61 protein-coding genes (2 of these 61 only partly in view) are annotated in these 54,913 nt (G+C 65.1%); 12 read left to right on the forward strand and 49 right to left on the reverse strand.

Features of this window, described 5'->3' with window-relative positions:
* From NP552_RS22455 to NP552_RS22480, 6 genes are all read left to right on the forward strand, one after another.
* A protein-coding gene (locus NP552_RS22455; RefSeq protein WP_043859890.1) for an ion transporter crosses the window boundary here: on the forward strand, positions 1-195 show its end. Its footprint begins 630 nt before the window's first position; 195 of the gene's 825 nt are visible here — the last part of the coding sequence; the start codon falls outside the window, past its left edge; the stop codon is at positions 193-195.
* Positions 196-287: 92 nt separating this feature from the next.
* On the forward strand, positions 288-1,289 hold the full coding sequence (locus NP552_RS22460) for a sulfate ABC transporter substrate-binding protein (protein WP_043859889.1): 1,002 nt from the start codon (positions 288-290) through the stop codon (positions 1,287-1,289).
* A gap of 238 nt (positions 1,290-1,527) precedes the next feature.
* Positions 1,528-3,567 carry a mechanosensitive ion channel family protein gene (locus tag NP552_RS22465; protein WP_043859888.1) on the forward strand — a complete coding sequence of 680 codons (2,040 nt, stop codon included), beginning with the start codon at positions 1,528-1,530 and terminating at the stop codon, positions 3,565-3,567.
* A gap of 54 nt (positions 3,568-3,621) precedes the next feature.
* Positions 3,622-4,008: a DUF2946 domain-containing protein gene (locus NP552_RS22470; RefSeq protein WP_274097178.1), complete on the forward strand. Its 387-nt coding sequence runs from the start codon at positions 3,622-3,624 to the stop codon at positions 4,006-4,008.
* A gap of 90 nt (positions 4,009-4,098) precedes the next feature.
* On the forward strand, positions 4,099-6,252 hold the full coding sequence (locus NP552_RS22475; protein WP_274097179.1) for a TonB-dependent receptor: 2,154 nt from the start codon (positions 4,099-4,101) through the stop codon (positions 6,250-6,252).
* A gap of 48 nt (positions 6,253-6,300) precedes the next feature.
* Positions 6,301-7,752 (forward strand): PepSY domain-containing protein, encoded by a 1,452-nt coding sequence (locus NP552_RS22480; RefSeq protein ID WP_274097180.1) that lies wholly within the window; start codon positions 6,301-6,303, stop codon positions 7,750-7,752.
* A gap of 82 nt (positions 7,753-7,834) precedes the next feature.
* Here the strand turns inward: NP552_RS22480 and NP552_RS22485 are convergent, their stop codons facing one another.
* Together NP552_RS22485 and NP552_RS22490 are read right to left on the reverse strand one after the other, a co-directional pair.
* Positions 7,835-8,755, reverse strand: coding sequence for a class I SAM-dependent methyltransferase (locus NP552_RS22485; RefSeq protein WP_102063796.1), 921 nt, complete (start codon positions 8,753-8,755; stop codon positions 7,835-7,837).
* A gap of 81 nt (positions 8,756-8,836) precedes the next feature.
* Entirely contained in the window at positions 8,837-9,742 is a 906-nt protein-coding gene (locus tag NP552_RS22490; protein ID WP_054915609.1) for a DMT family transporter, read from the reverse strand.
* 131 nt (positions 9,743-9,873) lie between these two features.
* On the opposite strand from NP552_RS22490, the gene NP552_RS22495 reads away from it, so the two are divergent.
* From NP552_RS22495 to NP552_RS22505, 3 genes are all read left to right on the forward strand, one after another.
* Positions 9,874-10,311 (forward strand): Lrp/AsnC family transcriptional regulator, encoded by a 438-nt coding sequence (locus NP552_RS22495; RefSeq protein ID WP_043861856.1) that lies wholly within the window; start codon positions 9,874-9,876, stop codon positions 10,309-10,311.
* A 98-nt stretch (positions 10,312-10,409) separates the two neighbouring features.
* Positions 10,410-11,306, forward strand: a complete 897-nt coding sequence (locus NP552_RS22500) for a hypothetical protein (RefSeq protein ID WP_143516676.1) — start codon at positions 10,410-10,412, stop codon at positions 11,304-11,306.
* The gene (locus NP552_RS22505) at positions 11,306-11,983 is read left to right on the forward strand and encodes a hypothetical protein (RefSeq protein ID WP_043861855.1); all 678 of its coding nucleotides are present in this window, start codon (positions 11,306-11,308) and stop codon (positions 11,981-11,983) included. The genes NP552_RS22500 and NP552_RS22505 overlap by 1 nt, the downstream gene beginning before the upstream one ends.
* 3 nt (positions 11,984-11,986) lie before the next feature.
* Here NP552_RS22505 and NP552_RS22510 read toward each other — a convergent pair whose 3' ends face one another.
* From NP552_RS22510 to NP552_RS22530, 5 genes are all read right to left on the reverse strand, one after another.
* Complete coding sequence (locus NP552_RS22510; RefSeq protein WP_058542044.1) at positions 11,987-12,649, reverse strand: hypothetical protein; 663 nt, start codon at positions 12,647-12,649, stop codon at positions 11,987-11,989.
* A gap of 205 nt (positions 12,650-12,854) precedes the next feature.
* A complete protein-coding gene (locus NP552_RS22515; protein ID WP_274097181.1) occupies positions 12,855-13,442 on the reverse strand; it encodes a hypothetical protein in 588 nt (195 codons plus the stop codon).
* 13 nt (positions 13,443-13,455) lie between these two features.
* Positions 13,456-14,067, reverse strand: coding sequence for a hypothetical protein (locus NP552_RS22520; protein WP_043861852.1), 612 nt, complete (start codon positions 14,065-14,067; stop codon positions 13,456-13,458).
* 80 nt (positions 14,068-14,147) lie between these two features.
* Complete coding sequence (locus NP552_RS22525) at positions 14,148-14,486, reverse strand: FKBP-type peptidyl-prolyl cis-trans isomerase (RefSeq protein WP_043861851.1); 339 nt, start codon at positions 14,484-14,486, stop codon at positions 14,148-14,150.
* A gap of 91 nt (positions 14,487-14,577) precedes the next feature.
* Entirely contained in the window at positions 14,578-15,510 is a 933-nt protein-coding gene (locus NP552_RS22530) for a DMT family transporter (protein ID WP_123753585.1), read from the reverse strand.
* A gap of 156 nt (positions 15,511-15,666) precedes the next feature.
* Here NP552_RS22530 and NP552_RS22535 point away from each other — a divergent pair, with 156 nt between their 5' ends.
* The gene (locus NP552_RS22535; protein ID WP_054915613.1) at positions 15,667-16,560 is read left to right on the forward strand and encodes a LysR substrate-binding domain-containing protein; all 894 of its coding nucleotides are present in this window, start codon (positions 15,667-15,669) and stop codon (positions 16,558-16,560) included.
* Here NP552_RS22535 and NP552_RS22540 read toward each other — a convergent pair.
* From NP552_RS22540 to ccmA, 12 genes are all read right to left on the reverse strand, one after another.
* Positions 16,553-16,966: a GFA family protein gene (locus NP552_RS22540; protein ID WP_043861848.1), complete on the reverse strand. Its 414-nt coding sequence runs from the start codon at positions 16,964-16,966 to the stop codon at positions 16,553-16,555. The genes NP552_RS22535 and NP552_RS22540 overlap by 8 nt on opposite strands.
* Before the next feature lie 91 nt (positions 16,967-17,057).
* A complete protein-coding gene (locus tag NP552_RS22545; protein WP_058542046.1) occupies positions 17,058-17,996 on the reverse strand; it encodes a 2-hydroxyacid dehydrogenase in 939 nt (312 codons plus the stop codon).
* A 50-nt stretch (positions 17,997-18,046) separates the two neighbouring features.
* Positions 18,047-18,457, reverse strand: coding sequence for a hypothetical protein (locus NP552_RS22550; RefSeq protein WP_043861846.1), 411 nt, complete (start codon positions 18,455-18,457; stop codon positions 18,047-18,049).
* A 10-nt stretch (positions 18,458-18,467) separates the two neighbouring features.
* Complete coding sequence (gene ccmI / locus NP552_RS22555; protein ID WP_043861845.1) at positions 18,468-19,652, reverse strand: c-type cytochrome biogenesis protein CcmI; 1,185 nt, start codon at positions 19,650-19,652, stop codon at positions 18,468-18,470.
* On the reverse strand, positions 19,645-20,121 hold the full coding sequence (locus tag NP552_RS22560; RefSeq protein WP_043861844.1) for a cytochrome c-type biogenesis protein: 477 nt from the start codon (positions 20,119-20,121) through the stop codon (positions 19,645-19,647). Before NP552_RS22560 ends, ccmI begins: the two co-directional genes overlap by 8 nt.
* Positions 20,118-20,654, reverse strand: coding sequence for a DsbE family thiol:disulfide interchange protein (locus tag NP552_RS22565; protein ID WP_043861843.1), 537 nt, complete (start codon positions 20,652-20,654; stop codon positions 20,118-20,120). The genes NP552_RS22560 and NP552_RS22565 overlap by 4 nt, the downstream gene beginning before the upstream one ends.
* Complete coding sequence (locus NP552_RS22570) at positions 20,651-22,624, reverse strand: heme lyase CcmF/NrfE family subunit (RefSeq protein ID WP_274097187.1); 1,974 nt, start codon at positions 22,622-22,624, stop codon at positions 20,651-20,653. The genes NP552_RS22565 and NP552_RS22570 overlap by 4 nt, the downstream gene beginning before the upstream one ends.
* A gap of 11 nt (positions 22,625-22,635) precedes the next feature.
* Positions 22,636-23,091: a cytochrome c maturation protein CcmE gene (gene ccmE, locus NP552_RS22575; RefSeq protein WP_058542048.1), complete on the reverse strand. Its 456-nt coding sequence runs from the start codon at positions 23,089-23,091 to the stop codon at positions 22,636-22,638.
* Positions 23,088-23,264 (reverse strand): heme exporter protein CcmD, encoded by a 177-nt coding sequence (gene ccmD / locus NP552_RS22580; protein WP_043861840.1) that lies wholly within the window; start codon positions 23,262-23,264, stop codon positions 23,088-23,090. The genes ccmE and ccmD overlap by 4 nt, the downstream gene beginning before the upstream one ends.
* Entirely contained in the window at positions 23,261-24,037 is a 777-nt protein-coding gene (locus NP552_RS22585) for a heme ABC transporter permease (RefSeq protein ID WP_043861839.1), read from the reverse strand. The genes ccmD and NP552_RS22585 overlap by 4 nt, the downstream gene beginning before the upstream one ends.
* 43 nt (positions 24,038-24,080) lie before the next feature.
* Positions 24,081-24,749, reverse strand: a complete 669-nt coding sequence (ccmB, locus tag NP552_RS22590; protein ID WP_043861838.1) for a heme exporter protein CcmB — start codon at positions 24,747-24,749, stop codon at positions 24,081-24,083.
* Entirely contained in the window at positions 24,746-25,378 is a 633-nt protein-coding gene (ccmA, locus tag NP552_RS22595; protein ID WP_043861837.1) for a cytochrome c biogenesis heme-transporting ATPase CcmA, read from the reverse strand. The genes ccmB and ccmA overlap by 4 nt, the downstream gene beginning before the upstream one ends.
* Positions 25,379-25,560: 182 nt before the next feature.
* Between ccmA and fliK the strand changes: the two genes are divergently transcribed.
* Together fliK and NP552_RS22605 are read left to right on the forward strand one after the other, a co-directional pair.
* On the forward strand, positions 25,561-27,132 hold the full coding sequence (gene fliK / locus NP552_RS22600; protein ID WP_274097182.1) for a flagellar hook-length control protein FliK: 1,572 nt from the start codon (positions 25,561-25,563) through the stop codon (positions 27,130-27,132).
* Positions 27,129-27,464, forward strand: coding sequence for an EscU/YscU/HrcU family type III secretion system export apparatus switch protein (locus NP552_RS22605; protein WP_043861835.1), 336 nt, complete (start codon positions 27,129-27,131; stop codon positions 27,462-27,464). Before fliK ends, NP552_RS22605 begins: the two co-directional genes overlap by 4 nt.
* A 25-nt stretch (positions 27,465-27,489) precedes the next feature.
* Here the strand turns inward: NP552_RS22605 and NP552_RS22610 are convergent, their stop codons facing one another.
* The 30 genes from NP552_RS22610 to fliG form a co-directional block, all read right to left on the reverse strand.
* Positions 27,490-27,882, reverse strand: coding sequence for a DUF2802 domain-containing protein (locus NP552_RS22610; RefSeq protein ID WP_043861834.1), 393 nt, complete (start codon positions 27,880-27,882; stop codon positions 27,490-27,492).
* Position 27,883: 1 nt separating this feature from the next.
* The gene (locus NP552_RS22615) at positions 27,884-28,363 is read right to left on the reverse strand and encodes a chemotaxis protein CheW (protein ID WP_043861833.1); all 480 of its coding nucleotides are present in this window, start codon (positions 28,361-28,363) and stop codon (positions 27,884-27,886) included.
* 64 nt (positions 28,364-28,427) lie between these two features.
* A complete protein-coding gene (locus NP552_RS22620) occupies positions 28,428-29,321 on the reverse strand; it encodes a CheW domain-containing protein (RefSeq protein ID WP_100634343.1) in 894 nt (297 codons plus the stop codon).
* A complete protein-coding gene (locus tag NP552_RS22625) occupies positions 29,321-30,109 on the reverse strand; it encodes a ParA family protein (protein ID WP_043861831.1) in 789 nt (262 codons plus the stop codon). Before NP552_RS22625 ends, NP552_RS22620 begins: the two co-directional genes overlap by 1 nt.
* A 43-nt stretch (positions 30,110-30,152) precedes the next feature.
* Entirely contained in the window at positions 30,153-31,040 is an 888-nt protein-coding gene (gene motD / locus NP552_RS22630; protein WP_043861830.1) for a flagellar motor protein MotD, read from the reverse strand.
* 3 nt (positions 31,041-31,043) lie between these two features.
* The gene (locus NP552_RS22635) at positions 31,044-31,784 is read right to left on the reverse strand and encodes a flagellar motor protein (protein WP_043861829.1); all 741 of its coding nucleotides are present in this window, start codon (positions 31,782-31,784) and stop codon (positions 31,044-31,046) included.
* Positions 31,784-32,905 carry a protein-glutamate methylesterase/protein-glutamine glutaminase gene (locus tag NP552_RS22640; protein ID WP_058542051.1) on the reverse strand — a complete coding sequence of 374 codons (1,122 nt, stop codon included), beginning with the start codon at positions 32,903-32,905 and terminating at the stop codon, positions 31,784-31,786. The genes NP552_RS22635 and NP552_RS22640 overlap by 1 nt, the downstream gene beginning before the upstream one ends.
* A gap of 45 nt (positions 32,906-32,950) precedes the next feature.
* Positions 32,951-35,179, reverse strand: a complete 2,229-nt coding sequence (locus NP552_RS22645) for a chemotaxis protein CheA (RefSeq protein WP_210014308.1) — start codon at positions 35,177-35,179, stop codon at positions 32,951-32,953.
* Between the two features lie 12 nt (positions 35,180-35,191).
* Positions 35,192-35,980: a protein phosphatase CheZ gene (locus tag NP552_RS22650; RefSeq protein WP_043861826.1), complete on the reverse strand. Its 789-nt coding sequence runs from the start codon at positions 35,978-35,980 to the stop codon at positions 35,192-35,194.
* A gap of 20 nt (positions 35,981-36,000) precedes the next feature.
* The gene (locus tag NP552_RS22655; RefSeq protein ID WP_043861825.1) at positions 36,001-36,375 is read right to left on the reverse strand and encodes a chemotaxis response regulator CheY; all 375 of its coding nucleotides are present in this window, start codon (positions 36,373-36,375) and stop codon (positions 36,001-36,003) included.
* A 104-nt stretch (positions 36,376-36,479) separates the two neighbouring features.
* A complete protein-coding gene (gene fliA, locus NP552_RS22660; RefSeq protein ID WP_043861824.1) occupies positions 36,480-37,220 on the reverse strand; it encodes an RNA polymerase sigma factor FliA in 741 nt (246 codons plus the stop codon).
* A complete protein-coding gene (fleN, locus tag NP552_RS22665) occupies positions 37,217-38,050 on the reverse strand; it encodes a flagellar synthesis regulator FleN (protein ID WP_054915624.1) in 834 nt (277 codons plus the stop codon). Before fleN ends, fliA begins: the two co-directional genes overlap by 4 nt.
* 119 nt (positions 38,051-38,169) lie before the next feature.
* On the reverse strand, positions 38,170-39,480 hold the full coding sequence (gene flhF, locus NP552_RS22670; protein WP_043861822.1) for a flagellar biosynthesis protein FlhF: 1,311 nt from the start codon (positions 39,478-39,480) through the stop codon (positions 38,170-38,172).
* A gap of 11 nt (positions 39,481-39,491) precedes the next feature.
* A complete protein-coding gene (gene flhA / locus NP552_RS22675; RefSeq protein WP_043861821.1) occupies positions 39,492-41,621 on the reverse strand; it encodes a flagellar biosynthesis protein FlhA in 2,130 nt (709 codons plus the stop codon).
* Between the two features lie 164 nt (positions 41,622-41,785).
* On the reverse strand, positions 41,786-42,922 hold the full coding sequence (flhB, locus tag NP552_RS22680) for a flagellar biosynthesis protein FlhB (RefSeq protein WP_054915626.1): 1,137 nt from the start codon (positions 42,920-42,922) through the stop codon (positions 41,786-41,788).
* A 2-nt stretch (positions 42,923-42,924) separates the two neighbouring features.
* Complete coding sequence (gene fliR, locus NP552_RS22685) at positions 42,925-43,701, reverse strand: flagellar biosynthetic protein FliR (protein ID WP_054915627.1); 777 nt, start codon at positions 43,699-43,701, stop codon at positions 42,925-42,927.
* Positions 43,702-43,708: 7 nt separating this feature from the next.
* Positions 43,709-43,978 carry a flagellar biosynthesis protein FliQ gene (fliQ, locus tag NP552_RS22690; RefSeq protein ID WP_043861818.1) on the reverse strand — a complete coding sequence of 90 codons (270 nt, stop codon included), beginning with the start codon at positions 43,976-43,978 and terminating at the stop codon, positions 43,709-43,711.
* An 18-nt stretch (positions 43,979-43,996) separates the two neighbouring features.
* On the reverse strand, positions 43,997-44,749 hold the full coding sequence (gene fliP / locus NP552_RS22695) for a flagellar type III secretion system pore protein FliP (protein WP_054915628.1): 753 nt from the start codon (positions 44,747-44,749) through the stop codon (positions 43,997-43,999).
* Positions 44,749-45,180: a flagellar biosynthetic protein FliO gene (gene fliO / locus NP552_RS22700; RefSeq protein WP_370409109.1), complete on the reverse strand. Its 432-nt coding sequence runs from the start codon at positions 45,178-45,180 to the stop codon at positions 44,749-44,751. Before fliO ends, fliP begins: the two co-directional genes overlap by 1 nt.
* A gap of 24 nt (positions 45,181-45,204) precedes the next feature.
* A complete protein-coding gene (gene fliN / locus NP552_RS22705) occupies positions 45,205-45,675 on the reverse strand; it encodes a flagellar motor switch protein FliN (RefSeq protein WP_043861815.1) in 471 nt (156 codons plus the stop codon).
* 48 nt (positions 45,676-45,723) lie between these two features.
* Positions 45,724-46,692 (reverse strand): flagellar motor switch protein FliM, encoded by a 969-nt coding sequence (gene fliM, locus NP552_RS22710; RefSeq protein WP_043861814.1) that lies wholly within the window; start codon positions 46,690-46,692, stop codon positions 45,724-45,726.
* Between the two features lie 9 nt (positions 46,693-46,701).
* A complete protein-coding gene (gene fliL / locus NP552_RS22715; RefSeq protein ID WP_054915630.1) occupies positions 46,702-47,199 on the reverse strand; it encodes a flagellar basal body-associated protein FliL in 498 nt (165 codons plus the stop codon).
* Positions 47,200-47,372: 173 nt separating this feature from the next.
* Positions 47,373-48,689, reverse strand: coding sequence for a flagellar hook-length control protein FliK (locus NP552_RS22720; RefSeq protein WP_043861812.1), 1,317 nt, complete (start codon positions 48,687-48,689; stop codon positions 47,373-47,375).
* Positions 48,690-48,760: 71 nt separating this feature from the next.
* Positions 48,761-49,126 (reverse strand): Hpt domain-containing protein, encoded by a 366-nt coding sequence (locus NP552_RS22725; protein ID WP_043861811.1) that lies wholly within the window; start codon positions 49,124-49,126, stop codon positions 48,761-48,763.
* A gap of 25 nt (positions 49,127-49,151) precedes the next feature.
* Positions 49,152-50,867: a fused response regulator/phosphatase gene (locus tag NP552_RS22730; RefSeq protein ID WP_043861810.1), complete on the reverse strand. Its 1,716-nt coding sequence runs from the start codon at positions 50,865-50,867 to the stop codon at positions 49,152-49,154.
* Positions 50,864-51,169, reverse strand: coding sequence for an STAS domain-containing protein (locus NP552_RS22735; RefSeq protein WP_043861809.1), 306 nt, complete (start codon positions 51,167-51,169; stop codon positions 50,864-50,866). Before NP552_RS22735 ends, NP552_RS22730 begins: the two co-directional genes overlap by 4 nt.
* Positions 51,170-51,259: 90 nt before the next feature.
* Positions 51,260-51,712, reverse strand: coding sequence for a flagellar export protein FliJ (fliJ, locus tag NP552_RS22740; protein WP_043861808.1), 453 nt, complete (start codon positions 51,710-51,712; stop codon positions 51,260-51,262).
* 6 nt (positions 51,713-51,718) lie between these two features.
* Positions 51,719-53,077: a flagellar protein export ATPase FliI gene (fliI, locus tag NP552_RS22745; RefSeq protein WP_043861807.1), complete on the reverse strand. Its 1,359-nt coding sequence runs from the start codon at positions 53,075-53,077 to the stop codon at positions 51,719-51,721.
* Positions 53,067-53,849 (reverse strand): flagellar assembly protein FliH, encoded by a 783-nt coding sequence (gene fliH, locus NP552_RS22750; RefSeq protein WP_058542054.1) that lies wholly within the window; start codon positions 53,847-53,849, stop codon positions 53,067-53,069. Before fliH ends, fliI begins: the two co-directional genes overlap by 11 nt.
* Before the next feature lie 131 nt (positions 53,850-53,980).
* Positions 53,981-54,913: the 3' portion of a flagellar motor switch protein FliG gene (fliG, locus tag NP552_RS22755; RefSeq protein WP_043861805.1), read on the reverse strand. The gene runs 87 nt beyond the window's last position; the window shows 933 of its 1,020 coding nt (coding positions 88-1,020); its start codon lies off the right edge, out of view — the gene reads right to left on this strand; the stop codon is at positions 53,981-53,983.

Below are 54,913 nucleotides of genomic sequence, written 5' to 3' on the forward strand. Positions count from 1 at the left end.
ATTTCCTCGCTGGTGATGATCACCGGCTACTCGATCATTGCCGTGCCCACCGGCATCTTCACTGCCGAGCTGGCCAACGCCATGCGCGGCGAACAGCTGCAGCACGCCTGCCCCACCTGCCACAAGGGCAGCCACGAGCAGAGCGCCGCGTTCTGTTCACGCTGCGGCAATGCGCTGTTCAAGAAAATGGAATAACCACAGCACTTTTTAATCTTTAAGCGACTAAGGCCGAGCCGCTATAGTCGCTGGCATAATGCCTTTCTCCCAACTCGAACAAGGAATGCGCAGTGAAAAAACTCTTTGGTGCCTCGCTTCTGGCCGCAGGCCTGGCCCTGGGCAACCTCGCCCAGGCCGCCCCGACCACCCTGCTCAACGTCTCCTACGACGTGATGCGCGACTTCTACAAGGACTACAACGCCGCGTTCCAGAAGCACTGGGAAGCCGAGCACAAAGAGAAGATCAACGTGCAGATGTCCTTCGGCGGTTCGAGCAAGCAGGCGCGCTCGGTGATCGACGGCCTGCCGGCCGACGTCATCACCATGAACATGGCCACCGACATCAATGCCCTGGCCGACAACGGCAAACTGGTGCCGGACAACTGGGTCACCCGCCTGCCCAACAACAGCGCGCCCTTCACCTCCGCCACCGTGTTCATCGTGCGCAAGGGCAACCCCAAGGCCCTGAAGGACTGGCCCGACCTGCTCAAGGACGGCGTACAGGTGATCGTGCCCAACCCCAAGACCTCGGGCAACGGCCGCTACACCTACCTGTCGGCATGGGGCTATGTGCTCAAGAACGGCGGTGACGAGAACAAGGCCAAGGACTTCGTCGGCAAGCTGTTCAAGCAGGCGCCGGTGCTCGATACCGGTGGCCGTGCCGCGACCACCACTTTCATGACCAACCAGATCGGCGACGTGCTGGTGACCTTCGAGAACGAAGCCGAGATGATCGCGCGCGAATTCGGTCGCGACCAGTTCGAGGTGATCTACCCGAGCGTGTCGGCCGAAGCAGAGCCGCCGGTGAGCGTGGTCGACAAGGTGGTGGACAAGAAGAAAAGCCGTGCCACCGCCGAGGAGTACCTGAAGTACCTGTGGTCGCCTGAAGCCCAGGAAATTGCCGCCAACAACTACCTGCGCCCACGCGATGCGACCGTGCTGGCCAAGTACACCGACCGCTTCCCCAAAGTCGACTTCCTGTCGGTGGAAAAGACCTTCGGTGACTGGCGCACCGTGCAGAAGACCCACTTCAACGACGGCGGGATCTTCGACCAGATCTACACCGGGCAGTAAGGCCGGGTGACGAATCCGGGGCCTGTGACGGGCCCCGGATTTTTTGTGGCCGGCGTTCGGGCCTGTCGCGGGTCAAGCCCGCTGCCACAAGGTGATGTGCCGATTTCAAGGGCGATGTCGCACCTGTGGGAGCGGGCTTGACCCGCGATGAATTCACCTCGGTTTCGAACTTGCCCGGCAAATACCGATCAGTTCCTTGGACTACCCTTTCCGTCATTCACGGCTCAAGGAGTGCCCAGTGACCCGATTGCTCACCCTGTTGCTCGGTTGCCTGCTCAGCACGCAACTGCTCGCCGCCAGCCTCATCCCCGGCACCGACAGCGCCGAAACCGCCGAAAAAGCCCCGGAACCCGTGGTTCAGGGCGGCCTGCTCGGCGCCCTGGCCAACAGCCTCGACAGCGTCACCCAGGAAATCGACGTCGACGGTCACCTGGTCGACGCCTGGCGCCTGCGCGCCAATCGCGCCAGCAAGGAGGCCAACCAGCTGGTCGACCGCCACGCCGAAGACTCCTTCGACCTGCTGGTGGACTTTGCCCTGCTCAGCCTCACCTGGCTGGTGGTGTTCGGCGTGCTCACCAGCCTGGGCCGCGTGCTGTCCCACCACATCAATCGCAGGCGCCCGCTGCGCGAACGTCCGCGGTTGCAGAAACTGCTCGGCTACCTGCTGCCCTACACCCTGCCGGCCCTGGCCAGCCTGCCCGCCACCCTCTACGCCAGCACGCGCCTGCTCGACCCCTCGATCGGCCGCGCGCTGGGCCTGAGCCTGGCCTACGCCACCAGCAGCGGCCTGTTCTCGACGTCGATCATCCTGTGCCTGATCACCGTGTTCGACACCGGCCACAAGCGCACCGCCGTGCGCATCATCCGCAAGATCGCGCCACGCCCGTTGTTCATGATCGGCTTTCTCGCCGCCTGGGCCGACGCCCTGACCAGCCCGCAGATCACCCGCCAGATCGGTGGCAACCTCACCAGCAGCATCGCGGTGATCACCGGCCTGCTGGCCACCTTCGCCTTCGCCGCGCTGGTGATCCGCCTGCGCCGCCCGGTGGCCCACCTGATCCGCAACCGCGACCTGCACGACCGCCTGCAGCACCGCGCCCTGCAGGAAACCCTGCGGATCTTCTCGTGGCTGTGGTACCTGCCGATCCTGATGATGATCCTGGTATCGGCGATCAACCTGATCGGCGCCGGCGAAGAAAGCCAGAAGGCCCTGCAAAAGGCCCTGCTGACCACGGTGCTGCTGGTGGGCACGGTGTTCCTGAGCACGGTGCTGCAGCACCTGTTCAAGTCCCGCGAGGTCGACCCCGGCCAGCGCCTGCGCCCCTACAAGGAACTGGTGCGCAACCTCGCCCACGCGCTGCTGCGCATCGGCATGGCCATCGCCTTCATCGAGCTGCTGGGGCGCATCTGGGGTTTTTCGGTGCTCGAATTCGCCGTGCGCAACAGCCTGGGCCGGGCAATCAGCGATTCGCTGAGCAGCATCGGGTTGATCTTGCTGGTCACCTGGCTGCTGTGGGTGGTGATCGACACCGCCATCCAGGAAGCCCTCAAGCCCAGCGCCGGCCGGCGCGCTTCGCGCCAGCCCAGCACACGGGTGCGCACCATCCTGCCGATGCTGCGCAACGCGGTGAAGATCGTGCTGGTGGTGATCTGCACCATCACCACCATGGCCAACCTGGGCATCAACGTGGCGCCGCTGCTGGCCGGTGCCGGGGTGGTCGGCCTGGCCATCGGTTTCGGTTCGCAGCAGCTGGTACAGGACGTGATCACCGGCCTGTTCATCCTGATCGAGGACACCATCGCCATCGGCGACTGGGTGGTGCTCGACTCCGGCCACGCCGGCACCGTCGAGAGCCTGACCATCCGCACCCTGCGCCTGCGTGACGGCAAGGGCTTCGTGCACTCGGTACCGTTCGGCCAGATCAAGGCCGTCACCAACCAGTCGCGCCAGTTCGCCTATGCGTTCTTCTCGGTGCAGTTCAGCTACCAGACCGATGTCGACAGCGCCCTGCACCTGATCCGCGAGGTGGGCCAGTCGATCAGCGAGGACCCGGTGCTGCGCCACAGCCTGCAAGGGCCGCTGCAGGTGTTCGGGGTGGACGCCATGAACCTCAACGGCATCACCCTCACCGCCCAGTTCCGCACCACCTCGGGCGGGCAGTACGCAGTGAACCGGGCGTTCAACGAACGCCTGAAAAAGCGCGTGGACCAGACCGACGACGTGAGCTTCGCGCAGTATTACCCGCAGCCGGCCCACGTACGCGACGAAACGGTGTAGACACTGCGGCGTTCAACCTTCCCGGCATGGGAAGGTGGTGCTAAAGTCGCCGCCATGAAATTTACCCGTGCCAACCGCTCGCTGATTGCCTGGACGCTGTACTTCAGCGTCCTGTTCAATCTGTTCGCCTGCGGTATCGGCCACGGGCAGATGATGGGCCTGCAGCTCAACGGCATCGGCGGAGCCTTCTGCTCGGCCATGGGCACCCCGGGCCCGACCCTCAAGACCGATTACAGCGACGCCTCCATCGCCGGCTGGGACAGCCTGCAAACCTGCCCGGTGTGTGCCGCGGCCGTGGTGTGCCTGGCCCTGAGCCTGGTGATCGGCTGGCTGCTGGCGTTCACCCGCACGCGCCGCTACCACCGCGAACTGCGCAGCAAGGCGCCACCTCGCTACTGCTGGCCCTCGGCCAACCCGCGCGCTTCCCCCCTGCTGGCCTGATCCAACCCGGCAGCCTTGCCGCTGCCCGTACCGGCACACGCCTGCGCCACTGCGCGGGGGTGCCGTTGGCTCACCTGCAGAGTTCGCTCAATGACCCCTTTCCCACGTTTGCAGGGCTGCACTGCCCTGCTCTGCGCCCTGTCGCTCAACGCCGTTGCCGACGAGGCACTCGTGCTGCCCGATGTACTGGTCAGCGACCGGCCGATTCCGGTGGACGGCGTGTTGCTCGACACCCCCTCGCAAACCGGTTCGCGCCTGGGCCTCACGCCCCGCGAAACCCCGGCCTCGATCAGCATCGTCAACCGCCAGCAGATCGAACAGCGCGGCGCCAGGACCACCCAGGACATGCTCGCCGGCGTACCCGGCCTCAACGCCGCCTCCCCGCCCGGCTCGGCCGGCTCGGTGTCGTACCGGGGCTTTTCCGGGGCGCAGATCACCCAGCTGTTCAATGGCATCAGCGTGCAGTACGACTCGATCGCCGCACGCCCGGTCGACAGCTGGATCTATGACCGCGTCGAAGCGGTCGGCGGCCCGTCCAGCTTCCTGTTCGGCGCCGGCGCCGTAGGCGGCTCGATCAACTACATCACCAAGCTGGCCAACCGCGACGAAGACTTCAATGAAGGCCGCGTCAGCTATGGCAGCTACGACAGCAGCGAGACCTCGTTCGGCTTCAACCACGCACTCAACGACACCAACCATGCGCGCCTGGATTTCAGCCATACCCGCAGCAATGGCTACGTCGACCGCGAGGAGCGCGATGCCTGGAGCGTGGCGTTCTCACTGCTGACCGACATCAACGACCAGCTGTCCCACACCCTGGCACTCGAATACCAGAACGAGAGCGTCGACAGCCCCTACTGGGGCAGCCCGGTGCTCAACCCGCTGGGCGGCCAGATGAAGGTCGACAAGAGCCGGCGCTTCGAGAACTACAACGTCGAGGACGGGCGCTACGAGCAGCGCGTGCGCTGGCTGCGCTCGATCACCGAGTACCGTTTCGACGACGCCACCTCGCTGCGCAATACGCTTTACCACTACAACGCCGAGCGCAACTTCCGCAATCTCGAGACCTACACCTACAACGCCGACAACAGCCGCGTGCAACGCGCCGGCAGCCTGCTGCAACGGCACGACCAGGAGCTCAACGGCAACCGCGTGGAACTGCTGCATGACGGCCAGCTGTTCGGCCTGCGCAGCCAGTGGTCGACGGGCCTGGACTACAGCCACAACGTGCAGATGACCTACCCGCGCTCGGGCACCGCTGCCGGCAGCGTCGACCCCGACCACTTCGACCCGGGACACTTCTACGACCTGCCGGGCATGTTCCCCGGCTACGAGAAGAACCGTCAGAACACGGTCGACACCTGGGCCGGCTTTTTGGAGAACCGCCTGACCCTGACCGATCGCCTGACCCTGCTGACGGGCCTGCGCCACGACAGCATCGACCTGCAGGTACGCAACTACCGCGCCGTCAACGAGGCCAACCCGGCGCAGTTCAAACGCCGCTACCAGCCCACCACCGGGCGTGTGGGCCTGGTGTTCGAGCTGACCCCGTCGGCCAACGTGTATGTGCAGTACAGCACCGCCGCCGACCCGCCCGCCGGCATGCTCACCACCGCCAGCTTCGGCCAGGTGCGCGACTTCGACCTGAGCACCGGCAAGCAGCTGGAGGTGGGTAGCAAGTTCGACTTTCTGGACGGACGCGGTTCGGCCACCGTGGCCGCCTACCGCATCGAGCGCGACAACCTGGCCACCGCCGACCCGGCCAACCCCGGCTTCACCCAGCCGGTGGGCAAGCAGTCGTCACGCGGTATCGAGGTGGCGGCGGCGCTGCGCGTCACCCCGCAACTGCTGGCCGAAGGCAACTTCGCCTATGTCGATGCGCAGTACGACGCGTTCAACGAAAACGTCGGCGGCCAGTCGTTCTCGCGCAAGGGCAACACCCCCACCAACACCCCGGACCGGGTGGCCAACCTGTGGCTGACCTACGACCTGGACCCACAGTGGCAGGTGGGCGGCGACAGCCGCTATGTGTCGTCGGTGTATACCGATGCGGCCAACACCCGCTACGCGCCGTCGTACACCCTGTTCGGGGCCTTCGTCGGCTACAAGGTGGATGCCGACACGCGCATCACCGCGCGGGTGCGCAACCTGACCGACGAGGTGTACGCACGCTGGACCTCGTCGAGCATGCTCTACCTGGGTGCACCGCGCACCTTCGAACTGGCGGTGCAGACCCGCTTCTGACTGGGCCGGGCCGGGGCGTTCGCGCCCCGTCCCTGATGGAGCGTTGCAATGAAGCGTTATCTGTATCTGTGGCATCGCTGGCTGGGGATCGTGACCTGCGTGTTCATGGCGCTATGGTTCGTCTCGGGCATGGTGATGCTGTACGTGGGCTACCCCAAGCTGACCCCGCGCGAGCACCTGGCGCACCTGCCGGCGCTGTCGGCGCAGGGCTGTTGCGTCTCGCTGGGCGAGGCGCTGGCGGTGGCCGATCCGCAACCTGCACGCATACGCCTGAGCAGCGTGGCGGGGCAGGCGCTTTACCTGTTCGACTATGCCAGCGGCAAGGCCCTGGCGGTGGACGCAACTAGCGGCCAGCGCATCGCCCCCACCACCCGCGAACGGGCGTTGGCCAGTGCCGGGCAATACGACCCGCATGCGCCGCTGACCTATCGCGACGCGGTGCAGGAAGACCTGTGGAGCCATTCGCGCGCACTGGATGCGCACCGGCCGCTGCATCGCGTGCAGTTGAGCGATACGGACGGCACCTTGCTGTACATCAGCGGCCAGACCGGCGAAGTGGTGCGCGATGCCAGCGCCAGCGAGCGCGGCTGGAACCTGATCGGCGCCTGGCTGCACTGGCTGTATCCATTGCGCGGCATCGGCGTGGACGGGCTGTGGAGCAACCTGGTGATCTACCTGTCGCTGGCGGCCAGCGTGATGGCGCTGTTGGGCGCAGTGGTGGGTGTGATGCGCTGGCGCTTCAGCCGGCCCTACCGCAGCGGTTCGCGTTCGCCGTACAAGGGCTGGGCACGCTGGCACCATGTGGGCGGGTTGCTGTTCGGTGCCCTGGCCATCACCTGGATTTTCAGTGGGCTGATGTCGATGAACCCGTGGCGGCTGTTCAGCAGTGCCCAGCCGCTGGATACCTCGGCGTATCAGGGCGGGCCGCTGAATGCGGCGGCGTTCCCGCTGTCGGTGCCCCAGGCACTGGCGCGCTTTGACGACCAGGGCTTCACCGCCCGCGAGCTGGAGTGGCGGCTGATCGGGGGCGCGGGGTATGTGGTGGGCCAGGACGGCGCGGGACGCACGCGGGTACTGTCGATGCACGACGGCCAGGTGCTGCAGCGTCTGCCACGGGCGGTGCTGGAGCAGGCGGCGCGGGCGATCGGGCCGGCGATGCAGGTGCAGCAGTTGGAGGCCTACGACTTCTACTACTACGCGCGGGCCGAGCAGAGCATGCTCGGGCATCTTGAAAAGCGTCTGCCGGTGCTGCGGGTGCGCTTCGACGACCCGGCGCAGACCTGGCTGCATCTGGACCTGTACACCGGTGAAGTACTGGGGCAGCTGGACCAGCCACGGCGCGCGTCACGCTGGCTGTTCGCGTTGCTGCACAGCTGGGACTGGCTACCGCTGCTGACGCGGCGGCCGTTGTGGGATGGGTGGATGATCGTGCTCAGCCTGGGTGGGCTGGTGCTGAGCGTGAGTGGTGTGGTGATGGGGTGGCGGCGTTTGCGCCGCTAGCCTCATTCGCCGGCAAGGCCGGCTCCTACAGACAACGCAAACCCTGTAGGAGCCGGCCTTGCCGGCGAACAATCCACCCCGGTCACCCCTGGCGAAACACCAGCGCCTTCAGCCCGCCCACCGGATCACTGTCCGCAAACTCCGGTGGGTTGGCCAGACGCTCCACGAACACCAGCCCCGGCGCCTCGGCTGCCATCCCCTCGATCAGAAAGTCAGGCCCGATGGCCGGGTCGTTCACGCACGCCAGCACCGTGCCGCCTTCATTCAACAGCTCCGGCAGGCGGCGCAGGATCTTGCTGTAGTCCTGGGTCAGCACAAAGCTGCCCTTCTGGAACGTCGGCGGGTCGATGATGATCAGGTCATACGGCCCGCTCTTGCGCACCTTGCCCCATGACTTGAACAGCTCATGCCCCAGAAACCCCACCCGCCCCAGGTCATGCCCGTTGAGCCGATGGTTGTCGCGCCCGCGGCTCAGGGCCGAGCGCGCCATATCGAGGTTGATCACCTGCTCGGCCCCCCCGGCAATCGCTGCCACCGAAAACCCGCAGGTGTAGGCGAACAGGTTGAGCACCCGCTTGCCCGCCGCCTGCTCGCGCACCCAGCGCCGGCCATAGCGCATGTCCAGGAACAGCCCGGTGTTCTGCTTCAGGCCCAGGTCCAGCTGATAGCGCAGGCCATCCTCGTCGATCACGCGGTGCTCGCTCGGCTCGCCCAGCAACCACTGGCCGGGGCTATCGGGCAGGTAGCGGTGCTGAATCAGGATCGCCTGCCCGGGCCAGCCAGGGCTGGCGGCCAGGGTGCGCAGCATCTGCTCCAGCGTGGCCAGCTGCCCTTCGGGCGGTTCGCGAAACAGCGAGACCAGCAGCACGCCCTGCAGCCAGTCCACGGTGATCTGTTCGAGCCCCGGCCAGCAGCGCCCGCGCCCATGGAACAGGCGCCGGGTTTCGGCAGGCGCAGGGTTCAGGGCACCGAGCAGGTGGGCGTGAAGGGTGGCAATCGGCATGGCAGGATTCACTGGGACAAAAAGGGCTATTTTAGCGGCAAGCTTCACGCAGCAAGCGACAAGTTTGCGCCGGGCGCCTGTTTACTTGTCGCTTGTGGCGTGCAGCTTGCCGCTCGCCCTCCACCACCAGCCCTGCTGCATGCCGGCAGCCGCCAGCAGAATCGCCGCCACCCCCAGCCATTGCAGCGCGCTCAAGCGATGACCAAAGGCAAACCAGTCGACGAAGATCGCCGCAATCGGGTAGATGAACGACAGCGCCCCGGTCAACGCGGTCGGCAGTTTCTGGATGGCGCCATACAGCAGCACGTACATCAGGCCGGTGTGCACGATACCCAGCGTCACCAGGCTGGCCAGCGCCCCCGCAGTGCCCGGCAGGCCGCCGGTATTGGCAAAGGGCGCCAGCAACAGGATGCCGGTGCTCACCTGGATCAGCGCGATCAGGTGCGGCGGCGTGCCACTCAGGCGCTTGATGATCAGCGCGGCCACCGCGTACAGAAACGCCGCGCCCAGCGCCAGCGCGATGCCCAGCAGGTAATCCTCGCCACTGCCCTGCCCGCTGCCGTGGGCACTCACAATGGCCAGCATCCCGGCAAACGACACCCCCAGCCAGAACAGCTTGGGCACACTGAGCTTTTCACCCAGAAACACCGCCGCCAGCCCCACCAGCATGAACGGCTGCACGTTGTACACCGCCGTACCGATGGCAATCGAGGCCCGTGAATAGGAGCCGAACAGCAGCACCCAGTTGCCCACGATGGCCACCCCGCTGAGTACCGCCAGGGCAAAGCTGGCACGTGTGAGGATGCCCGGCCGCAGAAAGCCCAGCACGGCGCACACCAGCAACAGCGTGCCGGCGCCGAACACGCAGCGCCAGAACACCACGTCCAGCACCGGTTGCCCCGACACCAGCACGAACCAGCCGATGGTGCCGGATATCAGCATCGCGGCGACCATTTCCAACGACCCACGGCGTATTGAATTGTCCATCTCTCACCTCCCAGACGATGGACAGATTATGCGAGCGAGAAGCCAGGGCACTCCATAGCAAAAACAAGGCTAGACTCAAGCCTTGCCTTTTTTATCAAGGCAATTTCATTGATCTGCCTGACGAGGATTGCATGACTGACGATATCGACCAGCTGTTGATCAAGGCGCTGATGGAAGACTCGCGGCGTTCGCTCAAGGCGCTGGCGCACCTGAGCGGGCTGTCGGCGCCCAGCGTCAGCGAGCGCCTGCGTCGCCTGGAAGAACGCGGCGTGCTCAAGGGCTACACGGTCGACATCGACCCGCGCAGCTTCGGGTACCAGTTGCAGGCCATCGTGCGCATTCGTCCGTTGCCGGGGCAGTTGCAGGAGGTGGAGCGCCAGATCATCGCCATCCCCGAGTTCACCGAGTGCGACAAGGTCACGGGTGACGACTGCTTCATCGCGCGCCTGCATGTACGCTCGATGGAGCAGCTCGACACCTTGCTCGACAAGCTCAACAGCCACGCCGAAACCAACACCGCCATCGTCAAGAAAAGCCCGGTGAAGCGACGGCTGCCGCCGATGGCATAAGCGCCATACTGGCGGGCGGCGCGGGATTCGCAGAGCAACGGCACGTTCCACACATATGCTAGCCTTGCGCCCCTCTCCCGCAAGGACGCACCGTCACCATGTTCGCTTTCCCAAGGCCCCTCTGCATGCTGGGCCTGGCGCTGGCCTTCACCAGCGCCCACGCCACCGACCCGATCAACCTGTACCAGGGCACCCTCGGCGAGCGCAAGGTCGAGGTCGCCCTGCAATACACCTCGCAGTACGAGTACGTGCAAGGCTACCTGCTGGACACCGAGCACCACACCAGCCAGCCACTGGAAGTGACGCCCTACAGCAAGGACGTGCCACTGCTGATCAACATCATGGACAACCCGCGCATGCCCGCCGCAGCATTGCGGGTGCGCCCCTTCGTGTTCACGCACGATCGCGACTTCAGTGGCGAATGGATCGACCTGCGCACCCGGGAACGTGTGCCCTTCAGCCTCACGCGCCAGACTCGCTTCAGCGACGAGCAGCGCTCCAGCTGGCAAGGCGAGCTGCTGCAACAGCCGCAGAACCGCGGCAAGAGCTTCTATGTGCACGCCAGCAAGGCCGAGGGCGAATACACCGGCAAGGTCGATCGCATCACTATCATCGACCTCGCCAGCGGCAGCACACTGCAGGTGCTGGACAACCTGGCGCTGGCGTTCAACGGCACCCGCACCCTGACCTTCGCCGACTACAACGGTGACGGCATCATCGACTTCAGGGCCTCGCCCATCGGCCAGCGCGCCACCGGCGGCGCCAACCAGGAGCCGGACCAGTTCTACCTGTACCAGCCCACCAGCAATACCTACCAACGCCACACCGAACTCGAAGCGCTGGGCGACAAGGGCGCGCTCAAGTTCCCCGCCCCCGGCTGGGTAGCCCAGCGCCAGGGCAGCAACTACGACACCGGGACCAGCGACTGGCAGTACTACCACTTCGTCGACCCCAAGCAACTGGTGTGGCAGCGCCACAGCGTGGAGCCTTTCTGATGCCGTTTCGTACCCTGTTCGCCTGCCTGCTGCTGTGCCTGAGCGCCAATGCCCTGGCCTACCATTCCGTGTACCAGGGCAAACTCGGCGGGTTGCCGGTGACGCTGGTGATCGAGCGCACCAACGACTACGTGACCGGTATCTACTACTACGAGCGCTACCACACGCCGATCCGGCTCAAGCCCACGCGCAACACCGACACCTACAACTTCGCCATGGACGAACTGGACAGCGGCGGCCTGCCCACCGCGCGCCTGCATTTCCAGAAAGCCGATTTCAGCAGCCGTGCCCAGCCGCTGCAAGGCACCTGGACCGCCTACGCCAGCGGCAAGCAGCTGCCCTTCACGCTCAAGCTGGTGGCCGACATCGGCCTGCAGACACCCTCGCCGGGCGCGGTACTGCCCCAGGCCGCATCCACCGAACGCTTCTACTTCCAGTTGCCGATGGACATGGACTATGCCGCCCTCGAAACCATCCAGGTGATGGACAAGGCCACCGGCAAGCTGCAGCAGACGCTGGAGGTGAAGGTGCCGGGCTGTCGCAGCAAGGGTATCGACACCGTCCAGGTACGCCTGCAGGGTGGCGCCACCCAGGTGCTCATCCCTTCCAGCCCGTATTGCCTGGGCAAGACGTTCGAGTGGCGCGAGGCCAGCGCACGCTTCGAGGTGGTGAACTAGCCCTCAGCTCGGGCAGGCGAGGTCGCCGTTGTCCAGCCCCTGCTTGTAGTTGCGGCTGAGCAGGCTGGCCTTGCCGTCGTGCCAGGTCAGGGTCAGCACATACAGCGAGTCGAAATCCTCGCCGTCCCAGTCGTCGGTGATGGTGCGTTTTTCGCCCAGCGCCTTGCCGGCCACGGTGTTGATCAGCTCGGGCAGGTAGCCGTGTGACCACGCGGTGTAGACCGTGGCGTTGCGGTACTTGTCCTGCAGCAGCTCGTCGGCCAGGTCGCCGGTGTCGTTGGCGCCGAAGTCGATGTTCACCGGCAGGCCGAGCTTGATCGCGCTCGGGCTGATGGTCATCAGCGGACGGATATAGCTGTAGGCATTGTCGTTGCTGCCCTCCTCCACTTCGCGGCTGGGGTTGGCGGCAAACACGTAGTCGGCGGGGCCGAATTTTTCCGGGAGCAGAGTGGCCAGGTCCAGGGCGCGGTTGAGGCCCTGGCAGTTCAGTTGCCCGAGGCCTTCGCCGGGCTTTTCTGCATGGCGCAGGAAGACCAGGGTCTGGGTGCCGTCCACCGGCTGGGCTCGGCTTTCGAGCGCTTCGAAGGTCAGCAGGGTGGCGCCGACGACCAGCGGAACGGAAAACAGCGCAGGGCGATAACGCCGAAAAAAGGAGGGCAACTTCATGGCACGGGCTCTTTGCGACAAATAGGGTTGAGGCTGACCCGCCTGTGCCACCCCGCAGCCGAGGCTGCGGGGTGATCCCTGTCTGTCGTTCCATCCGTGGAAACGGGCGTGCTTGAGAGTGTCGCAAACCCGTTTGGTTCATCCGTGCCGGCTCAGCCTTGAGCCAGCGCCAGTCTGGCGCAGGGATGTTTCGCGATGATGACGCTCAGATCAGCTTGCGCCGGATCGCTTCTTCAACCGAACTGCGGCTCAGGTGCTCGATGATGGCATCGCCCGAATCGTTGAACGGCACCGTGAAGATCAACAGCAATTGCATCCAGGTGGTGATGGTTTCGCTCTTGCTGACCTTGCCGATGAGTTTGCCTTCACGGTCCTTGTACAGCGTCTCCAGGGTCAGAGTGTTGTCGAAGGTGGACGGGATGATGAACAGCGTCGCACCGGTCAGCGTCGCCGCCAGCACGTTGCCTTGCTCGTTGTTCCTGAGCGTGACGTAGGCGTACACGTCAGAGTCGACCTTCTCGCTGGTCACCCGTGTGAAGCGCTCGCTCTGTTCATAGCTCTGCACCAGGGTCTTTTCGAAACGCATCAGGTTGGCGTTGCTGGCGCGCGGCTGGCCGTTGAACTCGTACAGTGTATTGAAGCGCACATAGGCGGTCTTGTGCGCGGGCGCCGCATCGGCGGCAGGCAGCGGCGGCCAGGCTTCGACCACCGGCAACTGGTGCTGGGAGTAGCTGATGCAGCCGGTCAGGGCCGTGCTGAGGGCCAGCAACAGGGCCATTAGGCAATGACGCATGGTTGAATTCCTTTCAGTGAGTGGCCAATTGCGGGGCAGCCGTCGCGGTGTCGAGCAACCTGGTGATCAGCTGACGCAACTGCACGCCCCCCAGGCTGCCGTTGGCATAGTCGTTGTCGTACAGGCCGACATTGTTGTCGAGCTTGACCTGCTCGGTGACGCGGGTGAGGCGCTTGCCGTCGCGGTCTTCGATCACCAGCTCGCCGGCCAGGTCGTACTTGTCGACATAGATCGGGCCGTTGAACCAGATCCAGAACGTCAGCGTCACCAACGCGCCGGGAACGTAACCGGGGTGCGTGGTGCGCTTGCCCTTGAGCGAGGTGATGGTGAACTTGAGCACTACATCCTGCTCGCCCAGGGTGGCGGGAAATTCCACCAGTTTGGTGAAGTACTCGCCGCGGTCGACGTAGTGGCTGATCTGTGCGGTGAGCTGGCGGCTGATGTTCAGGCGCACGTCATCCTTGAGGTCGGGCGCGGTGATGGCCACGTCGGCGATCTGGGCGCCCCGCTGTGCAGTGTTGTCGGCCACGGTGACCGGTTCGCCGATCGGGCCCACCGGTGTGAAGGAGTAGCAACCGGTAAGGCCGAGGCAGGCCAGGAAAAGAAAACAGAAAGTACGCAGCACGCAAAATGTCCTTGCTTCGGGTGAGAGACAGGCTGTTATCGGCATCAGGGCCAAAGACTGTAATGAGAATGACTCAGCCCTCAATCGTCGCGGGTGAGGACCTCGAGCAGCTCGATCTCGAAGGTGAGGGTCGAATTCGGTGGGATGCTGCCTACGCTACGCGCGTCGTAACCCAGGTGCGCCGGCACGATCAGCTTGCGCTTGCCGCCCACCTGCATGCCCATCAGGCCCTGGTCCCAGCCCTTGATCACGCGGCCGGTGCCGATCACGCACTGGAACGGCTTGCCGCGTTGGTGGGAGGAATCGAATACGCTGCCATCGTCCAGCCAGCCGGTGTACTGGGTGGTGATCAGTGCCCCCTTGACGGCCGCCTTGCCGTCGCCCAACTGGAGGTCGATGATTTGAAGTTCGTTGCTCATGGGTGATCTCTGACGGCTATGGGACGTTTTCTGCCGATGCGTTTTCGCAGCAATGGCCGTGTTTTGCAAGGCTGTGGGGAGCGAACGCGGATCATGAGGTGGCGCTGGCTGTCACCGGCTCGTGCTGGCGCATCGACCAGCACACCCCGCCCACCACCAGCACGATCGCCGCGCCCTCCAGCAGGTTCGGCCCGCTCTGGCGCCAGATGAACGCATACAGCAAGGCAAACAGGGTCTCGAACACGATCAACTGCCCGCTCAGGGTCAGCGGCATGCGCTTGGCTGCCGCATTCCACAACACCCCCGCCAGCCACGAGCCAAACAGCGCGCAACCCAGGCTGAACGCCCAGAACAGCTGCCAGCGCTCAGCAGTGGCCTGCACCTGCAACTGCTGCGGCTGCCACACCCACAGCAGCGCCACCAGCACCAGGCTGAACACGCCGGTCACCACCCCGGTGAGCACCGACCACTGATGGCTGTCCAGGTGCCGGCACTGCTTGAGATAGCGGCTGTTGTAGGTGGCGTACCAGGTCCAGCAGGCCAGCGCGGCCAGCGCATAGAGCAGCCCGGCGAGCTTGTCCTGCACCGCCCCCGGCTCCACCGCGAAGGTCTGCAGGTTGATGCACAGCATGCCCGCCAGGATCAGCGCCAGCGGCCCGGCCAGGCGCGACAGGGCCACCGCGCCGCTGTCATTGCGCCCGTACAGGGTGATGGTCAGCGGCAGCACACCAACGATCAGCGATGCCGGCGCCACGCCCAGGCGCTGGATCGCCGCCACCAGGCACATGAAGTACAGCAGGTTGCCGATCAGCGCCAGGCGCGCCAGCATCCACACGTCTGCCCGTTCGAGCTGACGCAGCGCCTTGCGCATTGGCAGCAGCAGCGCGAGCGATACCGCCCCCAGCAGGACGAACCGCGCACAGGCCAGCAGCACCGGGCTGAACTCCGGCAGCAGTTGCGGCACCATCAGCACCATGCCCCACATCGCACCGGCCACGCCGGCATACGCCACACCCCGTTTCACTTGCCTGCTCCTCGTTTTTCAGAGCACGCAGGCTAGCCAAATGCAGGCGTCCAGGCAAAAGATCATTCGGCATGCAGGCATTCCCATGGGGAATACCTTTAAAGCGCAAAGCACCGGGTTTACTATCCAGCCATTCCCTGAACCAAAGACACCGCAATGAGCCGCTTCAGCCGTCACCTGCCCCCGCTGGATACCCTGATCGCTTTCGAGGCGGTGGTACGCACCGGCAGCTTCACCCGCGCCGCCGCCGAGCTGTCGCTGACCCAGAGCGCGGTGAGCAAACAGATCAAGCTGCTTGAAGAACACCTGGGTGCGCCGCTGTTCGAACGCCGCGCCCGCGGCATCACCCTGACCGCCGCCGGCAGTGGCTTCAATGCCATCGTCGAGCCGATGCTCGACAGCCTGCTGGCCAACGTATTGCGCCTCAAGAGCGGGCACGGCAGCCGCAATGTCAGCGTGATCTGCACCCATGCGGTGGCACAGTACTGGTTGTTCCCGCGGCTGCTGCGCTTCAACGCACAGCACCCCGAGCTGACAGTGAACATCCATGCCAGCAACGAGATGGATGAACGCGTGGTGGGCAACTATGACTTCGGCGTGCTGTACGGCCATGGCCGCTGGAGTTCACTGCAGGCCGACAAGCTGTTCGATGAATGCATCTACCCCATCGTCAGCACCCAGCGGGCCCTGCCGCCAGCCGATTCGCTGGCGGCGCTGCAGGCCCTGCCGCTGATCCAGCTGGATGCCTCGGCCTGGAACTGTCTGGATTGGCCCGACTGGTTCGCGCACCTGGGGGTGCGCTACAAGGCGCCGGCCGATGCGGTGACATTCAATCAGATCACCCTGGTGTTCGACGCAGTGATGCAGGGCATGGGGGTGGGGTTGGGCTGGGAGTTCATGGCCCGCGAGCGCATCGCCAGCGGGCAGGTGCGGCCGGTGTCGGAGTTCGTCGTGCACACCGGCCAGGCCGACTACCTGGTGCACGACAGGCAGCGCGTGTGCTCGCCGGCGGCCCAGGTGTTCAGGGACTGGTTGCTTGCGCTCAACTGAACTGCGCTTGCACCTCGGCGCCGGTGAGGGTCCGGGTCTGGTTGGCGAAGCAGTAGTAGCCCGGCTTCTGATCGATGTAGATCTGCAGTTCCAGCGCCCAGTCACTCTCGCCATCGAGCACGCCCACCGGCACGGCGTCGAAGCCGCCGGCCTTGAGGCGATAGAACAGGTGGGTGCCGCAGGTGCCGCAGAAGCCGCGCTGGGCCCACTCGGAGGAATCGTAGATGCGCGGGGTGTCGCCGCTGAGCCTGAGGGTCTGGGTGCTGTGCACCACCATCAACGGGCCACCGGACCATTTGCGGCACATGCTGCAATGGCAAGCGCTGACACTGGCGTTGTCGAGGCTGACGCTGAGGTGAATGGCGCCGCACAGGCAGCTGCCGTGTTTTTCCTGGGGTTGGGACATGGTGCAGGGTCCTTGCGGTGAGCGGTAGGGCTGAAGTCTAGCAGCAGTCGGCCCCGGCCCTTTCGCCGGCAAGGCCGGCTCCTACAGCGGATTACGCCGTCACCGGGGTCAACACCGGTTCCCCGGCAAAGAACGCCTGCAGGTTGCGCAGCACCAGCGCCACCGTATCGCGCGCCGCTTCCGGCGACTGTCCGGCCACATGCGGGGTCAGCACCACGTTGTCCAGCGCCTTGAGTGCCTGCGGCACTTCAGGCTCGGCATCGAACACATCCAGCCCGGCCCCGGCAATACGCCCTTCGCGCAACGCCGCCACCATCGCATCGGTGTCCACCACGCTGGCCCGCGCAATGTTCACCAGAAAACCCTGAGGCCCCAGTGCGTCCAGCACTGCCGCGTCGACCAGGTGGCGCGTACCGGCCCCGCCCGGGGTGGCAACGATCAGAAAGTCCACCGCCCCCGCCAGCGCCAGCGGGCTTTCGCACCAGGTGTAGGGCACGTCGGTGCGTGGCCGGCGGTTGTGGTAGCTGACCTGCATGTCGAAGCCCTGCGCCGCACGCCGGGCAATCGCCAACCCCGTCGCGCCAAGGCCCAGTACCCCGAGGCGCTTGCCGCTCAGCGACGGGCTGATCACACGGTTCCACTGCCCCAGGCGGGTGGTGGCATCGGCACGGGGAATATCGCGCACGATGGCGAACAGCAGCGCCAGGGCATGGTCGGCCACCGCCGTGGCGTTGGCACCGGCGCCATTGGTCACGGTGATGCCACGCGCAGCAGCCGCTGCCAGGTCCACTTCCTCGTACCCGGCGCCGATGACGCAGATGATTTTCAGATGGGGCAAGGCGGCGATTTCGTCGGCCCGCAAGCCCAGCGGCCCGCGGGTCAGTACCGCATCGATTGCGCCGCCGTGGCGGGCGATGGCCTCGGCACGCAGGGCCGGGGTCTGTGCACGAATCAGCTCGAAGCCGGCCTGTTCGAGCAAGGGCAGGTAGTCATCCACCGTTTCTACCAGCACCAGTACCTTGTGTGTCATGCCCTGCCCCCTGGCCATTCGCAAAAAAGGGGCATTATGCCGGCTTGGGCTTACTGGGCGAAAGCCCGTCCCAGGCCGCCCGGCACGCCGCTGCTGTCGGTGTCCTGCCAGGGGCCGTCAGGGCTGGTGGCCCAGCTCCAGCCATTGCTGAAGCGGTAGTAGGTGCGTTGGCGGTAGAAGGTGTTGGTCTTGCCTTCGAGCACGTACACCCCGAGTTTCGGGTCCCAGTGGCTGGCGCCACCCGGCGGCGGCGCGAAGCTTGCCGAGGTGCGTGGCATCGGCTTGGGCGTCGGCAGCGTGGCCGGGGTACCTGGCTTGGGCCCCGGCACCGGCTTGATCACCGGCCCGGTCGGCGGCAGGGTTTCGATCGGCGGCACGGTGGGCTCGCTGGGCCGATGCACCGTACACGCACTCAAGCCCACGGCCAGGGCGATCAGGGTGAGGCGTGCGATGCTGTTCATAGTGGTCTCTCTACGGGTCCGGGCTGTCGATGGTCAGGTGCTGCGGCGCCTCGGTGCTGCTGGCCAGCGGGCTGCCACGGCCGATCCACTCGCCCTTGGTCGGCTGGCCGGCACGGGAGACGCGCGCAACCAGTTGGACTTCGGGGAAGCTCGACAGTTTCATGTTCGGCATCATCGCATCACTGTCGCTGAGCTGAACCTCGATCGGCAGGTCGGCCACGGTCACGCGCTTGGCCGCCAGCGGCATCGGCGGCCCGGAACTGGCGCGGGCAAATATGAACACGCTGTCATCGGGACGCACCTTGTCCTTGAGCGCCGGCGCCAGCTCGACCCGCACCGTCAGGCGTGCGCTGGTGGCCGGCGCCTGGCCCGCGGCCTTGAGCCGTTCGCCAGCACGCTCGATGCCGCCCTGCAGCGCGGCACGCGAGGCATCGCCCTCGGGCAGTTGGGCAATCAGACGGTTCCAGTAGTCGATGGCCTGCTGGTAGCGCCCGTCCTCGAACGCGGCGATACCCAGCAGCCCCAGGCTGGTGACTTCCGCCGGATCGGCCTTGAGCGCTTCGTCGGTCAACGCCTGCATCTGCGCTGTCCACTGCTTGCCGTTACCGAAGTACAGCGCCTGCGCCCATTGCCCAAGCAGCTCAGGCTGACGCCCGGCCAGGGCAGCAGCGCGCTCGAAGGCCTTGGCAGCATCGGCGGCGCGTTCCTGGGCCATGTAGGCACGGCCCAGCAGGTACAGGCCTTCGGCCGAGTCTGGTTGGGCCTGCACCGCACGCTCCAGGCGCGAGGTCATCTCCTGCACCGACTGCGGCGCCTGGGCGAACTCGCGGGTCAGCTCGACCTTGTCGCTGGCGCCAAAGTGCAGGTACAGCCCGAGGCCCATCACCGGCACCAGCACCGCGGCCAGCAGCGGCAAGGTCTTGCCCAGGCGCGCACTGCGGTCGGGTTCGGCGTTGTCGGTGTCGGCCAGCAGTTCGCGGGCGGCCTCGTCGCGGCCACGGTCCAGTTGCTCGGTGGTGAGCACGCCGGCCTCGCCCTGGGCCTGCAGTTCGGCCACGCGCTCCTGGTACAGGGCCACGTTCAACGCGGTACGGTCTTCTTCCTGTTGCGCACGACGCACGCGCAACACCGGGATCAGCAGAAAGCTCAGGGCTACCAGTAACAGCAGGCCTGCGGGAAGCCAGAATTCAGTCATGGGTGCGTTCTTTGTCCAGCAGTTTGGCGAGGCGCTCACGCTCCTCGGGGGAAAGGTCGACGGTGCCGCCCGCCGCCTGGGTACGGCGCTTGCGCACGATCAGCGCCAGCATGCCGAAGCCGCCCAGCAGCAGGATGCCCGGGCCGAACCACAGCAGCCAGGTACGCGCCGTCAGGGCCGGCTTGTAGCGCACGAAGTCGCCATAGCGGTCGACCATGAAGTCGATGATCTGCTGGTTGTCCTTGCCTTCGCCGAGCATGCGGAAGATCTCGCGGCGCAGGTCGGCGGCAATCGGTGCGTTGGAGTCGGCGATGTCCTGGTTCTGGCACTTGGGGCAGCGCAGTTCCTTGGTCAGCACGTGGTAACGCTCGCGCTCGGCGTCGTCGGCGAACTGATAGGTGTCGATGGCCGCGTGGGCCACGCCGGCGATGCTCAGGCCCAGCAGCGCGCCTGCCAGCCAGCGCCTCATTGGCCGGCCTCGTCGAGCAGGCCCTGGTACAGCGGCGCCAGTTGCTCGCGCCACACGGTCTGGTCGACCACACCGACGAACTTGTGCCGGATGATGCCCTTGGCGTCGATGATGAAGGTCTCCGGCGCGCCGTACACACCCAGGTCCAGGCCGAGGGTGCCGTGCTCGTCACGGATGCCGATCTGGTAGGGGTTGTGGAACTCGGTCAGCCACTTGATCGCAGCCGCGTTCTCGTCCTTGTAGTTGACCCCGTAGATCACCACGCCCTGCTCGGCCAGCTTGTTCAGCACCGGGTGCTCGACCTTGCACGAAGGGCACCAGGTGGCCCACACGTTGACCAGCGCCGGCTTGCCCAGCAGGTCGTCGCGGGTCAGGGTCCGGTCGCCTTCCACGGTCGGCAGCGAGAACGCCGGGAAGGGTTTGCCGATCATCGCCGAGGGCAGCTCGGACGGGTCCAGGTACAGGCCCCGGTACAGAAACACTGCCACCAGCAGAAACACCGCCAGCGGCAGCACCATGATCCAACGCTTCATGCAGTTGCTCCCGACATGCCCAGTACTTCACGTACCCGGCTTTTCACCTTGACCCGATACCGCTTGTCCATCGCCGCCATCAGGCCGCCCAGGCCGGTCAGCAGGCCGCCCAGCCAGATCCAGCGCACGAACGGCTTGACGTGCACGCGCACGGCCCAGGCGCCGTTGTCCAGCGACTCGCCCAGCGCCACGTACAGGTCGCGGGTGAAACCGGCATCGATGCCGGCCTCGGTCATCACCGACTGCTGCACGGTGTACAGGCGTTTTTCCGGGTGCAGCACGCTGATTTCACGACCGTCCCGCAGCACGCGCACGGTGCCCTTGTCGGAGGTGAAGTTCGGCCCTTCGAAATGCTTGGCGCCTTCGAACACGAACTGGTAGCCGCCCAGTTCCATCGACTCGCCCGGCGCCAGGCGCAGGTCGCGTTCGGCGCTGTTGTTGCTCGACAGCACCACGCCCAGGGCGCATACCGCGATGCCCAGGTGCGCCACGTGCATGCCCCAGTAGCTGCGGCTCAGGCCGCGCATGCCCTTGAGCAGACCCTTGTGACGGGTCTTGTCGAGCAGGTCGCGCACGCCGGCCAGCAGGATCCACGCCGCCAGGGCGAAGGTGGTCAGTACCTGCCAGTCGAAGTCGTCCACCAGCAGCCCGCCGATGGGTGCCAGCACCACGCTGCCGATCGCCACCGGGGTCAGCATGCTCACCAGCCATTTCGTCGGGGTGTCCTTCCAGCGCACGATCACGCCGACCGCCATCACCACCATCAGCAGGGCCATCAGCGGGATGAACAGCGCATCGAAGTAAGGCGGCCCCACCGACAGCTTGGCCCCGGTCAGTGCATCGAGCACCAGCGGGTACAGGGTGCCCAGCAGGATCATCGAGGCCGCCACCACCAGCACCAGGTTGTTGGCCAGCAGCAGGGTTTCCCGCGACCACAGGGCGAACCCGACCTGGCTCTTGACCACCGGGGCGCGCAAGGCGAACAGGGTCAGCGAACCGCCGACCACGAACAGCAGGAAGATCAGGATGAACACGCCGCGCTCGGGGTCGGCGGCAAAGGCGTGCACCGAGGTCAGCACGCCGGAACGCACCAGGAAGGTGCCCAGCAGGCTCAGCGAAAATGCAGCGATCGCCAGCAGCACGGTCCAGCTCTTGAACACGCCGCGCTTCTCGGTGACGGCCAGCGAGTGGATCAGTGCGGTGCCCACCAGCCACGGCATGAACGAGGCGTTTTCGACCGGGTCCCAGAACCACCAGCCACCCCAGCCGAGTTCGTAGTAGGCCCACCACGAGCCCAGGGTGATGCCGATGCCCAGGAACGCCCAGGCCACGATGGTCCAGGGCCGCGACCAGCGTGCCCAGGCCGCGTCCAGGCGCCCGCCGAGCAAGGCGGCGATGGCGAAGGCGAAGGCCACCGAGAAGCCCACGTAGCCCATGTAGAGCATCGGCGGGTGCACGATCAGGCCGATGTCCTGCAGCAGCGGGTTGAGGTCGCGACCATCGGCAGGCACCTGCGGCAGCAGGCGCTGGAACGGGTTGGAGGTAACAATCAGAAACGACAGGAAGCCCACGCTGATCATGCCCATCACCGCCAGCACCCGGGCCAGCATCATCTGCGGCAACTGGCGCGAGAAGATCGACACGGCGAAGGTCCAGCCGCCCAGGATCAGCGCCCACAGCAGCAGCGAGCCTTCGTGGGCGCCCCACACGGCGCTGAACTTGTAGTACCAGGGCAAGGCGCTGTTGGAGTTGCTGGCCACATACGCCACCGAGAAGTTGTCGGTCATGAAGGCATGGGTCAGGCAGGCGAAGGCAAACGCCAGGAAGGCGAACTGACCCCACGCCGCCGGGCGTGCCAGGCTCATCCACAGGCTGTCGCCCCGCCAGGCGCCGAGCAGCGGCACGCTGGCCTGAACGCCGGCAAAACAGATGGCCAGGATCATCGCCAACTGGCCCAGCTCGGGAATCATCAGTGCAGCATTCATGGCTTGGCTCCGCCGTCGGTGGACACCTGGCCGCTTTCCTTCAGGGCCTTGGTGACCTCGGGCGGCATGTATTTTTCGTCGTGCTTGGCCAGCACCTCGTCGGCCACCACCACGCCCTCGGCGTTGAGCTTGCCCAGGGCGACGATGCCCTGCCCTTCACGGAACAGGTCGGGCAGGATGCCGCGGTAGGTGATGGGCACCGACTTGTTGAAGTCGGTGACCACGAAACGCACGTCCAGCGAGTCGCCGGAGCGTTGCAGGGAACCGGCCTCGACCATGCCGCCGGCCCGGATGCGGGTATCGAGCGGGGCTTCGCCGTTGGCGATCTGGGTAGGGGTATAGAACAGGTTGATGTTCTGCTGCAGCGCGCTCAGGGCCAGGCCGACGGCGACGCCGACACCCACCAGCAGGCCGAGGATGATGAACAGACGCTTCTTGCGTTGCGGATTCACTTGGACTTCTCCCGGCGCAGGCGGCGCGCTTCTTCTTGCAGATACCGGCGCTTGCTCAGTACGGGCGCGGCAACATTGATGGCCAGCACCAGCAGGCAGATGCCATAGGCCGACCAGACATAGAGGCCGTGATGGCCCATGGCGAGGAAATCATTGAAGCTGGCAAAACTCATCGTGCGGTCTCCCGCCCCAGGTGGCCCAACACTTCATCCTTGACCCAACTGGCGCGTGCCTCGCGCCGCAGCACTTCAAGGCGCATGCGCAACAGCAGCACCGCCCCGAAGAAGCAATAGAACCCCAGCACGGTCAGCAGCAGCGGCAGCCACATCTCGGCAGGCATCGCCGGCTTTTCGGTGAGGGTGAAGGTGGCGCCCTGGTGCAGGGTGTTCCACCACTCCACCGAGTACTTGATGATCGGAATGTTGATCACGCCGACAATCGCCAGTACCGCGCAGGCCTTGGCCGCGCTCTCACGATTGCTGATCGCCTGGCCCAGGGCAATCAGACCGAAGTACAGAAACAGCAGGATCAGCATCGACGTTAGTCGTGCATCCCAAACCCACCAGCTGCCCCAGGTCGGCTTGCCCCAGATGGCACCGGTGCTCAGGGCCACCACGGTCATCCAGGCGCCGATGGGCGCGGCGCATTGCAGTGCCACGTCGGCGATCTTCATCTTCCAGACCAGGCCGACCACGCCGGCCACCGCCAGCATCACGTAGCACGACTGCGCCAGCATGGCCGCCGGCACGTGGATGTAGATGATTCGGAAACTGTTGCCCTGCTGGTAGTCCTGCGGGGCGAAGGCCAGGCCCCAGACCACGCCCACGGCGATCAGCAGGATGGCGGCGATGCTCAGCCACGGCAGCATGCGGCCGCTGATGGCATAGAACCATTTGGGTGAACCCAGCTTGTGAAACCACGTCCAGCTTATTGCGCTGCTTTTCATCACGGTACATCCAGGGTCTTTGCTGGGCGGGGCCCAGACCTCATTATTCGCCGACGCTGATCTTCAGGCCAGCCGCTATTGCAAAGGGTGCCAGGGTTACTGCAAGGGCGGTCAGGCTGCCAAGCCAGAGCAGGTAACCGGTCGCCGGCATAGCTTGCAGTGCCGCCTGCAAGGCGCCACTGCCCAGGATCAACACCGGGATATATAACGGCAAAATAAGCAGTGCCAGCAGCAGGCCACCGCGCTTCAAACCCACGGTCAAGGCTGCGCCCACTGCACCCAGCAGGCTCAGTACCGGGGTACCGAGCAGCAGCGAGGCCAGCAGTACCGGCAGGCATTGCACCGGCAAACCGAGCATCAGGGCCAGCAGCGGCGACAACAATACCAGTGCCAGACCGGAAAAGGCCCAGTGTGCCAGCACCTTTGCCAATACCAGAAGCGCCAGGGGGTGCGGCGAAAGGACCCACTGCTCGAGGGATCCGTCCTCGAAATCACTGCGAAACAGCCCGTCCAGCGAGAGCAGAACGGATAAAAGGGCGGCCACCCAGACTAACCCAGGGGACAAGTTTTGCAACAATTGCGTCTCCGGCCCGACCGCCAACGGGAACAACGCGATCACGATCGCGAAGAACACCAATGGGTTGGCAAGCTCGGCCGGCCGGCGGCACAGCACCTGCGCTTCTCGGCGCAGCAAATGAACGAACACACTCATGCCGCGTACTGCCCCAGGTTCAGTTCTCGGTAGCCGGACGGCGTCTGCGCCAGCGTGTGGTGGGTGGTCAGCACGACCATGCCGCCGCGCTCGCAATGCGCCGCCAGGTGCGCTTCGAGCTGGGCCACGCCCTGCTTGTCGAGGGCGGTGAAGGGTTCGTCGAGAATCCACAGCGGCGGGCTGTCCAGGTACAGCCGCGCCAGCGCCACGCGGCGCTGCTGGCCGGCCGACAGGGTATGGCAGGCAACATCTTCGAAGCCGCGCAGGCCCACGGCCGCCAGTGCCTGCCAGATCGCCTCGCGGCTGGCAGGCTGATGCAGGGCGCACAGCCAGGCCAGGTTTTCCTCGGCGGTGAGCAGGTCCTTGATGCCGGCCGCATGACCGATCCACAGCAGCATCCTGGCCAGTTCGCTGCCCTGCTCGGCCAAGGGCTTGCCGTCCAGGCGGATTTCACCGCTGGTGGGCCGCATCAACCCGCTGAGCAGGCGCAGCAGGCTGGTCTTGCCGCTGCCATTGGGGCCGCTGATCTGCAGCATGTCACCGGCCGCCAGGTGCAGTTCGAGGTGTTCGAAAAGCATTCGCCAGTCGCGCTCGCAGGCCAGGCCCACAGCTTCGAGTCGAGGGGTCACAGGTTCGCCTTATGGTTCGGTCTCAAGTCGGTCCGGGCCTGGCCGTTATACTGAGCAACAGCTGTACGGCATGGCCGGTCGCATCGGGCACGCCACAGGACGTGCGCACCCGCCAGGAACGGGCGGCATTATACATGGCATGTCCTACTGCAAAGAGGGCTATTTCCACAGGTTGCAACGTGATGACAGGCGAAATCAACAGCCTTGGCCCGCAGGCCCTGGCCAACCCCCAGGCGCGCAGCGCGGCGATGACCGGCGAACTGCTCAAGCTGCTGCAACCCCAGCCTGCCCTGCTCGCCCCGGGCGAGACCGCGCAGGCGCAGGTACTGTCGTTGCGCCAGGTCGGTCAGGACTTCCAGCTGCTGCTGCAACTGACCCAGACCAACGGGCGCCAGACCACCGTACAGACCAGCGCCAGCCAGCCCCTGCCCCAGGGCAGCGAGCTGACGGTCAGCCAGCCCAATGCCGGCAACCTGAGCATCACCGTGCAGCAGGCCATCGCGCGCAACGTGGCCACCCTCACCCAGCTCGACACCCGCCAGTTGCCGCCGGGCACCCTGCTGCAGGGCAAGGTGCTGACCACTCAGGCGCTGCCCCAGGCCGCCGGGCAGCCGGCCTTGTTCCGCTCGTTGGTGACCCTGCTCAACACCGCCCAGGCCGGCGCCACCCTGAACATCGACAGCCCTCGGCCACTGGCGCTGGGCAGCCTGCTCAGCGCACGGGTACAGAGTGAACAGTCGATCAGCTTCGTGCCCCTGAGCGGGCGCCAGGAACAACTGGCGATCACCCAGCACCTTAGCGCGCAGCTGAGCCGCCAGGCCTCGCTGCCGGGCCTGCTCGCCAGCCTGCAACAGATGAGCGCCGAGCAGCGCCTGCCGGCCGATGTGCGGGCCAGCGTGAGCACCCTGCTGGCCAGCCTGCCGGACATGGAACAGCTCGGCACGGCCAAGGGCCTGGCCCAGGCCCTGAACAACAGCGGCGCGTTTCTGGAAGCCAAGCTGCTGGCTGGCGCCCCAGCCGCCCTCGCCCCCGACCTCAAGGCCCAGGTGATCCGGCTGGTGGCGCAGTTGCTGCCCGGCCTCCCCGGCAGCACCCAGTTCAACCCGGCCGTGGCCGCCAGCACCCTGGCCCAGATGCTGCCGGGCATGGTGCGCAACGCCCTGGGCATGCTCGGCCAGGTAAGCCCGCGCCCGGCCCCGGGAAGCTTTCCGCTGCCCTCGCGGCTGCTGCAAAGTGGCGACGAGGAAGGCGACCTGGAACACCTGCTGCGCCTGGCAGCGGCAGCCATTTCACGCCTGCAGAGCCACCAGCTCGCTGGCCTGGAGCAAACCCGCACCACCGCCGACGGCAACCTGCAGACCACCTGGCAACTGGAGATACCGGTGCGCAACGGTCAGGAGTTCATGCCGCTGCAAGTGAAGCTGCAGCGCGAGGAAACCCCCGAGCAGCAGGCCGACCCGGAACGCGAACAGCGCGACCCGCTGGAGATGCTCTGGCGCGTGGAGCTGGCATTCGACCTCAGCCCGCTGGGGCCCTTGCAGGTGCAGGCACAGATCAGCCAGGGCAACCTGTCCAGCCAGCTGTGGGCGGAGCTGCCGAGCACCGCGCAACTGATCGACAGCCAGCTCGGCAAGCTGCGCGCGCGGTTGGTGGAGCGCGGGCTCAACGTCGGTGAACTGCTGTGCCATCACGGTACGCCGCCACAGGGGCCGCGTACGCATCTGGAACAACGCTGGGTGGATGAAAACGCATGAGCCAGACCCCGCCACGTCAGGCCATTGCCCTGACCTACGACGGCCAGCAGGCCCCGACCTTGAGCGCCAAGGGCGACGACGAGCTGGCCGAGGCGATCCTGGCCATTGCCCGCGAACACGAAGTGCCGATCTACGAGAATGCCGAGCTGGTACGCCTGCTGGCGCGCATGGAGCTGGGCGATCAGATCCCGGAGGCGCTGTACCTGACCATCGCCGAGATCATCGCCTTCGCCTGGCAGCTCAAGGGCCAGGTGCCGGAGGGGTTCGTGGACAACGCCCCGCAGGAGCGCGACATTACCCCGAACCTGTACAGCCTGCCTGCGCCGGACTGACGCCGCGCAGGCCGGGTGCCTTGCATCAGCTGCGGTGCAGTTTGCTCATCAGCTCGGCTTCGGCCTGGGTCAGGCCGCAGGACTGGGTCAGCTCGTCGACGCTGGCGCCCATGCCCACCAGCCGCGCCGCCTGGGCGAACGACAGGCTGTTGGGGTCGCGCTGCTCCAGTTGCATCAGCTTGTCCGGCAACGGCGCCACCACGGCGCGCAGCTCGTGCAACGCGTCGCCCATGCGCACCGTACCGTTCTGGTAATCGTCCACACGCTTGGCCAGGTCCTTGATGCGCTGGTCACGCAGCGCATCGCCCTGAGCCTGCTGCGAGGCCAGCTCGCGCTGGCGCTTGCTGTAGCCGTAGAACAGCCACAGGCTGAGGATCCAGACCAGCGCCAGAAATATGACAGCACCCTCGAGAATCAACTCAGATATTCTCCAGCTCGGACCACTCTTCCTCGGTCATCATCTTGTCCAGCTCGACCAGGATCAGCAGTTCGTTGTTCTTGTTGCACACACCCTGGATGAACTTGGCCGATTCCTCGTTGCCGACATTCGGCGCGGTCTCGATCTCCGACTGACGCAGGTACACGACCTCGGCCACGCTATCGACCAGGATGCCGACCACCTGCTTGTCCGCCTCGATGATCACGATACGGCTGTTGTCGGAGATTTCGGCAGACATCAGGCCGAAGCGCTGGCGCGTGTCGATCACGGTCACCACATTGCCGCGCAGGTTGATGATGCCCAGCACATAGCTCGGCGCGCCCGGCACCGGAGCGATTTCGGTGTAGCGCAGCACTTCCTGGACCTGCATCACGTTGATGCCGTAGGACTCGTTGTCCAGCTTGAACGTTACCCACTGCAGAATCGGATCGTCGGAACCCTGCGCAGTCATGTTTTTCATTCCCCTAACCCTCAAAAGCCGTTCTCGGCGGTGTACTCAGTGCGGTCGCGGCAGTTGCGACCGATTATTTATGCGTACCGTGCATCTGCTTGACGGCGCCGCTGGCGATCAGCTCTGCCAGCTCGGCGACATCCAGCAGCGCGCACATGTGTTCGATGACCGTACCGGCAAGCCACGGGCGCTGCCCACGCTGGCTGCGCCACTTGATCTCGCTCGGGTCCAGGCGCAGCGAGCGGCTGACCTGATGCACCGCCAGCCCCCACTCGTAGCCCTGTACCGAAATAACGTATTGCAGCCCCTGGCGGAAGTCGTCGCGGTAGCGGTCGGGCATGACCCAGCGCGCCGTGTCGAGCACCTTCAGGTTGCCCGCCTGGCTGGGCAGGATGCCCAGGAACCACTCGGGCTGGCCGAACAGCGGCGTGAGCTCCTGGCCGGCCAGCGAGTAGATCGAGCCCAGGCACACCAGCGGCACCGCCAGGGTCAGCCCGGCCACGTCGAACAGCAGGCATTCGAACGGCTCGGCGGCCCAGGCCGGGCGACCGTCGCCCGTCAACGGCGGCACCGGCTGGTCCGGTGCTGCGGGCAGGTGCACCTGCACCAGCGGCTCGACCGGGGTCGGCACATCGGCGATGACCGGGGCGACCACCGAGGCCGCCTCCACCACCTTGGCCACCACCGGTGGCGCCATTACCGGCATGACCAGCCGCGTAGGCTCGGCGAATGCCGGCGCTGCGGTCTTGAGCCGGGCGTCACGGGCCTGTTCTTCGAGCACTGCGGCCTGGAACTCGTCGATCGCTTCAGGCGCCGTGACGACCACCGGGGCCGGGGCCACTGCGACGCGTTCGGCCACCGCCTGGGGCAATGGCTGCAGCTCTTCGGTGGCCTCCTGCAACAGGCCGTCCAGGTACGACTGCAAGGCCAGTTGAGGCTTTATGGTGACCTGCTGCGGGCTGTTCATCAGGCCACCTGCGCAACGGCATTCTGCGCCAGCAGATGCTTGAGCAATGCCCGGTAGGCAATCACGCCACGGCTCCTGCCATCGAACTGCGACGGCGTGAGCCCGGCACGGCTGGCGTCGCGCAGGCGCGTATCGACCGGAATGTAGCCCTGCCAGATGGTCTCGGGATAAGCGTCGCGCAGCACCCGCAGGGTGCCCATCGAGGCCTGGGTACGGCGGTCGAACAGGGTCGGCACGATGTGGTACGGCAAGGCCTGCTTGCGTGAGCGATTGACCATGCTCAACGTGCTGACCATGCGTTCGAGGCCTTTCACCGCCAGGTATTCGGTCTGCACCGGGATCACCAGTTGCTGGCTGGCAGCCAGCGCATTGACCATCAGAACGCCCAGCAACGGCGGGCTGTCGATGATCGCGTAGTCGAAATCCTGCCACAGCTGCGCCAGACTCTTGGCGATCACCAGGCCCAGGCCACTCTGGCCCGGGGACTGACGCTCGAGCACCGCCAGGGCGGTGCTCGAAGGCAGCAGCGAGATGCGCTCGTCGCTGGTGGGCAGCAACAGCTGGCCCGGCAGCCCTTCGGGCACCGTGCCCTTGTGCAGGAACAGGTCGTAGCTGCTGTGCTCGAGGGTGTCCGGGTTGTGACCGAAGTAGCTGGTCATGGACCCGTGCGGGTCGAGGTCGACCACGACCACACGCTTGCCCGCCTCGGCCAGCAGGCCGGCCAGGGCGATGGATGTGGTGGTCTTGCCGACACCACCTTTTTGATTGGCTACTGCCCAGACTCTCATTGCGCTGCTTCCTCCCGGTCGGGTCGGACCCTGCCGGGATCGATTAAAGGGTCGACGACGGGGAATTGACGGGATTGCGCCCGGCCGTCGGTGCTACGGCTGGCGGTGCAGTTTGTGTGCCAGCACGCTTGAGCGCCGCATCGGGTGTGGCATTGGCGCTGCCGGTACCGGTCAGGCTGCGGCGCACCTCCAGATTGCGCGAGATCACCAGCACCACCCTGCGGTTCTGCGCGCGCCCTTCAGGGCTGGCATTGCTGGCGATGGGCTGGAACTCGCCGTAGCCCACAGAAGCCATGCGTGCCGGGTTGACCCCTTCCATCGCCAGCAGGCGCACGATGCTCGCCGCCCGTGCCGACGAAAGCTCCCAGTTGGTCGGGTACTGCGCCGTGCGGATCGGCTGGTCATCGGTGAAGCCTTCGACGTGCACCGGGTTGGCGAACGGCTTGATGATGTGCGCCACCTTGTCGATGATGTCGAACGCCTTGTCGCTGGGCATGGCATCGCCACTGCCGAACAACAGGGAGGAATTGAGCTCGATCTCGATCCACAGTTCGTTGCCGCGCACGGTCATCTGGTCGGACTTGATCAGGTCGCCAAAGGCATCGCGCACATCGTCGGCGATGGTCTGCAGCGGGTCGCTGGAACTTTGCCCCAGGCCCGCATCGACCTGCTCGCTGTCCTTGATCAGCGGTTCGGCCGGCTTGACGCTGAGGGGGCGCTCGTCGCCTATCGGAATCGGCTTCATGCTGCGCTCGGGGTCGTTGAACACGCCGATCAGCGCCTGCGAGATGACCTTGTACTTGCCCTCGTTGATCGAGGAAATCGAATACATGACCACGAAGAAGGCGAACAGCAAGGTGATGAAGTCGGCATACGACACCAGCCAGCGTTCGTGGTTTTCATGTTCCTCGGGTTGACGACGACGGGCCATGGCTTACTCCATGAAGCCCTGAAGCTTCAGTTCGATTGAACGTGGGTTCTCGCCTTCGGCAATCGACAGCAAGCCTTCCAGGAGCATTTCGCGATAGCGCGACTGGCGCATGGCCAGGGCCTTGAGCTTGTTGGCGATCGGCAACAGGATCAGGTTGGCACTGGCCACGCCGTAGATGGTGGCCACGAACGCCACGGCGATACCGCTGCCCAGCTGGGTCGGGTCGGCCAGGTTGCCCATCACGTGGATCAGGCCCATCACCGCGCCGATGATGCCGATGGTCGGCGCATAGCCGCCCATGCTCTCGAACACCTTGGCGGCCTGGATGTCACGGCTTTCCTGGGTGTAGAAATCCACCTCGAGAATGCTGCGGATGGCTTCGGGCTCGGCGCCGTCGACCAGCAGCTGCAGGCCCTTGCGGGCATATGGGTCGGGCTCGGCATCGGCCACGCCCTCAAGGCCCAGCAGGCCTTCCTTGCGTGCGGTGAGGCTCCAGTTGACCACCCGGTCGATACCGCCGGCCAGGTCGACCCGCGGCGGGAAGAGGATCCAGCGCACGATCTGCAGGGCGCGCTTGAACGCGCTCATGGGGGCCTGCAGCAGCGAGGCCGCCAGCGTCCCGCCGATCACGATCAGCGCCGCCGGGCCGTTGATCAGCGCCGACAGATGGCCGCCTTCGAGGTAGTTGCCGCCAACGATGGCGACGAACGCCAGGATGATCCCGATAAGGCTCAACACGTCCATCAGATGCACGCCTCTACCAGGTGCCGGCCGATCTCGTCCAGGCCGTACACCGCATCGGCCAGGTTGGCCTTGGCAATGGCCATGGGCATGCCATAGATCACGCAGCTGGCTTCGTCCTGGGCCCACACCTGGCTGCCGCCCTGCTTGAGCAGGCGCGCGCCTTCGCGGCCATCGGCGCCCATGCCGGTCAGCACCACGGCCAGCACCTTGTCGCCATACGACTTGGCCGCCGAACCGAAGGTGATGTCCACGCAGGGCTTGTAGTTGAGGCGTTCGTCACCCGGCAGGATCTTCACCGTGCCGCGCCCGTCGACCATCATCTGCTTGCCGCCCGGTGCCAGCAGGGCCAGGCCGGGGCGCAGCACGTCGCCGTCCTCGGCTTCCTTGACGCTGATGCGGCACAGCTTGTCCAGGCGCTCGGCGAAGGCCTTGGTGAAGGCCGCCGGCATGTGCTGGATCAGCACGATCGGCGCCGGGAAGTTGGCGGGCAGCTGGGTCAGCACGCGCTGCAGCGCCACCGGGCCACCGGTGGAGGTACCGATGGCCAGCAGCTTGTAGGCCTTGCGCTTGGGCGCTGGCGAGCTGGGTGCAGCGGCCCGCGCAGGGGCTTGCGGGGCAACCGGGGCGGCGCGCATGGACGCTGCCGGGGCGCTGCTGCCGGCGCTGTGCGACGGTGCAGGCGCTGCGGCCGGTGCCGGGCTGGCATAGCTGCTGAAACGACGGTTGCTGCGCGAAATGGTATGCACCTTTTCGCACAGCATCTGCTTGACCTTCTCGGGGTTGCGCGAGATGTCCTCGAAGTTCTTCGGCAGGTAGTCCACCGCACCGGCGTCCAGTGCATCGAGGGTGACGCGGGCGCCTTCGTGGGTGAGCGAGGAGAACATCAGTACAGGCGTGGGGCAGCGCTGCATGATATGACGCACGGCGGTGATGCCATCCATCATGGGCATTTCATAGTCCATGGTGATGACGTCGGGCTTGAGCGACAGCGCCTGATCGATCGCTTCCTTGCCGTTGGTCGCGGTACCGACCACCTGGATAGTCGGGTCCGCTGAAAGAATTTCCGAGACACGGCGGCGGAAAAAACCGGAATCATCCACCACCAGGACCTTGACTACCATAAACACTCCATTACGGGGCGCGGCCACCTGGCCACGCCACCGGGATCAGATACGCCGAGCGGCGTAACGCTTGAGCATGCTCGGCACGTCGAGGATCAGCGCAATGCGCCCGTCACCGGTAATGGTGGCGCCCGACATGCCCGGGGTGCCCTGCAGCATCTTGCCCAACGGCTTGATGACCACCTCTTCCTGGCCCACCAGCTGGTCGACCACGAAGCCGATGCGCTGGGTACCCACCGACAGGATCACCACGTGGCCTTCACGCTGCTCCTCGTGGGCTGCCGAGCTGACCAGCCAGCGCTTGAGGTAGAACAGCGGCAAGGCCTTGTCACGCACGATCACCACTTCCTGGCCGTCGACCACGTTGGTGCGCGACAGGTCCAGGTGGAAAATCTCGTTGACGTTCACCAGCGGGAAGGCGAAGGCCTGGTTGCCGAGCATCACCATCAGGGTCGGCATGATCGCCAGGGTCAGCGGCACCTTGATGACGATCTTCGAGCCCTGGCCCTTGGTCGAGTAGATGTTGATCGAGCCGTTGAGCTGGGAAATCTTGGTCTTGACCACGTCCATGCCCACGCCGCGACCGGACACGTCGGAGATCTCGGTCTTGGTCGAGAAGCCCGGGGCGAAGATCAGGTTGTAGCAGTCGCTTTCGCTGAGGCGATCGGCGGCGTCCTTGTCCATCACCCCGCGCTTGACCGCAATGGCGCGCAGGACATTGGCATCCATGCCCTTGCCGTCATCGGAGATCGACAGCAGGATGTGGTCGCCTTCCTGTTCGGCAGCGAGGATCACCTTGCCATTGCGCGACTTGCCGGCGGCTTCGCGCTCTTCCGGGGTTTCCACGCCATGGTCGACGGCGTTGCGCACCAAGTGCACCAGCGGGTCGGCCAGGGCCTCGACGAGGTTCTTGTCCAGGTCGGTCTCTTCGCCGACCAGCTCCAGGTTGATCTCTTTCTTGAGCTGGCGGGCCAGGTCGCGAACCAGACGCGGGAAGCGCCCGAAGACCTTCTTGATCGGCTGCATGCGGGTCTTCATCACCGCGGTCTGCAGGTCGGCGGTCACCACGTCCAGGTTCGAAACGGCCTTGGACATGGCTTCATCGCCGCTGTTCAGGCCCAGGCGCACCAGGCGGTTACGCACCAGCACCAGTTCGCCGACCATGTTCATGATCTCGTCCAGGCGCGCGGTGTCGACCCGCACGGTGGTCTCGGCCTCGCTGGCCGGATGCTTGTCGGCAGCGGGAGCCGCTTGACGGGCTGGCGCGGGGGCGGGTGCCTTGGCCGGTGCCGGTGCCGGTGCCGCTGCGGGCTTGGCCGCCGGCTTGGCCGCAACCGTCGCCGCAGCAGCAGGCGCGTTGGCAGCGCCAGCGCCGCTGACGGCGTCGGGCGCGAACTTGCCCTTGCCGTGCAACTCGTCGAGCAGGGCCTCGAATTCGTGTTCGGAAATATGGTCACCCGCCGCTGCGGGTGCGGCAGCGGCCGGTGCGGCGGCCGCTACAGCGCCGGGCAGTGCATCGGCGGCAAAGGTGCCCTTGCCGTGCAACTGGTCCAGCAGTGCTTCGAATTCATCGTCGGTAATATCACCGCTGGGCGCCGCGTCCGCGCCAGGTGCAGCAGCAGATGCCGCCGCCACGCTGTCGGGGGCGAACTGGCCCTTGCCATGCAACTGGTCCAGCAACGACTCGAACTCGGCGTCGGTGATTTCATCGCTGGCAGCGTCCACGGCCACCGGCTCGGGCGCCTCGGCCTGGGCCTTGGCGGCATTGAGCGAGTCGAGCAACTGCTCGAACTCGCTGTCGGTGATATCACCCCCGCTCGCCTCGGCCTCAGGCTCCGGCTCGGCAACCGCCGCCACCGGCGCAGGCGCCGCCGCTTCGGCACTGGCAGGTTCGGCCAGGCGCGCCAGGGCGGCCAGCAGTTCCGGAGTGGCTGCGGTGATGTCGGTGCGCTCGCGCACCTGGCCGAACATGCTGTTGACGGTGTCCAGGGCTTCCAGGACCACGTCCATCAGTTCGGCGTCCACACGTCGTTCACCCTTGCGCAGGATGTCGAAGACGTTTTCGGCGATGTGGCAGCACTCCACCAGCTCATTGAGCTGGAGGAAGCCGGCGCCCCCTTTTACAGTGTGAAAACCGCGAAAAATTGCATTGAGCAGGTCGGCATCATCCGGGCGGCTTTCCAGCTCGACCAGTTGCTCGGACAGTTGCTCAAGAATTTCGCCGGCTTCTACCAGAAAATCCTGGAGGATTTCTTCATCGGCGCCGAAGCTCATTAAACGTGCTCCCTAAAAACCCAGGCTGGACAGCAGATCGTCGACATCGTCCTGACCGGACACAACGTCTTCACGTTTATCGGCATGAATCTGTGGTCCTTCACCCCGAGTCGGATGTTTTTCTTGATCTTTTTCGGCACGCAGCTGGTCGTGGTCATGCTCGATGCCGGCGAACCGGTCGACCTGACTCGCCATCAACACGAGCTTCAGAAGATTGCTTTCTACTTCGGTGACCAGTGCCGTGACGCGCTTGATCACCTGGCCGGTCAGGTCTTGGTAGTCCTGAGCCAGAAGAATGTCGTTGAGATGGCCGGCGACCTTGCGGTTGCCCTCGGCGCTGTGCGTCAGGAAACTGTCGACGCGCTTGACCAGCTCGCGAAACTCCGGAGCCTCGACTTCGCGGCGCATGAAGCGCTGCCAGTCGCCACTCAGGCTGGCCGCCTCGGCACTGAGGTCATTGAGTACCGGCGTGCTTGCCTCCACCAGGTCCATGGTGCGGTTGGCAGCGCCCTCGGTCAGCTTGACCACATACGACAGGCGTTCGGTGGCGTCGGTAATCTGCGAGACTTCCTCGGCCTGCGGCATGTGCGGATCGATCTGGAAACTGACGATCGCACTGTGCAGCTCGCGGGTAAGCTTGCCGACTTCCTGGTACAGGCCAAGGTCACGGGTCTGGTTCAGCTGATGGATCAGTTGCACCGCGTCGCCGAACCTGCCTTTTTCAAGGCTGCTGACCAGCTCCTGGGCATGTTTCTTCAGAGTCGACTCGAAGTCGTCCAAAGATGATCTTTTTTGCTCCATAAGCGCCCCCGTGGCGTACCTCAGCTATTGACGCGCTCGAAGATCTTTTCGATCTTTTCTTTCAGCACCTGGGCGGTGAACGGTTTGACCACATAGCCGTTGACGCCCGCCTGGGCGGCTTCGATGATCTGTTCGCGTTTGGCTTCGGCCGTCACCATCAGCACCGGCAGGTGCTTGAGGCGTTCATCCAGACGTACCTTGCGCAGCAGGTCGATACCGGACATGCCGGGCATGTTCCAGTCGGTCACCAGGAAATCGAAGTGACCGCTTTCGAGCATCGGCAACGCGGTGTTGCCGTCGTCGGCTTCCTGGGTATTGGTAAAGCCCAGGTCACGCAACAGGTTCTTGATGATCCGCCGCATCGTCGAAAAATCGTCGACGATGAGGATTTTCATGTCTTTGTTCAATTAGACCTCCAAGCAGTCTTTAACGCGCTCAGCGCTGAACGCGCATTCAATCAATTCGGGCACTACATTTCACGACTGTATGGAACGGCTGCTCAACGCGCCCGCCATTCCCCCAGGCGACCGCGCAAGCGTGCGGCGCACTGGCTGTGCAACTGGCTGACACGCGACTCGCTGACCCCCAGCACCTCGCCGATTTCCTTGAGGTTCAGCTCTTCGTCGTAGTACAGCGCCAGCACCAGGCGCTCGCGCTCGGGCAGGTTGGCGATTGCATCCGCCAGGGCTGCCTGAAAGCGCTCGTCTTCCAGATCGCGCGATGGCTCGAGCTGGGCACTGGCGCCGTCCTCGTGCAGGCCTTCATGTTCGCCGTCCTGCAACAGGTCGTCGAAACTGAACAGGCGACTGCCCAAGGTATCGTTCAAAATCCCGTAATAATCATCGAGACTCAATTGAAGTTCGGCAGCAACCTCGTGATCTTTAGCATCACGACCGGTTTTTGCTTCAATTGCACGAATCGCGTCACTCACCATGCGGGTATTGCGGTGTACCGAACGCGGCGCCCAATCCCCCTTGCGCACCTCGTCGAGCATGGCCCCACGGATGCGGATACCGGCATAGGTCTCGAAACTGGCACCCTTGCTGGAGTCGTACTTGTTGGAGACCTCGAGCAGGCCGATCATGCCGGCCTGGATCAGGTCTTCCACCTGCACACTGGCTGGCAGACGCGCCAGCAGGTGATAGGCAATGCGCTTGACCAAGGGTGCGTACCGCTCGATCAGCTCGTACTGGGCATCACGCGAAGCCTTGCTGTACATCCGATAGCCGCTTGCACTCATAGCACTGGTCCCGCACTGGTCGGTTGCACCAGCCGTTCGACGAAGAACTCCAGATGACCACGCGGGTTGGCAGGCAACGGCCAGCTATCGACCTTCTGAGCAATGGCCTTGAAGGCCAGCGCGCACTTGGAACGCGGAAAGGCTTCGTAGACTGCTCGCTGCTTCTGCACTGCCTTGCGGACACATTCGTCGTAGGGCACAGCACCGACGTATTGTAAGGCGACATCCAGGAAGCGATCCGTGACCTTGGTCAATTTGGCGAACAGATTGCGACCTTCCTGAGGGCTTTGTGCCATGTTGGCCAGCACCCGGAAACGGTTCATGCCGTAATCGCGGTTCAGCAGCTTGATCAGGGCATAGGCGTCAGTGATGGACGTGGGCTCGTCGCACACCACCAGCAGCACTTCCTGGGCCGCGCGCACGAAGCTGACGACCGAATCGCCGATGCCGGCCGCGGTGTCGATGACCAGCACGTCGAGGTTGTCGCCGATCTCGCTGAACGCCTGGATCAGCCCGGCATGCTGGGCCGGCGCCAGGTGCACCATGCTCTGGGTGCCGGAGGCCGCAGGCACGATGCGTACCCCGCCAGGCCCCGGCAGCAGCACGTCGCGCAGCTCGCAGCGGCCCTCGATGACATCGGCCAGTGTGCGTTTGGGGGTCAGGCCGAGCAAGACGTCGACGTTGGCCAGGCCCAGGTCGGCGTCCAGCAGCATGACCCGACGGCCAAGCTCAGCCAGCGCCAATGACAAGTTCACTGACACGTTGGTCTTGCCGACGCCACCTTTGCCGCCTGTCACGGCGATCACCTGTACGGGATGCATGCTGCCCATGTTTGTTCTTTACCTTGTCTTACTTAGACCGAGGCCACATGACTGGCTGCGCTTTCAACACCTGAAAAATGCCTGGCAGACCATTGATGTAGGTACTTTGCAACGTATACACATTTACCTCAGCCGACACGCTTGCCGTCGCTGTGGTACAGATCGGCGAACATGTCGGCCATGGCCTCTTCGCTGGGATCGTCCTGCATTTGTACACTGACCGCGCGACTGACCAGATGGTGCCGGCGCGGCAAGTGCAGATCGTCCGGAATGCGCGGCCCATCGGTCAGATAGGCCACCGGCAACTCATGCGTGATGGCCAGGCTCAGCACCTCGCCCAGGCACGCCGTTTCGTCGAGCTTGGTCAGGATGCAACCGGCCAGCCCGCAGCGCTTGTAGCTGTGGTAGGCAGCGGTCAGCACCTGCTTCTGGCTGGTGGTGGCCAGCACCAGGTAATTCTTGGCCTGGATGCCGCGCCCGGCCAGGGTTTCGAGCTGCATGCGCAGTGCCGGGTCGCTGGCCTGCAGGCCGGCGGTATCGATCAGCACCACGCGCTTGCGCAGCAGAGGGTCCAGGGCCTGGGCCAGCGACTGGCCGGGGTCGACGTGGGTCACCGACACATTCAGGATGCGCCCCAGGGTCTTGAGTTGTTCCTGGGCGCCGATGCGAAAGCTGTCCATGCTCACCAGCGCGATGTTCTGCGCGCCGTACTTGAGCACATAGCGCGCCGCCAGCTTGGCCAGGGTGGTGGTCTTGCCCATGCCGGCCGGGCCGACCATGGCGATCACGCCGCCCTCTTCGATCGGCTCGATTTCCGGCACCTGGATCATGCGGGCCAGGTGCGCCAGCAGCATGCGCCAGGCCTGGCGGGGCTCTTCGATGTCGGCAGTGATGTCCAGCACCTCGCGGGCCAGCGGCCCGGCGATGCCGATGCGCTGCAGGCGGCGCCAGAGGTTGGCCTGGTGCGGCTTGCTGCCCTGCAGCTGGGTCCAGGCCAGCGAGCCGAGCTGCACTTCGAGCAGCTCGCGCAGGCCCGAGAGCTCCGAACGCATGGAATCGAACAGGCGCTGATCGACCGGCGCCGGGGCCGCTGCCTGAGGCCGCACGGGGGCCTCGACCTGCGGCTCTACCAGCGGCTCGGAGGCGGTCAGCGGCAGGCCGGCGAACAACTGGCGGTTGCCCTCCTCGCCTTCGACCCGGCTGCTGAGCTCGGCCTGCGCGGTGACGATGCGCGACTGGGTCTTGCGCAGTTCGTCCTCGAGCTCGACGTTCGGCACCCGCGGCGCAAGCGCGGACAGCTTGTAGTCCAGCGCCGCCGTCAGCTCGACACCGCCAGCAATCCGTCGGTTGCCGATGATGGCGGCCTCTGCCCCCAGCTCATCACGAACCAGCTTCATGGCCTGACGCATATCAGCGGCGAAAAAACGCTTAACTTGCATATCCCACTACCTCAGCCGTTGGGGCCTACTGTGGCAACGATGGTAACTTGCTTGTTGTCAGGTATTTCCTGATACGCCAAAACATGCAAATTCGGTACAGCCAGGCGGCCAAAACGCGACAGCATCTGTCGAACGGGTCCTGCGACCAGCAGGATTGCAGGTTGCCCTTGCATCTCCTGACGCTGGGCGGCCTCGATCAACGAACGCTGAAGCTTTTCGGCCATGCTCGGCTCAAGAAGAACACCATCTTCCTGACCCTGCCCGGCCCTTTGCAAACTATTGAGCAAAATCTGTTCCAACCTTGGCTCAAGCGTGATCACAGGCAGCTCGGACTCAGTTCCTACAATGCTTTGCACGATTGCGCGGCTCAATCCTACGCGCACCGAAGCCACCAGCGCGGCGGTATCTTGACTCTTGGCGGCATTGTTGGCGATGGCTTCGGCAATGGTGCGGATGTCGCGCACCGGCACCTGCTCGGCCAGCAACGCCTGCAGCACCTTGAGCAGACCGGACAGCGGCAGCACCCCCGGTACCAGTTCCTCGGCCAGCTTGGGCGAGCCCTTGGCCAGGACCTGCAGCAGTTGCTGTACCTCTTCGTGACCGATCAGCTCGTGGCAATGCTTGTAGAGGATCTGGTTGAGGTGGGTGGCGACCACGGTGCTCGCGTCCACCACGGTGTAGCCCAGCGATTGCGCCTGGCTGCGCTGGGCCACATCGATCCACACTGCCTCCAGGCCGAAGGCCGGGTCCCTGGCGGCGATGCCGTTGAGGTTGCCGAACACCTGCCCCGGGTTGATCGCCAGTTCGCGGTCGGGGTAGATCTCGGCCTCGGCCAGGATCACCCCCATCAGCGTCAGGCGGTAGGCGCTGGGGGCCAGGTCGAGGTTGTCGCGGATGTGCACGGTGGGCATCAGGAAGCCCAGGTCCTGGGACAGCTTCTTGCGTACCCCCTTGATCCGCGCCAGCAACTGCCCACCCTGGTTGCGGTCCACCAGCGGGATCAGCCGGTAGCCGACTTCCAGGCCGATCATGTCGATCGGGGTAACGTCGTCCCAGCCCAGCTCCTTGGTTTCCTGAGCACGCTGCGGCGACGGCAACAGGTCCTGCTGGCGCTGCACTTCCTGCTGTGCCTTGACCTTGGCCTGGTTCTGCTTGCGCCACACCAGGTAGGCGCCGCCCGCGGCCATCAGGCCGAGGCTGAGGAATGCCACGTGCGGCATGCCCGGCACCAGCCCCATGACGATCATCAGGCCACCGGACACGGCTAGCGCCTTGGGCGAATCGAACATCTGCCGGTTGATCTGCTTGCCCATTTCCTCGGAGCCCGAGGCACGGGTAACCATGATCGCGGCGGCGGTGGACAGCAGCAGCGAAGGCAACTGCGCCACCAAACCGTCACCGATGGTGAGCAGCGCATACACGCGACCGGCGTCGCCGAAGGTCATGCCGTGCTGGAAGATACCCACGGCCATGCCGCCGATCAGGTTGATGAACAGGATCAGCAGGCCGGCGATGGCGTCACCGCGCACGAACTTGCTGGCACCGTCCATCGAACCGTAGAACTCGGCCTCCTGGGCCACTTCGGTACGCCGTGCCTTGGCCTGGGCCTGGTCGATCAGGCCGGCGTTGAGGTCGGCGTCGATGGCCATCTGCTTGCCGGGCATGGCGTCGAGGGTGAAGCGCGCGCTCACCTCGGAAATGCGCCCGGCCCCCTTGGTCACCACCACGAAGTTGATGATCATGAGGATCGCGAACACCACGATACCGACCACGTAGTTGCCGCCGATCACCACCTCGCCGAAGGCCTGGATCACCTTGCCCGCGGCTTCGTGGCCGTCGTGGCCGTGGAGCATCACCACCCGCGTGGACGCCACGTTCAGCGCCAGGCGCAGCAGCGTGGCCACCAGCAGGATGGTCGGAAACACGGCGAAATCCAGCGGGCGCAAGGCGTACACGCACACCAGCAGCACGACGATGGACAGGGCGATGTTGAAGGTGAAGAACACGTCGAGCAGGAACGGCGGGATCGGCAACATCATCATTGCCAACATCACCAGCAGCAACAGCGGCACCCCCAGGTTGCCCCGGCCGAGCCCGGACAGGTTGCTACGGGCGCTGTTGATTAACTGAGAGCGATCCACCGATATTCCTCTTCAAGCAAACTTTTGACGCCATGCGGGCGCTTGGCGCTGCTATTGCAAGAAGCTTTCCAACTTTGGATCAGTGACGCGACCTTCGCCGACACTGCCGGCTCCTGCAGCGAAGGGGCCGGCACCTCGGCGCCGACGGGAAGAGCTCAAACGGTTCAGGAATCGCGGCGCAGGTCCGGCGGAATCGGCAGATCCTTGAGCGGCTCCGGCGCCTTGCCCTTGCCCGCCCGGTGCTGGCGAATCTGGTACACGTAGGCCAGCACCTGGGCCACGGCCAGGTACAGGCCGGCCGGGATCTCTTCCTCGAGCTCGGTGGAGTAGAAGATCGAACGCGCCAGCTCCGGCGATTCCAGAACCTGGATGTTGTGGGCATTGGCGATTTCGCGAATCTTCAGCGCCAGGAAATCGGTGCCCTTGGCCAGCAGCGTCGGCGCATTGCCCTTCTCGGGGTCGTACTTGAGCGCCACCGCATAGTGGGTCGGGTTGGTGATGATCACGTCGGCATCGGGGATCGCCGCCATCATGCGCCGCTGCGACATCTCGCGCTGCAGCTGGCGAATACGCTGCTTGACCTCCGGCTTGCCCTCGCTGTTCTTGTACTCGTCGCGCACCTCCTGCTTGGTCATCAGCAGCTTCTTGTGCGACTGGTACAGCTGCAACGGCACGTCCACCAGGGCAATCAGCAACAGGCCGGCGGCCATCCACAGGGCACTCCAGCCCACCACCTGCACGCTGTGGATGATCGCCTGCTCCAGCGGCTCGTTGGCAATGGCCAGCAGGTCGTCACGGTCCGACGACAACACCACCAGCGCCACGATCAGGATCACGAAGAACTTCGCCAGGGCCTTGAGCAGCTCGGTCAGTGCGTTCAGGGAAAACATGCGCTTGATCCCCGACAGCGGGTTCATGCGGCTGAACTTGGGCGCCAGGGTGCCGCCGGCAAACAGCCAGCCACCCAGCGAAATCGGCCCGATGAAGGCCACGATCAGCGCCACCAGCAATACCGGCTGCAGCGCCATCAGGGCCATCTTGCCCGAGGCCAGCAAGAAGGTGCCCATCGAGCGCTCGTCGATCAGCGTGTCGCGCGACAGGGTGAAGTTGATGCGCATGATGTCCATCAGCACTTCGGCCAGGCCACCACCGAACACCAACAGGCCACCGGCCCCGGCCAGGGTCACCACCACCGTGTTGAGCTCCTTGGAACGGGCGATCTCGCCCTTCTCGCGGGCGTCCTTCTTCTTTTTCTCCGTGGGGTCTTCTGTCTTGTCCTGACCGCTTTCGCTCTCTGCCATGCTCAGCTCGCCCTCGCCAGCTCACGCAGCCACTGCAGGGCCTCGGAGGCCAGCGCCTGGTAATGGGAAAGGATGTCGGCCAGGACAACCCAGAAAATCCCGAGCCCCAGCACCAGGGTCAACGGGAAACCGATGGAGAAGATGTTCAGCTGCGGCGCTGCACGGGTCATCACGCCGAAGGCGATGTTCACCACCAGCAGCGCGGTGATCGCCGGCAGCACCAGCAGCAGCGCCGCGCCCAGCACCCAGCTCAGCCGCCCGACCAGGTCCCAGTAGTGGTTGACCATCAGGCCGGTGCCCACCGGCAAGGTGGTGAAGCTCTCGGTGATCACCTCGAACACCACCAGGTGCCCGTTCATCGACAGGAACAGCAGCGTCACCAGCATGCTCAGGAACTGGCTGACCACCGCCACGTTGACGCCGTTGACCGGGTCGACCATGGAAGCGAAGGCCATGCCCATCTGGATGGCCACCACCTGCCCGGCCACTACGAATATCTGGAAGAACAGCTGCAGCGACAGGCCGAATACCGCACCGATGAGGATCTGCTCGGCAATCAGCAGCAGCCCGCTGAGCGACAGCGGATTGACTTCGGGCATCGGCGGCAGGCCCGGCACCACCACCACGGTGATCGCCAGGGCCAGGTACAGGCGGATGCGCCCCGGCACCATCTTGGTCCCGATGATGGGCATGGTCATCAGCACGGCGGCAATGCGAAACAGCGGCAGGATGAAGCTCGCCACCCAGGTGGCGATCTGCGCATCGGTCAACTGGAGCATCGCGCGCTCAGCCGATCAACTGGGGAATGCTGCCGTACAACGACAGGATGTATTCCATGAACTTCTGCACCAGCCAGGGCCCGGCCACGATCAGCGTGATCAGCATCACCAGCAGGCGCGGCAGGAAGCTCAGGGTCTGTTCGTTGATCTGGGTGGCGGCCTGGAACATGGCCACCATCAGGCCCACCAGCAGGCTCGGCACCACCAGCACAGCCACGATCATGGTGGTCAGCCACAGCGCATCGCGGAACAGGTCGACAGCAACTTCTGGGGTCATGTTGTTCTCCTCGGCGCGCTAGACGCCACCGAAACTGCCGGCCAGGGTACCCATGATCAACGCCCAGCCATCCACCAGCACGAACAGCATGATCTTGAACGGCAGGGAGATGATCAGCGGCGACAGCATCATCATACCCATGGCCATCAGCACACTGGCCACCACCAGGTCGATGATCAGGAACGGGATGAAGATCATGAAGCCGATCTGGAACGCGGTCTTGAGTTCGGAGGTGACGAAGGCCGGTACCAGGATGGTCAACGGCGCCTCGTCCGGCGTGGCGATATCGGTACGCTTGGACAGGCGCATGAACAGGTCGAGATCGCTCTCGCGGGTCTGCGCCAGCATGAAGTCCTTGAGCGGCACCTGGGCCTTGGCCACCGCGTCCTGGGCCGACAGGGTCTCGGCCAGGTACGGCTGCAGGGCATCCTTGTTCACCCGGTCGAATACCGGCGCCATGATGAACAGGGTCAGGAACAGCGCCATGCCGGTGAGGATCTGGTTCGACGGCGTCTGCTGCAGGCCCAGGGCCTGGCGCAGGATCGAGAACACGATGATGATCCGGGTGAAGCTGGTCATCAGGATCACGAACGCCGGAATGAAGCTCAGCGCCGTCATGATCAGCAGGATCTGCAAGCTGACCGAGTACTCCTGTTGCCCATCCGCCCCGTTGGACAGGGTGATCGCCGGAATCGACAGCGGGTCGGCGGCTAGGGCCAGCGGCGCTGCGAACATCAGCAGCAGGGTCAACAGCATGCGCAATGCGCCCATCACGACTTGTCCTTTTGATCCTTGCCCAGCAGCTCCATCAGGCGCTGGGCGAATTCGGGCGTAGCCTGGCGGGCGCTGGCCGGTACCTGCACCGGCTCGGCCAGCACATGCAACGCGGTAAGGCTGCCCGGCGTATGACCGATCAGTATCTGTTCGTTGCCCACCTGCACCAGCAGCAGCCGATCACGCGGGCCGACCACGCGCGTGCCGACGATCTCGATGACCTGCTGGCCACGCGGCGTCACGTTCTGCACCCGGCGCAGCAGCCAGGCGAGAAAGAAGATCAGGCCCAGCACCAGCAACAACCCCAGCACCAGACGGCCCAACTGCCCGCTGGCACTGCCGGCTGCTGCCGTGGTCGCCGCGGCTGTCGTGGCCGCGGGCTGTGCCGCCAGTGCCAGGTCGAGCCAGAGCAGGCCGACCCCGGTCAGCCCCGCTTGCAGAAGACGCTTCACTCAGCGCAGCTTCTTGATGCGTTCGCTCGGGCTGATCACGTCGGTCAGGCGGATGCCGAACTTCTCGTTCACCACCACCACCTCGCCGTGCGCGATCAGGGTGCCGTTGACCAGCACGTCCAGCGGCTCGCCGGCCAGGCGGTCCAGCTCGATCACCGAACCCTGGTTCAGTTGCAGCAGGTTGCGGATGTTGATTTCGGTGCTGCCCACTTCCATCGAGATGCTCACCGGAATATCCAGGATCACGTCCAGGTTCGGGCCGTCCAGGGTCACTGCATCGTTGCCCTTGGGCGAGCTGCCGAATTCTTCCATCGGCAGGCGGTTGGGCGAGCCGGCACTGCTGCCGCCGTCAGCCGCCAACAGCGCGTCGATGTCGGACTGGCCGGCGTCGCCGGTCTCGCTCAGGGCTGCTGCCCACTCATCGGCCAGGGCCTGGTCTTCCATGGAGGTGATATCGTTTTCGTCAGCCATCTTGTCCTCGACGGGGCAATCAATTCAGTGTTAAAGCCAGGGTACCGATCAGCGGCGCTCGATCGGCTCGGTTACTTGCAATGCCAGCGTGCCCTTGTGCGAGCCCAACTTGGCCTTGAACGACGGTACGCCATTGGCGCGCAGTACCAGCTCGTCCGGCAGTTCGACCGGGATCACATCACCCGGCTGCATGTGCAGGATGTCGCGCAGGCGCAGCTCGCGGCGTGCCACGGTGGCGCTGATCGGCACGCTGACGTCCAGCACGTCTTCGCGCAGGGCCTTGATCCAGCGTTCGTCCTGGTCGTCCAGGTCGGACTGGAAGCCCGCGTCGAGCATTTCGCGCACCGGCTCGATCATCGAGTAGGGCATGGTCACGTGCAGGTCGCCGCCACCGCCATCGAGTTCGATGTGGAAGGTGGACACCACCACCGCCTCGCTCGGGCCGACGATGTTGGCCATGGCCGGGTTGACCTCCGAGTTGATGTACTCGAAGTTGACCGGCATGATCGCCTGCCAGGCTTCCTTGAGGTCGACGAAGCACTGGTCCAGCACCATGCGCACCACGCGCAATTCGGTGGGGGTGAACTCGCGACCCTCGATCTTGGCGTGACGACCGTCACCGCCGAAGAAATTGTCCACCAGCTTGAACACCAGCTTGGCATCGAGGATGAACAGCGAGGTGCCGCGCAACGGCTTGATCTTCACCAGGTTGAGGCTGGTGGGCACGTACAGCGAGTGCACGTACTCACCGAACTTCATCACCTGCACGCCCCCCACTGCCACATCCGCCGAGCGGCGCAGCAGGTTGAACATGCTCACGCGGGTATACCGGGCGAAACGTTCGTTGATCATTTCCAGGGTCGGCATGCGCCCGCGCACGATCCGGTCCTGGCTGGTCAGGTCGTAGCTCTTGATGCTGCCGGGGTCGGCGCCGCTATCGGTTTGCACCAGCCCGTCGTCGACGCCGTGCAGCAGGGCATCGATCTCATCCTGGGACAGCAGGTCCTGCATGGCCATCTTGGGCTCCTACTGCAATACGAAATTGGTGAACAGCAACTGGTCGATCACCAGCTTGCCGACTTCTTTCTGGGCCACTTCCTGCACGCTGGCGGTGGCCTTCTGGCGCAGCATCTCCTGGCCGACCGGGGTCGCCAGGGAGTCGAACGGCTGGCCGGAGAAGAGCATCACCAGGTTGTTGCGGATCACCGGCATGTGCACTTTCAGCGCATCCAGCGCAGCCTGGTCGCGCCCCTGCATGGTGATGCTCACCTGCATGTAGCGCTGACGACCGTTCTGGTTGAAGTTGACGACGAAGGCTGGCGCCAGCGGCTCGTAGATGGCCGCAGGCCTGACGTTGCTGACGGTTGCCGGGTCGACCTGAGGTTTGCTGTCGCCCCTTTGCAGGAAGAACCAGGTGGCGCCCACCGACAAGCCGATGGCCAGCAGCAATGCCAGCACCAGCAGCAGGATCAGCTTGAGTTTGCCTTTTACGGCGGGGTCTTTCACTGCTTCGCTCTTCGCCATGCCAATAATCCGTCACTCACAAGAGGTTTGTCCCACATGGCGAGGGTTGAGCAAGTGTTATGCCAGATTTGCGGGCCACACCGGCCCGATTGAGGAAGGCGACGAACGCAGGGGCAGATTCATCCGTGAAGGGCTGGGCAGCCGCCCCGCAACGCCCAGCCCTACCCGTGCAATCAGGCGTAGAAATCGACCGCGCTGGACCCCAGCACCACCGGTCGCTCCACCGGCTGGGCCGCCGCGTCGGCGTCGGCCTCTTCGCCGCCCGCGCCTTCATTGCGACGCGCGGCCACGCCGCTGAGCTTCGAGGTGCCGTCCTGCGAGCCCTGCTGCTGCTCGCGGGACTGGTCGGCCACGTTCACGTCAGGTTGCGCCAGGCCCTGTTCGGCGAACATTTCCTTGAGCCGGCTGGCCTGGTTTTCCAGCGCTTCGCGCACCACCACGTTGCCACTGGTGAAGGTGATCTGCGCCTGCTGCTCGGGTGTCATGTGCACGCGAATGTCCAAGCGCCCCAGCTCGGCTGGCTCCAGCTTGATTTCAGCCGACTTCAGGTTCTGGCTGGACAGGTACATCACGCGATTGACCAGGCCTTCGGTCCAGCCACCCTGGTGCATCGCCAGCGGCTGGTTCAGCGGCATCGCCACCGGCACCGCATTGGCGGTCTTGGGCGTCGCAGCCTGGGTCAGCGCGCTGAGGCGCTCGGCAAAGTCATCGACACGGGTATCGCTGGAGGCGCCCTTGAGGTCCTTAAGGCCGTCATCGAGCAGGTTGCTGAAGCCCTTCTCGCCCGGCTCGCTGTCGCCCGGATCGGCCTGACGCGGGTCGAGCATGGCCGCCAGGGTATTGACGGCAGGCTGGCCCTGGGTGGCTTCGGGTTGCGCCGTGGTCGGCTTGCTGGCATGGGCAGAGGTGGTGCCCTGGGCCTGGGCGTTCTGCTCCAGGGCCAGGCGCAATGCCGGCAGGTCCTCGAGCACGTCGCCGGCCGGGTCGAAAGCGGGTTCTTCCGGGGCCGGTGGCTGCGGCGCGACGGCCGGGGCCTGCACCTGGGCCTGCAACTGTGCGGCAGCCGCCTGCACCACTGGGGCCACCGCTTCGGCCTGAGCCTGGATCAGCTGTGCACCGGCCTGGGCGTCAGTAACCTGACCCGCCACCAGGCTCGAATCGAGCAGTTGAAGGTCATCGGCAACTGGCGTCGACTCGTCCGATACCGGCTTCTGTTCAGGCAATGAATTGCCGCTGTCGGCAACAGTGCGCTCCTGATCGGTCGCCGTCTTGCCGGCATTTGCCGCCCCGGCTGCAACGCCCGCCTTGTCGGCATTGGGCACATCCGCCTTGGCCGGCAGCTTGTCGCGGGACTGATCGGCATACACCTTGGAGAAGCCCGCAGCCTTGTCATTGGCGACCTGGGGCACCTTTTCGGGCGCTGGCGCAGCCGTGCGCGAGGCCTTGGCCACGGCGGACGGTTGCAGCAGCGGGTTTGAAGCGACAGGCATGGGAAGGGTCTCCACTACAGAAGCGCGAACTTGAATAGCGAAGAGACTGCAAGAGTCGCGCCAGGTTTGCGCTACACAGGATGCCTGGCCGCCTGCGGCGACACGCGCTCCAACTCGGCGACATAGAAGGGACGCACTTCGAGGTACTCGCACCTGATCTGGCTGATCAGGTCCTCGATGCCGTGTGCCGGCTGCTCCATCACGCGCACTTCCAGCTGCCGACACAACTCGGCCAGGTCGGTGGCGCCCATGTTGCTGCAGCTACCCTTGAAACTGTGGGCAGCCTCACTCAGCTGCCGGGGGGAGCGGGCGTCGCGCAGTTGCACCATGCGCTTTTCGCAATCGGCCAGGAAGGTCTCCAGCAACTCGGCATACTGGCTACCCATGACCTCCCGCAACTCGCCCACTACCTTGTTATCGATACGCTGATCGGACACTTGCTCACTCCTTGATCAAGTTCAATTATGCCAGAGCCACCCAGGCGAACTCCACGCGGGCCCTGCGCCCTCCGTCGGCCCATTCGGCGTGACGGCTCAAACGCCGGATCAGGCTCAGGCCACGCCCGCACAACCGCTGCTCCAACACCGGTCGGGCCAGCACTGTACCCACATCGAAGCCACTGCCGCTATCTTCGATCTCAATCACCAGACGCCCGCCACCCGCTACGGGTTCAACCTGAAGGTGCAAGCGTATGTAACCTTCCTGCAATGCCTGCAGGCGTCGGCTGCGCTCCTGATAATAGGCGGCAAACCCCTGGGCGTCGCGCTTGAGGGCCGAGTCGAGGGCCAGCACACCGTGCTCCAGTGCATTGGTGTAGAGCTCGTTGAGCACGCTGTGCAGCGCACCGCTCTGGGGGCGCAGGCCGTGTATTTCCTGCAGTACCTGCAACAGATAGGGCAAGGGGTTGAAGCGTTTGAGGGTCTGCGCGCGAAACTCGAACGACAGCGACCAGTCCAGTGGGCTGGACTGGCCGCTGTCCGAATAGACAAGCGGCGGCGGGGCCAGTGTCTGTGGCTCGACCACACTGATCTCGAGCATGCTGACATCGTCGCGGGACTGGCCGCGAAAGTCTTCGAGCGCCTGCAGCACATCCTCGAACAGGTGCTGCGGCGCACGGTTGCGCGCAAACACCTGGCGCAGGCGTTCCACCCCGAACAGCTGCTCATCCTGGTCGCAGGTATCCACCACCCCATCGGACAGCAGGAACAGACGATCCCCCAACGCCAGCGATACCACCTCGGGGTGCTCGTCGAAACGCTCCGGCGCCAGCACCCCCAAGGGCAAGTGCCGCGACACCAGCGCCTGGGGCTCGCCACCGGCCGCGGGCAGCAGGTAGCCGTCCGGCATGCCGCCGTTCCATACCTCGGCCAGGCGTCGTTCGAAACTCAGGCTGAGCATCATTGCGCAGCAGAACATGTCGACCGGCAGGATGCGCTTGAGCTTGGCGTTCATCTCGCGCAAGGTTTCGGCCAGGCCGTAGCCCTTGGCGGTCATGCCGTAGAACACCTCGGCCAACGGCATGGCGCCCACTGCAGCCGGCAGGCCATGGCCAGTGAAGTCGCCAAGCAGCACATGCATTTCACCGGTCGGCGTGAACGCCGCCAGCAGCAGGTCGCCGTTGAACAGCGCATAGGGAGATTGCAGGTAGCGGATGTTCGGCGCATTCAGGCACCCCGAATGCGTGACCTGATCGAACACCGCCTTGGCCACCCGCTGCTCGTTGAGCAGGTGACCGTGGTGGCGCGCCAGCTCGTCGCGCTGCTCCAGCACGGTCGCCTGCAGGCGACGCAGGCGATCCATCGCCTTGATCTTGGCGGCCAGGATCACCGGGCGATAAGGCTTGGGCAGAAAGTCGTCGCCACCAGCCTCCAGGCAACGCACCAGGGCCTGCTCCTCACTCAGCGAGGTAAGAAAGATGATCGGCACCAGCGCCTGGCCAGCCATCAGCTTGATCTGGCGAGCCGCCTCGAAGCCGTCCATCACCGGCATCAGCGCGTCGAGCAGCACCAGTTGCGGACGCAGCTCGGCAAACAGCGCCACTGCCTGCGCACCGTTCTCGGCCGTGATCACCGAATGCCCCTGCTCGCGCACGATGCGCGCCAGCAACAGGCGGTCGGTGGCGCCATCTTCGGCAATCAGCACGGTCAGCGACGACTGCTCGTTCACGAGGTCGCTCAAGTGATCTCGAACAGCTTGTCGAAATTGGAGATGGCGAGGATCTTGCGAACGTCGGAGCTGGCGTTGATCACCCGTATATACGCATCGTCGCCGCCGGCGTGGTCACGCAGCAGCAGGAGCATGCCCAGGGCGGAGCTGTCGAGATAGGTGGCGTCCTTCAAGTCGACGACCACGCCCTTGGAAGGTACTGGCTCGCGCTCGTAGCATTCACGAAACGCCTGGTGCTTGCCGAAATCGAACCGTCCCTTGACCCTGATCGTCAGGCTGTTCCCATCCGGCGATAGATCGTGCTCCACGGCCATATGCTCGACTCCTTCGATCATGGCGATTGCAGACACCACAGGTTTAGCAGCCCGCCCGCCCCTGGGCAACCTGCGCCGACCAATGCCGTGCTAGAAGCGATCGTGGCGCGGCAATCGCTGGGACAATTCGTCGAGCAGCTTCTGCTCGCGCTTGTCCTCGAGCATGCGGGCTTCATCGCGGTAGCGCTGTACCAGCTTGCGCAGGCCCTCGACCCGGGCGTAGGCCTGCTGCCAGGTGGCCCGTGCGTTGTTGAGGTTGGTCTGGTGCCACACCAGGCTCTGGTGTTGCTGGGCCACGGCGGTGTCCAGCTGGCTGAGAAAGCGCTGATAGCCCAGCAGCCAGCTGCCTGAAACGCCCTGGCCGCCCTTTTCCATCCACTGGTTCTGGTACTCGCTGCGAAACTGGTCCAGTTCCCGGAGCTTGGTTTCGGCCATGCTCACCTGCTGCTGGAAATGCCCGAGGCGCTGCACAGCCTTGCGCTCGGCCTCCTCGGCCATCTCCACCACCGGCACCAGGCGCGCGGCACGACTTGGCAGGGCCATCGGTTATCAGCCCGAAGCCGCTGGGGCGAACACCGCCGCCAGTTCATCGCGGCTCTGCTCATGGCTGACGTTTTCATTGAGCCCCTGGCGCAGGTACTGCACCAGCTTGGGTTGCAGGGAAATCGCCAGGTCCGTCTCGCGGTCGCCGCCAGCCACATAGGCACCCACGCTGATCAGGTCGCGGCTTTGCGACAGGCGCGACCAGAGCTGCTTGAACTGCTGGGCCTGGGTCATCTGCTCGGGGCTGACCACCTGCGGCATGACCCGGCTGATCGAAGCCTCGATATCGATGGCCGGGTAGTGCCCCTCTTCGGCCAGGCGCCGGGACAGCACGATATGGCCGTCGAGTACGCCCCGCGCGGAGTCGGCAATCGGGTCCTGCTGGTCGTCGCCTTCGGACAACACGGTGTAGAAGGCGGTGATCGAGCCACCACCGGCCTCGCCGTTGCCGGCGCGCTCCACCAGCTTGGGCAGCTTGGCGAACACGGAAGGCGGATAGCCCTTGGTGGCTGGCGGCTCGCCGATGGCCAGGGCGATTTCCCGCTGGGCCTGGGCGAAACGGGTCAGCGAATCCATCAGCAACAGCACGTTCTTGCCCTTGTCGCGAAAGTACTCGGCGATCCGCGTGCAGTACATGGCGGCGCGCAGGCGCATCAGCGGCGCATCATCGGCAGGGGATGCCACCACCACCGAACGCTTGATGCCCTCCTCGCCCAGGATGTGCTCGATGAACTCCTTGACCTCACGCCCCCGCTCACCGATCAGCCCCACCACGATGATGTCGGCCTCGGTGAAACGGGTCATCATGCCCAGCAGCACACTCTTGCCCACGCCGGTACCGGCGAACAGGCCAAGGCGCTGGCCACGGCCCACCGTCAGCAGGCCATTGATGCTGCGAATGCCCACGTCCAGCGGCTGGCTGATGGGGTCGCGGTTGAGTGGGTTGATGGTGGGGCCGTCCATCGGCACCCAGTCCTCGGCCTTCATCCCGCCCTTGCCATCCAGCGCCCGGCCGGCACCGTCCAGCACGCGACCGAGCATGCTCATGCCCATCGGCAGGCGGCCGCTTTCGGCCAGCGGCACCACCCGCGCACCGGGCGCGATGCCGGCAACGCTGCCCACCGGCATGAGAAACACCCGGTCACCGGCAAAGCCCATGACCTCGGCCTCGACCTGCACCGGATGGTAGCTGTCATCGTTGATCACCAGGCAGCGGCTGCCGACGGCAGCGCGCAGGCCCTCGGCCTCCAGGGTCAGGCCGACCATGCGCAACAACCGCCCTTCCACCACCGGCTGCGCCGGCAGGCTCACGGCCTCGGCATAGGTGCCCAGGCGCTTGCCGAAGCTGGTGCGGTCAAGGCGCATCGGGCGTGGCCTCGCGGGTGCCCGGGTCGCCAGCAAGGTCGACGTGCAAGTCTGGTGCGGCAGGGTGCAGGCCCTGGTCATGCAACTGGTCGAACAACTGGGTCATGGCCTTTTCGATGCGGGTCTCGACGGTGGCGTCGATACGGCTGTGCAACGTCTCGATGCGGCAACCACCGGGCAACAGTGCGTCGTCTTCGAGCAGGCGCCAGTTTTCCTCATGACGCTCGCGCAGGGCCTTGGCCAGCTCGAAGTCCTGCGGATTGACATGAATGCGGATGTTTTCGGCGCCCATCGGCAGCAGCTTGAGGGCCTCGCGCAGCACGTGGGTGATCTGGCTGGAGTCGGTGGCCAGCTCACGCCCGATCACCTCGCGGGTGATGCGGCTGACCATGTGCACCAGGGCCTTCTCGATCTGGTTGTCCTGCTCGGCGATCGGGTCGAGCAGGTGGCCCATCAGCTGCTCCAGGCTCGCCAGCTTGGCGCTCAGGGCCACTTCGGCCTCCTGGCGGACCTTGAGCTGGGTGCTGTGAAACCCTTCGCGCTCGCCGGTGGCAAAGCCTTCGTTGTAGGCTTCCTGGCGAATGCTTTCGAGCTCTTCGAGGGTCAGCGGCTGGACTTCTTCCAGCGGCACTTCTTCGACTTCCTCGACGATTTCCGGCTCGGGTTCGGGCTCGGGTTCCGGCTCCGGGTCGAAGCTGGGCAGCGCCCAGCGGTCGAAGCCCTCGACGTCGCGGGCGGGGATCAGTTCACTCAGGTGCTCGTTGGTCGACATGATTCCACGCGTTCAATTGGGTAGGCGCCGGGGTGGTCGGCGATGCGGCTGCCAGGCACCGGCGTGTACCGCGTTGAGGCATCCGCCGGCAAGGCCGGCTCCTGTGGAGGAGCCGGGGCCGGCGAACGGCTTTAGATCATTTCTTCGGCGCCCTTGCCGCCAAGCACGATCTCGCCGGCTTCGGCCATGCGCCGGGCAATGGTGAGGATCTCTTTCTGCGCCGTTTCCACGTCGCTGACCCGCACCGGGCCCTTGGCCTCGAGGTCGTCACGCAGCAGCTCGGAAGCCCGCTTGGACATGTTCTTGAAGATCTTGTCCTTGACCTTCTCGTCGGCGCCCTTGAGCGATACCACCAGCACGTCCGAGGACACTTCGCGCAACAGCGCCTGGATACCGCGGTCGTCGACATCGGCCAGGTTGTTGAAGACGAACATGAGGTCTTCGATCTGCTCGGACAGCTCGCCGTCGACGTCGCGAATCGCGTCCATCAGCTGGCCTTCGACCGAACTGTCGAGGAAGTTCATGATGTCGGCCGCGCGCTTGATACCGCCTAGTGTGGTACGCGCCGCGTTGGAGTTGCCCGAGAACTGCTTCTCCAGAATCTGGTTGAGCTCCTTGAGCGCCGCCGGCTGCACGGTGTTGAGCGAGGAGACGCGCAGGATGATGTCCAGGCGCACCTTGTGATCGAAGTTGCCCAGCACCTCACCAGCCTGGTCGGGGTCCAGGTAGGCCACCACGATGGCCTGGATCTGCGGGTGCTCGTAGCGGATCACGTCGGCCACGGCACGCGGCTCCATCCACTTCAGGCTGTCCAGGCCGCTGGTGTTGCCACCCAGCAGGATGCGGTCGATCAGGCCGTTGGCCTTGTCCTCGCCCAGGGCCTGGGTGAGCATCTTGCGGATGTAGCCGTCAGAGCCGACACCCAGGCTGGTCTGGTCGCCGACGATCTCGACGAACTCGCTCATCACCTGCTCGACCTGTTCGCGATGGACGTTGCCCATCTGCGCCATGGCCACGCCGACCCGCTGCACTTCCTTGGGGCCCATGTGGCGCAACACCTGCGC

It is taken from the genome of Pseudomonas sp. 8209, assembly GCF_028682105.1.
GTDB classification, from domain to species: Bacteria; Pseudomonadota; Gammaproteobacteria; order Pseudomonadales; family Pseudomonadaceae; genus Aquipseudomonas; species Aquipseudomonas palmensis.

Excerpts from the sequence above, each read along its gene's own strand:
- NP552_RS22475 (WP_274097179.1), top strand. The coding sequence starts at position 4,099 with ATGACCCCTTTCCCACGTTTGCAGGGCTGCACTGCCCTGCTCTGCGCC.
- NP552_RS22490 (WP_054915609.1), bottom strand. The coding sequence starts at position 9,742 with ATGGACAATTCAATACGCCGTGGGTCGTTGGAAATGGTCGCCGCGATG.
- NP552_RS22615 (WP_043861833.1), bottom strand. The coding sequence starts at position 28,363 with ATGAAAAACATGACTGCGCAGGGTTCCGACGATCCGATTCTGCAGTGG.
- fliR (WP_054915627.1), bottom strand. The coding sequence starts at position 43,701 with ATGCTCCAGTTGACCGATGCGCAGATCGCCACCTGGGTGGCGAGCTTC.
- fliA (WP_043861824.1), bottom strand. The coding sequence starts at position 37,220 with ATGAGTGCAAGCGGCTATCGGATGTACAGCAAGGCTTCGCGTGATGCC.
- NP552_RS22505 (WP_043861855.1), top strand. The coding sequence starts at position 11,306 with ATGCCGTTTCGTACCCTGTTCGCCTGCCTGCTGCTGTGCCTGAGCGCC.
- NP552_RS22605 (WP_043861835.1), top strand. The coding sequence starts at position 27,129 with ATGAGCCAGACCCCGCCACGTCAGGCCATTGCCCTGACCTACGACGGC.
- NP552_RS22535 (WP_054915613.1), top strand. The coding sequence starts at position 15,667 with ATGAGCCGCTTCAGCCGTCACCTGCCCCCGCTGGATACCCTGATCGCT.
- fleN (WP_054915624.1), bottom strand. The coding sequence starts at position 38,050 with ATGGGCAGCATGCATCCCGTACAGGTGATCGCCGTGACAGGCGGCAAA.
- NP552_RS22515 (WP_274097181.1), bottom strand. The coding sequence starts at position 13,442 with ATGCGTCATTGCCTAATGGCCCTGTTGCTGGCCCTCAGCACGGCCCTG.
- NP552_RS22570 (WP_274097187.1), bottom strand. The coding sequence starts at position 22,624 with ATGATTCCCGAGCTGGGCCAGTTGGCGATGATCCTGGCCATCTGTTTT.
- NP552_RS22620 (WP_100634343.1), bottom strand. The coding sequence starts at position 29,321 with ATGAACAGCCCGCAGCAGGTCACCATAAAGCCTCAACTGGCCTTGCAG.
- ccmD (WP_043861840.1), bottom strand. The coding sequence starts at position 23,264 with ATGAGTTTTGCCAGCTTCAATGATTTCCTCGCCATGGGCCATCACGGC.
- fliN (WP_043861815.1), bottom strand. The coding sequence starts at position 45,675 with ATGGCTGACGAAAACGATATCACCTCCATGGAAGACCAGGCCCTGGCC.
- flhF (WP_043861822.1), bottom strand. The coding sequence starts at position 39,480 with ATGCAAGTTAAGCGTTTTTTCGCCGCTGATATGCGTCAGGCCATGAAG.
- NP552_RS22525 (WP_043861851.1), bottom strand. The coding sequence starts at position 14,486 with ATGAGCAACGAACTTCAAATCATCGACCTCCAGTTGGGCGACGGCAAG.
- NP552_RS22545 (WP_058542046.1), bottom strand. The coding sequence starts at position 17,996 with ATGACACACAAGGTACTGGTGCTGGTAGAAACGGTGGATGACTACCTG.
- NP552_RS22720 (WP_043861812.1), bottom strand. The coding sequence starts at position 48,689 with ATGCCTGTCGCTTCAAACCCGCTGCTGCAACCGTCCGCCGTGGCCAAG.
- NP552_RS22640 (WP_058542051.1), bottom strand. The coding sequence starts at position 32,905 with ATGGTAGTCAAGGTCCTGGTGGTGGATGATTCCGGTTTTTTCCGCCGC.
- fliP (WP_054915628.1), bottom strand. The coding sequence starts at position 44,749 with ATGGGCGCATTGCGCATGCTGTTGACCCTGCTGCTGATGTTCGCAGCG.
- NP552_RS22735 (WP_043861809.1), bottom strand. The coding sequence starts at position 51,169 with ATGGCCGTGGAGCACGATCTATCGCCGGATGGGAACAGCCTGACGATC.
- ccmI (WP_043861845.1), bottom strand. The coding sequence starts at position 19,652 with ATGACTGAATTCTGGCTTCCCGCAGGCCTGCTGTTACTGGTAGCCCTG.
- fliI (WP_043861807.1), bottom strand. The coding sequence starts at position 53,077 with ATGCGCCTTGACCGCACCAGCTTCGGCAAGCGCCTGGGCACCTATGCC.
- NP552_RS22585 (WP_043861839.1), bottom strand. The coding sequence starts at position 24,037 with ATGAAAAGCAGCGCAATAAGCTGGACGTGGTTTCACAAGCTGGGTTCA.
- NP552_RS22550 (WP_043861846.1), bottom strand. The coding sequence starts at position 18,457 with ATGAACAGCATCGCACGCCTCACCCTGATCGCCCTGGCCGTGGGCTTG.
- NP552_RS22645 (WP_210014308.1), bottom strand. The coding sequence starts at position 35,179 with ATGAGCTTCGGCGCCGATGAAGAAATCCTCCAGGATTTTCTGGTAGAA.
- NP552_RS22470 (WP_274097178.1), top strand. The coding sequence starts at position 3,622 with ATGAAATTTACCCGTGCCAACCGCTCGCTGATTGCCTGGACGCTGTAC.
- fliQ (WP_043861818.1), bottom strand. The coding sequence starts at position 43,978 with ATGACCCCAGAAGTTGCTGTCGACCTGTTCCGCGATGCGCTGTGGCTG.
- NP552_RS22560 (WP_043861844.1), bottom strand. The coding sequence starts at position 20,121 with ATGAGGCGCTGGCTGGCAGGCGCGCTGCTGGGCCTGAGCATCGCCGGC.
- NP552_RS22510 (WP_058542044.1), bottom strand. The coding sequence starts at position 12,649 with ATGAAGTTGCCCTCCTTTTTTCGGCGTTATCGCCCTGCGCTGTTTTCC.
- fliK (WP_274097182.1), top strand. The coding sequence starts at position 25,561 with ATGACAGGCGAAATCAACAGCCTTGGCCCGCAGGCCCTGGCCAACCCC.
- NP552_RS22500 (WP_143516676.1), top strand. The coding sequence starts at position 10,410 with ATGTTCGCTTTCCCAAGGCCCCTCTGCATGCTGGGCCTGGCGCTGGCC.
- fliL (WP_054915630.1), bottom strand. The coding sequence starts at position 47,199 with ATGGCGAAGAGCGAAGCAGTGAAAGACCCCGCCGTAAAAGGCAAACTC.
- motD (WP_043861830.1), bottom strand. The coding sequence starts at position 31,040 with ATGGCCCGTCGTCGTCAACCCGAGGAACATGAAAACCACGAACGCTGG.
- NP552_RS22625 (WP_043861831.1), bottom strand. The coding sequence starts at position 30,109 with ATGAGAGTCTGGGCAGTAGCCAATCAAAAAGGTGGTGTCGGCAAGACC.
- NP552_RS22495 (WP_043861856.1), top strand. The coding sequence starts at position 9,874 with ATGACTGACGATATCGACCAGCTGTTGATCAAGGCGCTGATGGAAGAC.
- fliJ (WP_043861808.1), bottom strand. The coding sequence starts at position 51,712 with ATGGCCCTGCCAAGTCGTGCCGCGCGCCTGGTGCCGGTGGTGGAGATG.
- fliM (WP_043861814.1), bottom strand. The coding sequence starts at position 46,692 with ATGGCCATGCAGGACCTGCTGTCCCAGGATGAGATCGATGCCCTGCTG.
- NP552_RS22635 (WP_043861829.1), bottom strand. The coding sequence starts at position 31,784 with ATGGACGTGTTGAGCCTTATCGGGATCATCCTGGCGTTCGTCGCCATC.
- NP552_RS22485 (WP_102063796.1), bottom strand. The coding sequence starts at position 8,755 with ATGCCGATTGCCACCCTTCACGCCCACCTGCTCGGTGCCCTGAACCCT.
- NP552_RS22650 (WP_043861826.1), bottom strand. The coding sequence starts at position 35,980 with ATGGAGCAAAAAAGATCATCTTTGGACGACTTCGAGTCGACTCTGAAG.
- NP552_RS22540 (WP_043861848.1), bottom strand. The coding sequence starts at position 16,966 with ATGTCCCAACCCCAGGAAAAACACGGCAGCTGCCTGTGCGGCGCCATT.
- NP552_RS22480 (WP_274097180.1), top strand. The coding sequence starts at position 6,301 with ATGAAGCGTTATCTGTATCTGTGGCATCGCTGGCTGGGGATCGTGACC.
- flhB (WP_054915626.1), bottom strand. The coding sequence starts at position 42,922 with ATGGCAGAGAGCGAAAGCGGTCAGGACAAGACAGAAGACCCCACGGAG.
- NP552_RS22565 (WP_043861843.1), bottom strand. The coding sequence starts at position 20,654 with ATGAAGCGTTGGATCATGGTGCTGCCGCTGGCGGTGTTTCTGCTGGTG.
- NP552_RS22655 (WP_043861825.1), bottom strand. The coding sequence starts at position 36,375 with ATGAAAATCCTCATCGTCGACGATTTTTCGACGATGCGGCGGATCATC.
- ccmB (WP_043861838.1), bottom strand. The coding sequence starts at position 24,749 with ATGAGTGTGTTCGTTCATTTGCTGCGCCGAGAAGCGCAGGTGCTGTGC.
- fliH (WP_058542054.1), bottom strand. The coding sequence starts at position 53,849 with ATGTCGACCAACGAGCACCTGAGTGAACTGATCCCCGCCCGCGACGTC.